Below are 56,354 nucleotides of genomic sequence, written 5' to 3' on the forward strand. Positions count from 1 at the left end.
CCACACGCCGGGGCCGCTGGCTAGGCCGGGGATCAGCAGCACATCCGGTCCCGTGCCACGCACCGTCACGCTGATGCGGCGCGAGGCGAAAGCGGCGGCCTGCGCTGCGTCGGCGCAGCCAAAGGCGAGCAGCGTCGCTGCACCGGTCAGCCAGTCACGGCGATTGAGGATCGGGGGCGTCATGCCGCCTTCCTGTGGGCGCCGGTCTGAACCTGCCATGAGCCGCGCGGCTAGACGAGGCCCAGCCGCGCCAGTTCGCCCAGCATGGCAGGCGGCAACTGCCCCGCGCCGTCGCTGTCCGCGCCCAGATCGGCGGGCGCATCCTTGCCTTCCATATAGCGCCAGCCCTGGTGGGCGCGCTTCGGGCGGCCCTGCACCGCGATCAGGCGCGGTTCGAGGCGTATCCAGTGGCGGCCCTCCGGCGTGGGTTCAAAGCCGATGATCGGGCTGCGGCCGACGATCATGTGGGCATGGATCCAGTAGAGCGACCCGCCCGCCATCTCCGCCACGCGCTTGGGCAGATAGCGGGTCGTCAGCCGCGCCTCGCCCAGCGGACCGTGGGATTCGAGCCAGGCGCGCAGCGTGTCCGGGCTTTCGCTGCTGAAGGCAATCTTGGTCATGTGAAGCGGCATTGCATCCAGATGGCGCAGCGGACAGCGCCGATCAAGGGCGGCTACATGCCCGCCAGCGTCGCCAGTCCCAGAAAAGCGAAAAAGCCCATCGAATCGGTAATCATCGTCACGAAGATCGAGGAAGCGACGGCCGGGTCCGCGCCCATGCGGTCAAGCGTCAGCGGCACCGCGACACCGGCCAGCCCCGCCGTCACGATATTGGTCAGCATCGCCGCTGCGATCACCGCGCCTAGCTGTGCATTGCCGAAGACGAGACCCACGCCCATGCCGATCACGGCGGCGACGGTGCCACCGTTCAGCACCGCGACGCGGATTTCGCGGATGATCGTGCGCCGGGTGTTCGATGCCGTGATCTGGTTGGTGGCGAGCGCGCGCACCGTAACGGCCATCGTCTGGCTGCCGGCATTGCCGCCGACGCCCGCGACGATCGGCATCAGCGTGGCCAGCGCCACCATCCGCTCGATCGTGCCTTCGAATATGCCGATGATCGTGGAAGCGACCAGCGCGGTGACGAGGTTGGTGAGCAGCCAGCGGACGCGCGCCTTGTAACTGTCGATCACCGGTTCGTTGATGTCGCCGTCGCCTGCGCCGGACAGACGCAATATGTCCTCGCCCGCTTCTTCCTGGACGATGTGCAATATGTCGTCGACGGTAATCATGCCGACCAGCCGCCCGCTCGCGTCTACCACAGCGGCGGAAATGAGCGCATATTTCTGGAAGCGCAGCGCGACTTCCTCCTGGTCCATATCGACCGGGATCAGCGTCTGCTCGCGCTTCATCAGGTCCGCCATGGCGATGCTGCGCGGGCAGGTGAGGATCCAGCTCAACTGGCAGGTGCCGATCGGCTTGTGCGCCGGATCGACGACGAAGATTTCCCAGAAATCGCTGGTCAGGTCGCCGTGGTCGCGCAGATAGTCGATCACCTGGCCGACGGTCATATGTTCGGGCACCGCGACCAGATCGCGCTGCATCAGGCGTCCGGCGGACTCTTCGGGATAGGCGAGCGCGCTTTCGATGGCCGCGCGATCCTCGGGGTCCATGGCATCGAGCACGGCCTGCTGGTCGGCCTCCTCCATGTCCTCGATGATCGCGACGGCATCGTCGGTATCGAGTTCGCGGGCGAACTCCGCCACCTGTTCGGGGCGCAGCGCGTCGATCAGGTCGTCACGGACATAATCGTTCAGTTCCGAAAGCACTTCCGCGCCGACCAGATCGCCCAGCGCCGCCGCCACATCGGCGCGCCGGTCCGACGGGGTCAGCTCCAGCAGGTCGGCGATGTCGGCGGGATGCAGCGGCGACACCAGATCGCGCGCTGCCTCGGCGTCGCCGGCTTCCACGGCGTCCAGAACGGCAGTGACGAAGCCGGGCTTCAGCCGGTCATCCTCGTCATGCTGCGACTCAGCGGCTGCAAGAAGCTCCGCATCGAGGGGATCGATCGCGCCAGGGTCGCTCATCGCCGCCTCCATCGTCTGCCGGTTCACACCTCATTCGCCGTCTTTCGCTGATGCACAATGGAATTGCAAGGACTGGACGGGTTCCAACGCGCCACCTTCCATCCGCAGGCCAAGTCTCTATATGGGCCGCACAACAAATGGCGTGAAAAGGATGTGACCATGGCCGACGAAACTCTTACTCTCACTCTCGACAGCGGCGATGTCGTCATCAAGCTGCGCCCCGATCTCGCGCCCGGCCATGTCGAACGCATCACCACCCTGGCGAAGGAGGGATTCTACGACGGCGTGGTGTTCCATCGCGTGATCCCCGGCTTCATGGCGCAGGGCGGCGATCCGACCGGCACCGGCATGGGCGGATCCAAGCTGCCCGACATCAAGGCGGAGTTCAGCCGCGAGCCGCATGTGCGCGGCGTCTGCTCGATGGCGCGTTCCTCCAACCCGAACAGCGCCAACAGCCAGTTCTTCATCTGTTTCGACGATGCGACGTTCCTGAATGGCCAGTATACGGTCTGGGGCGAAGTGACCGAAGGCATGGACCATGTCGATGCCCTGCCCAAGGGCGAGCCGCCGCGCAGCCCCGGCAAGATCATCAAGGCCGTGGTCGCCTGAAGCCACGCCGGACTTTGCATGGAGCCGTTCCCCGGCCCGCGCCGGGGAACGGGTAACAGCCCTCAGCTCTGTGGATCGGCGGCCTTGTCCGGTTGCGGCCAGGCTCCGATCCGGGCGATATGCCACCGGCGCTGCGCGGTCGTCGATCCCGGCCCATCATTGGCGCGCCGCAGGACCACCGCGCGCAATGCGTAATAAGGTTTGCCGTTCGCTTTCAGCCGGGCGTAGACCTGCACCGGCACCGTGACATAGAGCGATCCCGCCGCGCCTTCCGCCTTGCCCGGCGCGCCGACATTGGCGTGGATTTCGCTAAGCTGCGCAAAATGGGCCGCGAAGCGGGCCGGGTCTTCGCCCGCATGATCGGCGCCGCTGCTACCCAGGCCGTGCGCATCGTCAGGGCTGGGGCTGGGCGCGCAGGTCATTGTCGCGCTGCAGATTCTGACGAACCGTCGGCGCGGGGCCTGGCTGCGCGCGTTGCTCGGGCCGTCCCGCGCCTTCGCGCCGGAACCCTTGTCCTGGCACAGGGGCGGGGCGGTTTTCCCGCCGCCATTGGCGCTCCTGCCCCGCCGGACGTTCCGGCCGTGGTTGGGCGGCACCGTCGCGCGCTTGCCGGTCACGCCCCTGCCAGTCACGGCGCGATCTGTCCCAACCCGGCGCGCCTTGTCCGGGCGTCGCGTCCGTTGCACGGTCGGGTCGGCGATCATAGCCCCGGCTGCGATCGGCCGGGCGTCCGTCACCCGGCCTGCCATCGCCTGGCCTGCCTGCCTCTACTGCGCGGGGACGCCAGTCGTCTCTGCGATCGCGACCGCGCCAGCGATCGCCGTCCCGTCGCCCATCATTACCGCGATATTGCTGGCGGCGCGCTTCCCAATAGTTGCGCTGGCGATCGTCCCAGCGAAACCGCCTGCCGCCGCGATCGAACACATAATAGCCGGTGCCTGGGTAATAGAAGTCGTTGTACCAGCCCCCATAATTGCTCGCCGGTCCATAGAAACCGTCATCATAGCCGCCATAATAGCCAGTGCCGACCGACATGCCGCCATAGCCATAGCCATCGTCATAAGCGCAGGCCGACAGGCCGAGCAGCGGCAGGCACAGCAGCGATACGGTTCGTGGAAGACGGAAAGCCACAGGCTCTCTCCTTGGTTATGATCTTGTTACACGCCAGTAACGCGCGGCGGTTGAATTGGTTGTGAACGGCATCGCCGTTCCTTTTGTCCCGTTCCTTTCAACCACACGACAGTCCGTTCATCGCCCGTCCAGAAACCGTTGCCCGTCGGCAACAAATGGCGTTGCGGGCCGGTTTTTGAGAGATTTTTGCGACGAATGGCGCAACAATTCGCGCAGGCAGGACATTGACCCCCTGCCAGCCGGGACAGTGCATCTTGCCGCCCGCCGCGCCCGCCGGGTCCACACCGCGCGGTCATCACCAGACAATTGCACAAAGGTACTCTTTATGAAGACACTGCTTTTCGCAGCGGCTGCTGCCGCGTCCGTCCTTCCCATGGCCGTACAGGCGCAGGACAATACGGAACGCCGGATCGAACCCTATGTCGGCGTTCTCGGCGGCGTTCATGACTTCGATACCGAAGGCAATGAAGCGGGCATTCCCCCGGTCGGTTATGACGGTCGCCTTGTCCAGGGTGTCGCGGGGGTGAACGTCAATGTCGCAGGTCCGCTGGTCGTCGGCGTCGAGGGTAATGCCGCCAAGGGCGTCTCCGGCGATATCGACTGGGAATATGGCGTTGCGGGCCGGGTTGGCGTGAAGGCCGGCAAGGACAGCATGTTCTTCGGCAAGGTCGGCTATCAGTGGGTCAATTTCGACGCGCTGGGCAACAACAGCCGTGATTTCCACGGCACCACTTATGGTGCCGGTGTGGAGCTTTCGCCGACCGATATCGGTCTTTCGAGCGCGGAACGCAGCAACGTTCGCTTGCGGCTTCAGGCTGACACATTCGGCAATTTCAACTCGATCCGCCCGATGGCCGGTCTGGTCGTGAAATACTGATGAAACGCGTTCCGGGCATGCGGCGAAAGCCTGCACGTCCGGTTTCGGACCGTAGCGATACGGACCGGGGTCCAGGGCGGCGTTGACTGCAACCGCCCTGGATTTCCCGTGTCGCGAATGGCCGATCAGCCGCTGTTGCGCAGCGCCGTGGCGATGGCGTTGATCGAAAGCTCGATACCTTCCTTGATCCTGGGATCGTCCTCTCCAGCGCGATGACGCTTGAGCAGCTCGATCTGCAACAGGTTCAACGGCTCGATATAGGGCAGGCGCAGCCGGATCGATGTCTCCAGCGTCGGATTTTTCTCCAGCAGCCGCGACTGCCCGGTCAGCGCAAGAAGGCCGTCATGTGTGCGGCTCCACCCATCGGCAATGCGGCCGAATATGCCCTCTGCCGCCGCCTGATCCTGCACCAGCGGCAGATAGCGACGGGCGATACCAAGGTCCGATTTCGCCAGGACCATTTCCAGATTGGCCATCGCCGACCGGAAGAAGGGCCATGTTGCCGCCATGTCGGCGAGCAGCGCCTTGTCCTCGAAATCCGACAAAGCATGGCCCACGCCATACCAGCCGGGCAGCATGACGCGTGCCTGCGCCCAGCTGAATACCCAGGGAATGGCGCGCAGATCCTCGATCCGGGTGCTTTTGGTGCGGCTGGCGGGGCGCGATCCGATCTTGAGGCCCGCGATTTCCTGGATCGGCGTCAGTTCGCGGAAGAACTCCTTGAACCCGTCCGTTCCGTAGACCAGGTCGCGATAGGCCGTGAACGCGCCGTGCGAAATGCGGTCCATTGCCGTTGCGAAACGGGCGGCATCGCGATCGGACAGCGCCTCCGGTTCCAGGCTGGCAAGTAACGTGGCGCTGGTCATCGCTTCCAGATTGACGGCGGCCACGTCCCGTGTGCCGAACTTGGCGGCAATGATTTCGCCCTGCTCCGTCACGCGGATGCGGCCCTGCACCGTGCCGGGGGGCTGGGCGCGGATCGCCGCGAAGGCACTGCCGCCGCCACGCCCCACGGCCCCGCCGCGCCCGTGAAAAAGCTGAATTGCCGTCCCGGCTTGCGCAAACACCGGCTCAAGAGCCTTGCTGGCCTGATGCAGGCCCCAGGTGGAGGTGAGGTAGCCGCCGTCCTTGTTGCTGTCCGAATAGCCGATCATCACTTCCTGATGGCCCCGCGCGGTGACGATCGCCGCGATTTCGGGCAGGCCGAAATAGGCGGCCATCACCTTGGGCGCGGCCTCAAGGTCGGCAATCGTCTCGAAGAGCGGCACCGCCATGATCGCGGCCTGGGGCGATGCCCCGTCGGTTCCCGCGCGCCACAGCCCGGCTTCTTTCAGGATGATGTTGACTTCGAGAAGGTCGGAAACGCTTTCCGCCTTGCTGATGATATAATGGGTGATGCTCTGCGAGCCGTAGGTGCGATGCGCCTGTGCGGCGGCATGCACGATCGCCAGTTCCGAGGTCGTTTCCTCGCCATAGACGGCAAAGCGCGATCCCAGCGGGCGGTTCGTCGACAATTCCCGCCGCAGCAGGGCGATGCGCGCATATTCGTCCAGCGCGCCATAATCCGCCTCGACGCCCGCCTGATTCAGCAACTCGGCGACGACGCGCTCATGCACGTCGCTGTTCTGCCGCATGTCGAGCGTGGCGAGGTGGAAACCGAATGTCTCGACCGCGCGGATGAGTCGGCCCAGCGCCCCGCCGGTCGCCAGCGCGCCGTCGCCTTCGCTCGCCAGGCCCTGCGCGATGATGACGAGATCGCGGCGCAGCGCCGACGGATCGCCATAAGGGTCGGCGGGTAGTACCGAGGGCCGCGGTGCCGCCTTGCCGGTCAGCGCCAGATGCGTGGCGCACAGCCGCGCGTAAATGCCCGCGATCGCCCGGCGATAGGGCTCGTCCTTGCGGCTTGGCGCGTTGTCGCCGCTGCGTTCGGCCAGATCGAGCACCGCCTGCGGAACATGTGCCAGCTCGGTCGATACCGAAAGCTCCGCCCCCAGGGCATGAACGGCATCGAGATAATGGCCGATTGCCGCCTCGCAGCCGCGGGCGAGGGCGAATCGCAGCTGGTCCGCCTGAACATTCGGGTTGCCGTCCCGGTCGCCACCGATCCAGCTTCCCACGCGCAGGAAGCTCTGCGGGCGCGCGCCCAGCACCCGCTCCCATTTGGCGTAGAGCGCAGGCAGGACGGGCAGGAAGCTGTCACGGAAATAGGCAAGGACATTCTCGATCTCGTCCTGCACATACAGGCGCTCGCGCCGCAGCGGGCGCGTCTGCCACAGCAGCGCGATCTGCCGCGCTATCGCCTCCTCGATCTTCTCGCCATTGTCCGTTTCGGCGCGTCCGCTGTCCATCAGCAGCATCAGGTCGGCAATGCGGTTCTTGTGATCGATCATGCTCTTGCGCCGCACTTCGGTGGGGTGCGCGGTCAGCACGGGCACGATCAGCGCACGTTCGAGCAGGGCCAGCACCGCTTCCTTCGCGATCCCGTGGGCCTCCAGCGCGGCGACGGCGGAGGCGAGATCGGCACCCGGCTCCGCCGTGATGCCCTGCCGGTCTTCGGCCAGATTGGCGAGCATCGAAAACAGCATGAAGCCGCGTACGAACGCCAGAGTGTCGTCCAGGCTCAGCGCATCCAGCCCGGTATCGACCAGGTCGGCACCGGCAACCCCGCGCGCGCGATCGACGGACGCGGAGCGGATATACTCCGTCTGCCGGTAGAGCTTTTCCCCGCCATAGGCGCGGATGACATCGCCGAGCAGGCGCCCCAGAAAGCGGATGTCGGGATTTTGCGTGATGGGAGGAAAGCTGGCCATGCGGCGATGCTGCATTGCAACAGAGATCGGGTCAAGAGCCTTCCGCGCGTCAGGCGGCTTTCAGCGTATCGATCATCCGGGCGAACTCGGCCTGCAATGTTTCCGCCCGTTCGCGCACGACCGATCCACTGTGCCGGGTGCGCCGTGCGGCAACCGCCACTTCGGCCAGCGACCGCCCGATCGTGCCGACGGCTTCGTCGGCGGCATGGGCGTGCAGCGCGACGCCGTGCGAGGTCTGCTGGATTTCGGTGGCGGCGGCGAGTTGCTGCTGCACCGCTGCCGACGCCGCGCCGATCGATTCGGCCAGCTGGCCCAAGGTGCGGTCGACCGATCCCACCAGGTCGCAGGTCGCGGCCGCCGCGCTTTCCACACCGGCCACGCGATGATGAATGGCGCGCGTCGTCTGTGCGGTCTGCCCGGCCAGTGCCTTGACTTCGTTGGCGACCACGACGAACCCGCGCCCGGCCTCGCCCGCGCGGGCCGCCTCGATCGTGGCGTTGAGCGCCAGCAGATTTGTCTGTCCGGTGATTTCGGCGATCAGATTGGCGGCATCGTTGATCGAACCGACATGATGCAGCAGATTGTCGTTCGCGTCGCGCGCGTTGGCGGACTGGCGACTGGCGCTGTCCGCCGCGTCGCGGATTTCCGCGGTCGCGCGGCTGATGTCGCTGATGGACCGGGTCAGCTCGTCGATCGTGCTGGCGATGGCGCGGGCGGCCTGCGTCGTTTCGCGTGACCGGTCGACGACGATCGTCGCCTGCCGCTGCTGCATGTCGATGCTGCCCAGCGTCTGGTCGGCATTGCGTTCCAGGTCGGTTGCGGTTTCCAGAAGCTGCGCGACCAGACTGGTCATCGATTGTTCGAGCGCGGCGGCCACCTGGCGGCTCTGCGCGCGCAGTTCCTGCTCGTGCTTGTGCTGCGCGGCCGCCTGCTGCTTGGCGCCCTGCGCCACTTCGCGGCGCGCGTTTTCCGCATCCGCCAGCGCCGCCGTCGCCGCCAGCGCCGCATGATTGGCATCGGCGGCGGACTGGCGCGCCGCCGCGCTTTCGCCGCGCAGCGCGAGATGCGCGCGGTAAAGCTGGCGGATCAGAAATGCCGACAAGGCGGCGCATAGAATGAGCGCGATCAGGACGAGCGGCAGAATGTCGAGCAGCGCCGACCAGCCCGCCCGTACGCGCAGCCACTCGATTCGCCCCAGGAACGTGCCGTGCGGACCGGTGATATCGACATGCTGCCAGTCATCCTCGTCACCGCCGCGCGACCAGCGGATCGACTGGAGGCCGTGATTTTCGCCGACATGGGCGATGATCGGATCGGTCAGTTCCTCGATCAGCACCAGATAGCGCGCCGGTGCCGCGCGATCGTCGGGCTGCGTCTCCCACGGCACGATTCCCATTGCCGCCACGACCGCAGGCCGCCCTTCGAACTGCGCAAACTGCGCCACCCCGCGCGTCTTCCGCATCGCCTGCCCCACGGTGCGCGGCAGATTGGGCAGCAGATGGCGCACCGCCTCCGGGGCGGCGCTGCGCAGGTCGGGCGGCATGCGCGGCCCCGCAAAGCCCTTGCCCCGGCTGGCGAACAGGGTGTTGCCGCGATCGTCGATCACATAGCTGTGGAGATCGGTATAAAGGAGGTTGCTGTTGACCCAGGGCCGGTCGATGCCGCGGTAGACGGCGCGATAGGCATCGTCCCAGCGGGCGGCGGCGGAGACCGAATCGAGCGTCGCATCCTGTTCGCGCTTCACCGCGCCCAGCACCATGCGCTCCATATAGCGCGCCGAATTGCTGTCCATCTGCTGTGTCAGCAGCATGATAAGCAATCCCGCGCTGGACAGCAGCAACGCGATCAGTGCGATCAGCGGCACCATGGTGCGTGCCAGCGGATGCGCAAGCCATTCGGCCAGGCGCCATTCGCGCGGACCAATGGTCCGCCCGCGGCGCGCGATACGATCCAGATGATGTGTCAGGCGCGTCATAATCGTGCAGGGTTAATGCCTATCCGTTGAGAAAAGATGAGCGGCGGCGTGGTGGTGCCGATGCTGCCCCTTGCCTGTCCGCCACTCGATGGGCCATGGCGAGCGGGTGACCGCGGAAATCGAAATCGGAACCGACAGCGCAGGCAATGCCGTGCGCATGGATGTCGAGGAACTGCTCGCGACCCGGCTGCTGGTGCAGGGCAACAGCGGGTCGGGGAAATCGCATCTGCTGCGCCGCCTGCTGGAGGAAAGCGCGACGCTGGTGCAGCAGATCGTGATCGATCCGGAAGGTGATTTCGTGACGCTGGCGGACCGTTTCGATCATGTCGCGATCGATGCCGGTGCCTATAGCGAGCGGGAGATTGCGGCGCTCGGCGCGCGCATCCGGGAACATCGCGCCTCGGTCGTGCTCAGCCTGGAGGCGCTTGAGGTCGATGCGCAGATGAAGGCGGCGGCGCTGTTCCTCAACGCACTGTTCGATGCGCCGCGCGACCACTGGTATCCGGCGCTGGTCGTGGTGGACGAGGCGCAGATGTTCGCGCCTGCGGCCGCTGGGGACGTGTCGGAGGATGCGCGGCGCGTCTCGCTGGCGGCGATGACAAACCTGATGTGCCGGGGGCGCAAGCGCGGCCTTGCCGGGGTGATCGCGACGCAGCGGCTGGCGAAACTCGCCAAGAATGTCGCGGCGGAGGCGAGCAATTTCCTGATGGGGCGCACCTTCCTCGACATCGATATGGCCCGCGCCGCCGACCTGCTAGGCATGGAGCGGCGGCAGGCGGAGCAGATCCGCGATCTCGAGCGAGGACGCTTCCTCGCGCTGGGTCCGGCGATCTGCCGCCGCCCCGTCTCGGTGAAGATCGGCCCGGTTCTCACCAGCACCCGCACGGGCACGCACAGCCTGCTGCCGTTGCCCAAGGCGCAGGGGGGCGAGGCCGTGCAGGCCATGCTGTTTGCCGAGATGGACGCCGATGCGCCGCCGCCGCGCGCGGAGCCCAAGCCGCGGGCGATCGCGGCGGAGGCGCTGATCCGCAGCTTTGCCGGACCGGACCTGTCGATCCCCGCCGCCCGTCCGGAAGCGATGCAGCCCGATGTGGGGGATATCGAGGCCGCCGTCATCGCAGTGCTCAAGGAAATGATTGCCGATCCCGGCAGTGCATTTCAGTCGCCCGCCGTGCTGTATCAGGATTTCACGGTGCGCTGCCGCATGCACCGGCTGACGCAGGTGCCGCTTGATCTGGTCGCTTTCCGTCGTCGCTTCGCCATGGCGCGGGCAGGGATGTTCGACGCGCATGATCCGCGCTGGGACGGCGCGCTGCGGGTCGGCGATCGCCTGCCGGACGATATGCTCGCGCCCTTTCTGATGATCGCCCGTGCGGCGCTGGCCGGTGATCCCTGCCCGGATGACGATGCGCTGGCGCGGGCCTATGGCACCAGCTCGCCGGGGCGGGTGCGGCGGCTGATCGACTATATGGAGAAACAGGGGGTCATCGTCGCGCGGACCGATTTCGGCGGGCGGCGGTCGATCGGCGTGCCGGAACTGGGGCAGAGCACGGCGGCGGCGGAGGGGTGATGCTATCTCTTGTTCCCCGGCGAACGCCGGGGTCCAGAGTCGCAAGGCGCTGTACTTTGTTGCCCTGGACCCCTGCTTTTGCAGGGGAACGTGCCGTGCGTACTGCTCATCGCATCTTGGTATGACCCTATCTCGTCACCCCAGCGAAGGCTGGGGTCTTCAGCGATAGAGAGCGACCTTTCCGCACGAGACCCTAGCCTTCGCTGGGGTGACGCGTTTAGCTACTTACACGGATAGCGTTTTTTCATCATCGCGTAGAAGGCGTCCTTCACGCTGATGCGGCTGCGTTGCGCGGCGGGGATTTTGTTGAACTCAGCCATCACATCGTCGCTGCTTACCGCACCCTTGCCCCTGGGCGGCGGGCAGCTGTGCGCGGGCTGACCGGTCTTTTGGCCGGCCTCTATGTCCGCCCGATAGGCTGCCGATACGGTTTTCATCTCGGTGCGCAACAGGCCGACATCGGGCGACATCATCGCCATCATGCCCTTGGCCTTCAGCGCCTCCGCCTTTGTCAGGAACGCCTCCACAGTCATGGCCTGTGCGGACGAGACGGAGACGGCAAGGAGCAGGGCAGCGGCGAGTGGTTTACGCATGGAAGGCTTCCGAAAGGGGAAGAGCATATCACTATTGTTCCCCGGCTTTCGCAGGGGAACGGGGACAAGCAATTACGCGCCTTGTGGGGCCGGATCGCCGAAGGGGCCCTTGCGCCGCCGCGTCTTGGGAATGGCGGTGCCGGCTGCGGGGATCGACGACGGCTTGATCGTCGTGCCGTCCTCGCGGGTGATCTCGCCCTTGTCGAGCAGGGTCTTGATTTCCTCGCCGCTCAGCGTCTCATATTCCAGCATCGCGTTGGCGAGCAGATGCAACTGGTCCTCATGCTTCGTCAGCAATTCCTTGGCCCGGTTATACCCCTGCTCGACCAGCGACCGGATTTCCTTGTCGATCAGCTTGGCTGTCTCATCGGACATGTGGACGCGCTGGCTCTGCGAATAGCCCAGGAACGTTTCGCCCTGCTGCTCTTCATATTGCAGCGGCCCCAGCTTTTCCGACATGCCCCATTGCGTCACCATGTCGCGCGCCAGCTTGGTGGCATATTGGATGTCGCTCGATGCGCCGGAGGACACCTTGTCATGGCCGAAGATCACTTCCTCCGCCACGCGCCCGCCCATGGCGACCGCCATGTTCGCATGCATCTTGTCGCGGTGATAGCTGTAGCTGTCGCGTTCCGGCAGGCGCATCACCATGCCCAGCGCACGGCCGCGCGGGATGATCGTCGCCTTGTGGATCGGATCGGACGCCGGTTCGTGGACAGACACGATGGCATGGCCGGCCTCATGATAGGCCGTCATCTTCTTCTCATCGTCGGTCATGACCATGGAGCGGCGTTCCGCGCCCATCATCACCTTGTCCTTGGCCGATTCGAACTCGTCCATCGCGACCAGACGCTTGCCGCGCCGTGCCGCCATCAGCGCCGCCTCGTTGACGAGATTGGCAAGGTCTGCACCGGAAAAGCCCGGCGTGCCGCGCGCGATGGTGCGGGCGTTGACATCGGGCGCCAGCGGCACCTTCTTCATGTGCACGGCCAAAATCTTCTCGCGGCCCTCGATATCGGGACGGGGGACGACGACCTGACGGTCGAAGCGGCCGGGACGGAGCAACGCGGGATCGAGCACGTCGGGGCGGTTGGTCGCCGCGACGATGATGATGCCTTCGTTCGCCTCGAATCCGTCCATCTCGACCAGCAACTGGTTGAGCGTCTGTTCGCGCTCGTCATTGCCATTGCCCAGGCCTGCACCGCGATGGCGGCCCACGGCGTCGATTTCGTCGATGAAAACGATGCAGGGCGCATTCTTCTTCGCCTGCTCGAACATGTCGCGCACGCGGCTCGCACCCACGCCGACGAACATTTCCACGAAGTCGGAGCCCGAAATGGTGAAGAACGGCACGCCCGCCTCGCCTGCGATGGCGCGGGCAAGGAGCGTCTTGCCGGTGCCGGGTGATCCGACCAGCAGCGCGCCCTTCGGAATCTTGCCGCCCAGCCGGGCGAACTTCGTCGGGTCCTTCAGAAACTCGACGATTTCCTCCAGCTCCTCGCGCGCCTCGTCGATACCCGCGACATCCTGAAAGGTCACGCGGCCGTGCTTTTCGGTCAGCAGCTTCGCCTTCGACTTGCCGAAGCCCATGGCACCGCCCGCGCCGCCACCCTTCTGCATCTGGCGCAGCACGAAAAAGGCGATGCCAAGGATGAGGATGAACGGCAGCGACTGATAGAGCATGATCTGCCAGAAGCTCGGGCCCTGTTCCGCCTGGCCGCTGTACTTGACGCCATAATCATCCAGCAAGGCAGGCAGGCCGGGATCGACGACGGGCGTGGTGGAGAAGCGCTGGTCATTGGTCAGCGTGCCGGTGATCCGGTCGGGCGCGACGGCCACTTCCTTCACCTGGCCGTCCTGCACCTTCTGCCGGAACTCGGAATAGGCGATGCCCGTACCCGCACCTGCGCCGCGCGGGCTGTCGAAGATCGACACGAACAGAAGCAGGGCAACGATGACGCCTGCCCAAATCATCGCGCTCTTGATCCAGGGGTTGCCCTGCGGTTCCTTGTCGTCGTTCATGCTGTCTCGCTTTCCCGTACAAGATAAGGCGTAGGGACCAAATGGCAATATGCCGATGATCACGCCTGCGTCTTGCGGGGCCGATAATGCGCCACAGCGATTGCCGAAGAATGAACGCGCGTGCAATCCAACGAAGTTGCGGATGTTGCAGCGTTGAAACCCGCAGATTTTCGCGATTTCATGATTTTCGTGTTGGAGCGGCGGCGAGCGTCCATCTGGCCCCGCCATCGATCAGCCAGTCGCCCAGCATCGTCCGTTCGCCCGCATTGAGCTGCACCAGCGCCGCGTCGAGCGCCGCACCGCGCGGCGGCCTGCCCAACGGATCGGCCAGTGCCAGCATGTGCAGCAGCAGGCGGCGCTGTATCTCGCGCGGGAAGGCTGTCTCCGTCAGACTATATCGTTCCGATTCCGTAACGATATGCCGGGCGACGATCTCCGCCACGCACCAGTCCAGCGCCTCCTGCGCATCGGCAAGCGCGGCGGCGCTGCGGCCGGCGGCCACCGGGTCCAGCCAGTCGGCGGTTGCCAGATGCCGACGCAGGGCGGCGCGGTCGAAGCGCGGATCGGCATTGCTCGGATCATCGGCGAAGGGCAGGCCCTGGTCCTGCGCGAGGGCGACGAGTTCGGCCTTGCGCCAGGCGAGCAGCGGACGGGCGATCGTACCGCTGCGCGCGCGCACCCCCGCCAGCCCGCTCACCCCCGATCCCCGGTTGAGCCGCATCAGCAGCGTTTCGAGCTGATCGTCGGCATGATGCGCGGTCAGGACGACATGAAGGCCGCGCTCTGCCCGCCATTGTTCCAGCAGAGCGTAGCGCGCGGCGCGGGCGGCCGACTGGATATTGCCGGTGATCGGCTGGGCGGGGCGCAGGATGGCGTGGGGAATGTCGTGCGCGGCGCACCATGTGGCGACCATCGCTGCTTCGTCGGCCGCGGCGGGGCGCAGGCCGTGATCGACCGTGGCCGCTTCCACGGCAGCCGGGCATGCGGCCTGCGCCAGCCAGAGCAGCGCCATGCTGTCCGGCCCGCCCGATACCGCAACGCCGATGCGGGCGGGCAGGGGGACGAGCCGGGCGAGGTCGGCACGGAAGCGGTCCAGGGTGCTCATATTGCTAGCCCCACTTCGTTCCCCGGCCAAAGCCGGGGTCCAGAGTCCCACAGAGCTGCTCTTCGTTGCCGTGGACCCCGGCTTTCGCCGGGGAACAGGCCCCTCACCGCATCACGCGCATTTGGCGCGTTCGCGGCCCTTGGTCATCATCGCGCGCAAGGTGGCGTTCAGCGTCGCGCCATAGACCTGCTCCAGCTCGCTGTAGACCTTGCAGGCGTCGGCGGGCTTCTTGAGCTGGATCAGCGCCTCGCCCAGCCAGGTCAGGCTGTCCGCCGCGCGATCGCCCTTGGGCCGCTTCTGATAGTTTTCGTAGAAGGCGACCGAAGCGAGCGCAGGCTTGCCATCGTCCAGATAGGCGCGGCCCAGAAGATTGGCGGTGCGGCTGGCGACCGGCGCGGTGCCGAACTTGTCCAGCGTCGCCTTGAGCTGCGTCTGCGCTTCGGGATAGAATTTCGCATCCCACAACCGATAGCCGTAGGTATAGGCGTCCATCGCGAAATCGCCGGTGTCGGGCAATTCGATGGCGGCGACGGCGGCCTTGCGCGCGGCGGCCGCCGCCGGTGTCGCTGCCGCCGTCGTCGTACCGGCGGCCGCTGAGGTCGGCTTGGCGGTCGTCGGCTTCGCCGTCGTGCCTTGCGTCGGCGCTACCGCTGGCGGAGGGCTTGCGGCGGTGGCCAGCTTGGCGTCGGTCTCTGCCTTGTATTTCGCGAAACCATCCTCAAGCTGCTTGAGCTTGAAGCTGTTCTGTTCGACCTGCCCGGTCAGGCTGGCCAGCTGCCCTTCCAGCGCATCGACCCGTGCGATGAGGTCAGACACCGGCGTCGATGCGGGGGTGCCCGGCACCACAGCCGGTGCGGGCGCGCGCGTGATGTCCGGCTCGATCGGGGTGCCGCCGGGGAAGACCTTGCGCTGCACCGCCTTCATTTCCTTTTCGAGCCGGTCCACGCGCACCTGCACCGATGGCGTGTCGGATTGCGCCGATGCCGGGGCCGATGCGAGGGGCGTCAGGGCAAAAAGCAGCGGCAGGAATGCGCAGGATGGGAAAAGGGAACGCATGGCTTTCCTCTCGGCAATGAACGTGCCGTCAACCATAAGGGCTTTGTGACGGGGGTAAAGCAGCTGTTGGCTCTTATTGCGCGACGTTATTGTCGGCAACGGCAGGCGGCGTCGATGCGGCCGTCGGGCGACCCGCGGACGCGGGCGCGGACGCTGCGCTACCCGGCGCAGGTCGTGCCAGCAGCGCCGCCGCGCTGATCGGCACGTCCGCGATCGTCCGTTCGGGCGGACCGAGGGGCGCGACAGTGCGACCGCCGACGGTCACGGCCAGCGCATTGGGCCGTCCGGTCAATATCATCGGATTATTGGCATTGGCGGGCACGGTGAACGTCTCGCCCTTCGCCATCTGCTTTTCCAGCAGGCGCTCACCCGCGCCGTCATAGATGCGCAGCCATACCTCGTCAGTGGCGGTCAACACCACCGGACCTTGCGTCGGCGCGGGGGCGGGTCGGTTCGTCGGTGCGGCCGAGCGCGGCGCGGCCGACGGCGCGTCTGCCGCCTGTTCCACCTGCGCGTCTGTGGGCGGTGTGTACATCTGCGTCCGCCAGACGGTATAGCCGCCAACCAGAATGAGGGCGAGGATCAGCGTCGTCCATGCCAGAGTGCGCGGCGGCACGCGGGCCGGATCGGCCGGCTCGAACATCTCATAGCGCGGCGCGTTGATGACGTCGGCCTCGACCAGCTCACGCCGGACGGCAGCGGCGACGGCAATTTCGTCCGCGTCGATCGCACGGGCATAAGCGCGGGCGAAGCCGATGGCATAGGGCACGCCGGGCAGCGCGGCATAATCATGATCCTCGATGAGCTGAAGCTGACGCACGGGGATGCGCGTGCGCGTCGCCACATCCTGCAGCGACAGGCCTTGCGCCTCGCGCGCCCGGCGCAGAACGTCGCCGGGCCGATCCATGTCCAGCGACCCTTGTTCCATCTCGTTCATCGGTTCCGTCATGCCCCTCTGCCGGGGGCCGCCCATGCGACCTTGCTGGCAACTTGTCTCATTCCGGCGCGCCCTATGTCAACGCCGAGGGCAAGGAAAAGCGCGCCTCTTTCAGGTCGTCGTCAGCTAAGCTCGATCCGCCGCTTTTCCGCCCAGTCGCGCAGCGCATCGCGGGCATTGGCGGTTCCGTCGGACAGCAGGCGTGTCATTTCCGCGCGCAACGGTGCAAGTTCGACCGACCGGATCATCGCCTTGACCGGACCGATCGACGCGGGCGTGATCGACAGGCGCCGGATGCCCAGGCCCAGCAGCGCCATCGCCTCCAGCGTGCGGCCGCCCATTTCGCCGCAGACGCCCACGGGCACCTTGTGCGCCTCGCAGGCGGTGACGATGCGCGAGAGGAAACGTAGGATGGCGATACTGAGCCAGTCATAGCGTTCCGCGAGCTTGGGATGCGCGCGGTCGGCGGCGAACAGGAATTGCGTCAGATCGTTGGTGCCGATCGAGAGGAAATCGAGGCGCGGCAGCAGCAGATCGAGCACTTCGGCGAGGGCGGGCACCTCCAGCATCGCGCCATAGCGGACCACCACCGGCACCGCCTTGCGCTGCCGGATCAGCCATTCCCGCTGCTTTTCGATAAGGGCGCGCGCCGCGTCGAACTCCCAGGGTTCGGAGATGAGCGGGAACATGACATAGAGCGTCCGCCCGGCCGCCGCTTCCAGCAGGGCACGCGCCTGCGCCTTCATCAGGCCATCCCGGTCGAGCGCGAGGCGCAGCGCGCGCCAGCCCATCGCCGGATTTTCCTCGGTATCCTCGTCATGCCGCATATAGGGCAGCGCCTTGTCGCCGCCGATGTCGACCGTTCGGAAAATGACTGGGCGGTCGCCCGCCGCATCCAGCACATCCTTGTAGAGGCGCTGTTGCCGCTCGCGCTGCGGCATCGTTGCCGACACGAGGAACTGGAACTCGGTGCGGAACAGGCCGATGCCGTCCGCGCCGGTGACGTCGAGCGCCGACACGTCGTCGCGCAGGCCCGCGTTGACCATCAGCTCGATCCGCGTATCGTCCTTCGTCACCGGCGGCAGGTCGCGCGCGGCGGCAAAGGCGGCACGGCGCTTCTGCGTCAGGTTCAGCTTGTTGTCGAAGGCCTCGTCCATATCCGGGCTGGGGCGCACGAACACGCGGTTCTCGATCACGTCCATCAGGATGAGGTCGCCTTCGTTCACCTGATGCCGGATATCGCGCACCCGGCCGAGCACGGGGACCCCCATCGCGCGGGCGACGATGATGACATGCGCGGTCAGCGATCCTTCCTCCAGGATCACGCCTTTCAGGCGGCGGCGGTCATATTCCAGCAGCTCGGCCGGGCCGAGGTTGCGGGCGATCAGGATCGCGTCCTGCCGCAGGCCAAGCTGCGCCGCGGTGCCAAGCTGGCCGGACACGATGCGCAACAGCCGGTTGGCCAGATCCTCCAGATCATGCATCCGGTCCTGCAACAGCGGGTCCTGGATCTGCCGCATCCGCATCCGGGTGCGCTGCTGCACCCGCTCGATCGCGGCCTCGGCGGTCAGTCCGCTGTCGATCGCCTCGTTGATGCGTCGTGCCCAGCCTTCATCATAGGCGAACATCTTGTAGGTATCGAGCACCTCCTGATGTTCGCCGTCCACGCCGAACTCCGACGCGCCGGCCATCCGGTCAATCTGCTCGCGCATCTTGGTAAAGGCGGAATAGACGCGCTGCCGCTCCGCCTCGGTATCCTCCGCCACGGTATGTTCGATGTGGATGCGCGGCTGATGGAACACCGCATGGCCGCGCGCCATGCCCATCACCAGTTGCAGGCCGGTCAGCACATTTGCCCCGGTGCCGGTCACGCGGTCGTCGGTGCGGCTGTCGTCGACCAGCCCCGCATTGGCAATCAGCTCGGAAAGGACCATGGCGACCGTCTGCAACGCCTCTATCTCGATCTCCTCATAGCGGCGGGGATCGACATGCTGCACGCACAATACGCCGACTGACCGTTCTTTCCGGACGATCGGAACACCCGCGAAGCTGTGGAACAGCTCCTCGCCGGTTTCGGGCAGATAGGCAAAGTCCGGGTGCGCAGCGGCTTCATCGAGGTTGAGCGTTTCGACATTGCTCGCGATCGTGCCGACCAGACCCTGGCCCATGGCGAGCTTGGCGACATGTACCGCCTCCTGTTTCAGCCCGCGCGTGGCGTAAAGCTCCAGCAGGCCCTCGCGCAGCAGATAGATGGAGCAGACTTCGCTCGACAGTTCCTCGCCGATGATCTCCACCACCTTGTTCAGCTTTTGCTGCGCGGCATGGCGCGATGCCATCAGCTCGTGCAGGCGGCTCAATATCTTGCGGGCGGCAGTGGCGGGCGAGGACGTCATCCTCAATCGCTAACAGAAAGCGGGGTCCGCTTCCAACAGGGAGTTTGATGCCGAATTATTGCTCGGCCCGGTTGCCGATGATGGCGGATCGTGAGAGCCTGTTCGTTCAGGGCGGTGAGGTGAAGTCAATCCATATCAGGGGACGGCAGGACATGAGCATGACGGGAATCGACGCGGCGGCGCGAGGGGACCTTATCGACCGGGGCTATTCGCGGCGCCAGATCGGGCAAGTGGCGGCGCTGCTGGGCGCGGCGGCAACGATCACGTCGTTCCGCCCCGCCTTCGCGCAGAGCCAGGCGGCGCGCGCCGTGGCAGGCGCGGTGCAGATCGGTGCCAATGAATGCTGGACCGGCCCTTTCCCGGTCGCTGCCGAAGCCGCGGCGAAGGTCGTGGCGCAGGGCAACCGCTATGATCCGGGCGATCTGCGCGGTCAGTTTCTCAAGACGGTGGCGCAGGTGGAAGGCATCGGGGAAGACCGCATTCTGCCCTGGCCGGGTTCGGGCGATCCGCTGGTACGCTCGGTCATTGCCTTCTGCTCGCCTGAAAAAGGCCTGGTGACTCCCGACCCGACGTTCGAATCCGCCTGGCGCGCCGCGGCATGGCTGAAAGCGCCGCTCGCGAAAGTCGCGATGCAGCCGGGCAAGGGCGCGGACGTGAAGGCGATGCTGGCGGCCAATCCCAATGCCGGCCTCTACTATATCGTGTCGCCCAACAATCCGACCGGCACCGTCACGCCGCTCGCCGACATCGAATGGCTGGCCAACAACAAGCCTGCCGATTCGGTGCTGCTGGTCGATGAAGCCTATCTGCATTTCTCCGAAGCGCCGAGCGCCATGGGCCTGGCGAAAAGCCGCAAGGACGTGATCGTCATGCGGACCTTTTCCAAGCTGTTCGGCATGGCGGGCATCCGCCTGGGCCTCACCTTCGCCGATCCCGCACTGCACATGCAGATGATGCGCTATGACGGGCGGCAGGTGACGGGGACTTTGCCGGTGACGGCGCTGGCCTGCGGCACGGCGGCCTATACGGCGTTCGATGCGATCAAGGCGCGCCGTGCGGAAATGATCGCCGTGCGCGAAGACACGCTGGCGCATCTCAAGAAGCGCGGCATAGCTTATCAGACGGGCAGCGAAGGCAATATGTTCATGCTCGACTGGGGCAAGCCCGCCAAGGAAATGCAAGGCAAGATGCTGGCGCAGATGGTGCAGATCGGCCGGAGCTGGGAAATCTGGCCGACCGTCTCGCGCGTCACCGTGGGATCGGCCGAGGACATGGAAAAGTTCAAGATCGCGCTGGACAAGGTGCTGATGGCTTAGGGCGCGCCGTCGCAATTGCCCATGGTGCAAAGGGAAGCGAGCATCCGCCCGCTTCCCTTTCTCATTATATCAGCGGATTTGAACAACGCGACGGGAAAGGGTTTATATTAAAGCCTGGCGCATATATGGAGGTGGAACATCGCGCATATTGAAATGAAGCTGAATGACGAGACATATTGACAGAGCAGGGCGCTACGTTCTCCAGCCGCAGGGCTATCGCGCGTTCATACCCGCCCCTCTGCCGCCTGTCCCGCCGATCGTCACTGACGATGGTCTGACAACGGCCCTGTCCAATGCCGATCGCGCCCTGGGACGGCTCGATGGTTCGATCGAAACATTGCCGGACCCCGAACTCTTCCTGTCGATGTTCGTGCGCAAGGAAGCCGTGCTGTCCAGCCAGATTGAAGGTACGCAGGCTTCGCTGAGCGATGTTGTGAAAGCGGAAGCCGCGGTTCTGGATCGTGCCCGGCCATCGGATGTGCGGGAAGTGCAGAATTACATAGTGTCGATGCGCGAAGGGGTCGCCCTGCTCGATAGCCTGCCCATATCCACGCGGCTCATATCAAAACTGCATGGCATATTGATGCGCGATGTACGCGGGCAGCATCAGTTGCCGGGGGACATAAGGACAAGCCAGAACTGGATTGGTGCGGCGGGATGCGGCCTTGGCAATGCGCTTTTCGTGCCGCCACCGCATCACGCGCTGTCGTCATGTCTGGGCAATCTGGAAAACTTCATTCACGACGAAAGTCGGATGCCCGTCCTCATCAAGGCGGGCTTGATTCACGGGCAATTTGAAACAATCCATCCTTTTCTGGATGGCAACGGGCGATTGGGACGATTGCTGATAACGCTTTATCTCGTCGAGAAAAAAATACTGTCGCAGCCTGTCCTTTATCTCTCCTACTTCTTCAAGGAAAACCGGCAGGAATATTATCAGCGTTTGCAGGCCATTCGCGATGCCGGAGATTGGGAAGGATGGCTGCTTTTCTTTCTCAACGGTGTAGCCTCCGTTGCCAATCTTGCCGCGGAAACGGCGAAGAGGGTCCTGCGGTTGCGGGAAGAGGACCGTCAGCTTGTCATCAACAATTTCGACCGATCCGCCAGCCTGCCGCTGCGTGTCCTTGACCGCCTTTACAAGCTGCCTGTCATTCAGCCCAATATGGTGGCGCGCGAACATGCGACGACCTACCAAACCGCCAATGCCATTATCGCCACGCTGGAACGGATCGGTTTGCTAACCGAAGTTACCGGCCAGAAGCGAAATCGTGTCTACGTATATGAACGCTATATGGCACTTTTCAACGACATATGATGGATCACGCTGCGCGTTTTGCCAGCGCCCCGGCTGCTTCGGTCATCAGCGCGGCAATGATGTCCGCAACCGGTTCCTCCCGCGTGACCATGCCGACGGACTGGCCCGCCATCAGGCTGCCGCCCTCGACATCGCCGTCGATCACCGCGCGGCGCAGCGCCCCGGCCCAATAATGTTCGATCTGCAATTGCGCTGCGCCCATGTCGAGCGCGCCGCTGTCCAGCAGCGCGGCGACTTCGCGCTGCTTGGCGGTGAAGGCTTCGGTCCCGGCGTTCTTGAGCGCGCGCACGGGAATAACGGGCAGGCGCGGGTCGATCTGTACGCTGGCGATCGCATCGCGGGCGGACGCGCGGAAAAACGCCTTCTTGAAATTGGGATGCGCGATGCTTTCGGTCGCGCAGGCGAAGCGGGTGCCAAGTTGCACGCCCGCTGCGCCCATTTCCAGATAGGCGGCGATCGCTTCGCCGCGGCCGATGCCGCCCGCGACGAACACCGGCACCTGCTGCGCCATTTCGGGCAATATTTCCTGGGCGAGGACGCTGGTGGCAACCGGGCCGATATGGCCGCCCGCCTCCATGCCCTCCACGATCAGTGCATCGACGCCCGATTTCACGAGCTTCTTCGCGAGCGACAGGGCAGGGGCGAAGCAGAGCAGCTTCGCGCCCTTCTGCTTGATCGCCTCGATGCTGCCCTTGGGCGGCAGGCCCCCGGCAAGGACGATATGCGACACATCATGGTTCGCGCAGACCTCGATCAGGTCGAACAGCTGTGGGTGCATGGTGATGAGGTTGACGCCGAAGGGCTTGTCGGTCAGCGCCCTGGTCGCGGCGATTTCCGCGTCGAGCAGCGCGGGCGTCATCGCGCCGCAGGCAATCACGCCGAACGCCCCGGCGTTGGATATGGCGGAGACCAGATGACGTTCGCTCACCCAGCTCATCGCCCCGCACAGGATCGCGGCATCGCACCCCAGAAAGGCGCTGCCGCGCGCCATGAGAGTGGTGAGTGTGGGGTTGGTCATATCTCTCTCATCAAAGCCCCTCCCCTTCACGGGAGGGGTAGGGGTGGGGGCTGTCCGGCATGTGCGATAGTGCGGAAAGACCGCTTACATGCCCCACCCCCTGCCCCTCCCCTGAAGGGGAGGGGAGACAGTGTCAAGATGCCCTTCCCCCGCAGGAGAAGGTGCGCGTCAAGCCACCGGCGCGTCGGCGTCCAGCCCATAGGCGGTGTGCAGGACGCGCACGGCCAGTTCGGTCTCGTCCTCGTCGATCAGCACGCTGACCTTGATTTCGCTGGTGGAGATCGCCTCGATATTGATGCCGCGATCGGCGAGGGTGCGGAACATCGTCGCGGCGACCCCGGCATGGCTGCGCATGCCGACGCCGACGACGCTGATCTTCGCTACCTCCACATCGGTGATGATGCGGTAGAAGCCGATCTGGTCCTTCAGCGATTCGAGCAGGTCTACGCTGCGCGCCAGGTCCGCACGCGGCACGGTGAAGGTGACGTCGGTCTCTTCCTTGTCCTTGCTGTCGTTCTGGATAATCATGTCGACGTTGATGCTGGCTTCGGCCAGCGGGCTGAAGATGCTGGCGACCGCGCCGGGCTTGTCCGGCACGCGGGTCAGGATGATCTTCGCCTCGTTCTTGTCATGGGCGATGCCGGTGATGAGCTGACGTTCCATCTTGCTGTCCTCCAATTCTTGTTCGCTGACGATCAGCGTGCCGGGCAGGTCATCCTGCGTGGGATCGTCGAAAGAGGAGAGCACCTGCACGCGCACCCCTTCCTTCATCGCCAGGCCGACCGACCGGGTCTGCAACACCTTGGCGCCGACCGACGCCAGCTCCAGCATTTCCTCGTACGTCACCATGTCGAGCTTGCGCGCGCGGGCGACGATGCGCGGGTCGGTGGTATAGACACCGTCGACATCGGTGTAGATGTCGCAGCGATCCGCCTTCAGCGCGGCGGCGACGGCGACGGCGGAGGTGTCCGATCCGCCGCGGCCCAGCGTGGAAATGCGGCCGTCGTCCATCATCCCCTGAAAACCGGGGATGACCGCGACCTGGCCGGAGGACATGGCGGCGATCAGCGCGCCGGTCTCTATGTCCGAAATGCGGGCCTTGGCGTGCGCCTCGATCGTGCGGATGGGGAGCTGCCAGCCGAGCCAGCTGCGCGCGTCCACGCCCATGGCTTTAAGCGTCATGGCGAGCAGCCCGCTCGTCACCTGTTCGCCCGATGCGACGACGACATCATATTCCGCCGGATCATAGAGCGCGCTCGCCTCCCGGCAGAAACCGACGAGCCGGTCGGTCTCCCCCGCCATGGCCGAAACCACAACCGCGACTTCATTGCCCTGCGAAACGACATGCTTCACCCGCGCCGCCACATTGCGAATCCGCTCCATCCCGGCCATGGAGGTGCCGCCGAACTTCATCACGATGCGCGCCATATCTGCTGTCAGCCTTGCTGTGGGTAAGAATATGTCGGAAACGGGGTTCCGAAGGGGTGCAAAAGCGCGCCTCCCTTAGTAAGTTGGAACAGATATGGCAAGCAACGCGGCAGCGCAAAGCGGATCGACCATCAACCCAGCGGAGGCCGCGCATTTCGGCACGCTGGCGGCCGACTGGTGGAACCCGAAAGGGAGCAGCGCGATGCTGCACCGGCTGAACCCGGTACGTCTGGCCTACATCCGCCGCGCGGTGGACGCGCATTGGGGCAGCGATGCGAAGGCGCTGCGGCCGCTGGCGGGGAAACGCGCGCTGGATGTGGGCTGCGGCGCGGGACTTTTGTGCGAACCGCTGGCGCGGATGGGCGCGCAGGTGACGGGCATCGATGCCGCACCGGAGAACATCGCAGCGGCGCAGGCGCATGCGGCGGGGCAGGGGCTGTCGATCGACTATCGCGCGGTCGGGGTGGAGACGCTGGGCGAAGGCGGCTTCGATCTGGTGACGAGCATGGAAGTGATCGAGCATGTGACTGACCCCGCGCTGTTCCTGCGCGGTCTGGCCGACGCGCTGGCGCCCGACGGGCTGCTGATACTCTCCACGCCCAACCGCACGGCGCTCTCGCGGCTCGCGCTGATTACGCTGGGCGAAGGCCTGGGCCAAATCCCGCGCGGCACCCACGACTGGGGCAAGTTCCTGACGCCCGAGGAAATCGAGCCGATGCTGGTCGCGGCGGGGCTGGAGGTGACGGGCTGGAGCGGGCTGACGCTGGACCCGGCGAAGGGCTTCGTGTTGTCGGAGAAGATGGGGTTGAATTATCTGCTGACGGCGCGGCGCACTGCATAAACCTTGTTCTTCTTCGCTGTCCGGGATTCACCTCGCCATCCGCACCGAAGCGGCAATGACGAGAGATGGATCCGCGCCTTCGCGGGAATGACAGGGGTGATTATGCGCAATATTTGCTCCCCGTTCGCCCTGAGCCTGTCGAAGGGTTCTGCTGAGCGTTAGCGAAGCTCCTTCACTTCGTTCAGTGCGGCCCTTCGACAAGCTCAGGGCGAACGGATTTATAACTCTTCCCCTATTCAATACCCCCGCGCCGCATCCCCATCCAGCCAGTGCGAGCAGCCCAAGGCCGCGCCGTCATCCGCGTCCGACAGCGCCGCGACCGTCCGCCATCCTTCCGCCCGCAAGGCCTTCGCCCGCGCTGCATCATGCCCCAGCGGCAGGAACAGCCGCCTGACCGGCATCGCGCCGAAGCCTGCGTCGATCAGGGGATCGGGGTAGAGCGAGAAGCCGATGGCGGGTTCCTCGCTGCCGTCGCTGCGCAGGATGGCGTAGCTGCCGCCGCGGCCGATTTCGCCGACGAAGCCTTCCGCGAAGATCGAGAATCCGAACCAGCTCTGATATTCGAAGCCGTGCCGTTCGGTGGGGTCGAGCGTGAGGGTGATGTCCCAGCCGATTGGTTTCGCGATGGCGCGCAGCGCGGCGATGCGGCTGGCGAGCTGGCCGTCGCCGGTCGCAGCGTCGATCGCCTCCAGCCGGTCCATGGCGGCGTGGAAGGGACCAGCCGCCTCGATCAGCGGCAGATAGGCGGCGGGACCGGTGCCCAGTGCGACCAGGGCGCCGGCATCCTTGGCGTCCAGTTCGCTGCGCACCGCTTCGCGCTCGGTATCGCTCAGCGGCATGGGCCCGGCGGCCAGCGTGTCGATCAGGTCGGGCAGGGTGAAGTCTATGGTGATGCCGGTGACGCCCGCTGCCTGCAAAGCCTCGATCGCGACGTTCACGATTTCCACGGCGGCGGCGACACTGTCGGTGCCGATCAGCTCGGCGCCCACTTGCAACTGTTCGCGTTCGGGGCGCAGCTGGTTCGCGCGCAGTTTCAGCACCGGCCCGCCGTAGGAGAGGCGCAGCGGACGGGCGGCGGCGGCCAGGCGGGTGGCGGCGATGCGGCCGACCTGCGCCGTCATGTCGGGCCGGATGGCGAGGGTGCGTTGCGAGAGCGGATCGACGGCGCGCAGCAAATCCTGCGCGCGCGCGGACTTGAGGCGCTGCGTCAGCGTCTCCTCGAACTCCGCGATGGGCGGCATCACGCGGGCATAGCCATGCGCCGCCACCGTATCCAGCACGCTGCGCGCCAGATGCGCGGACGCCTCCGCTGCGGGGGGCAGGCGGTCGGACAGGCCTTCGGGCAGCAGGCCGGTGATGGCGTTGGGCGTGGTCATTTCTGCTCCCTCCCCCTGTGGGGGGAGGGCTGGGGAGAGGGGGAAGCGCGCAATGCTTGCGCAATCGCGCCGAGCACCCCTTCCAGATTATCCAGCACATCATGATTGGCGAAACGGATCACGCGGTATCCCAGCGATTCAAGAAACTCTGTTCGCCTCGCGTCATAGCGATCTTCGGCCGAATGTGTATCCCCATCGACTTCTATGATCAGCCGGTCTGCCTTTGAAGCGAAATCGACGATATAGGGCGCAATGATAGTCTGGCGCGTGAACTGTTGATTTTCGAACCGGTTCGCACGGAGGGCAAGCCACAGCTTCTGTTCGGCGGGCGTCGGGTTGGCGCGCATATGTTTCGCGCGTTCTTTCAGCTCTGGATCAAGACGCACCGGTGCCCCCTCTCCCAAACCCTCCCCCCGAGGGGGGAGGGCCTCTTGTCACACTTTACCCGAAGCGCAGCAGCTTCACCGTCTTCACGCCGTCCAGCTTGCAGATGTCCCACAGCAGCGGTTCGGTGACCGTACCGTCGACCGACAGCAGCAGCACCGCTTCGCCGCCCTGATTGCGGCGGCCCAAATGGAAGGTGCCGATGTTGACCTCTGCCGTGCCCAGCGCCGTGCCGATGCGGCCGATGAAGCCGGGCGCGTCCTGGTTGACGATGTACAGCATATTCCCCGCCAGATCGGCCTCCACCTTGATGCCGAACAGTTCGACGAGACGCGGCTGCTCCGGCCCAAAGAGAGTGCCCGCGATCGAGCGTTCGCCGCTCGGCGTCTGCACGGTCACGCGCACCAGCGTCTGGTAGGCGCCTTCGCGGTCGTGCCGCACCTCACGCACGTCGAGGCCGCGTTCCTTGGCGAGATAGGGCGCGTTGACCATGTTCACCGTGTCCGAATAGGCGCGCATCAGGCCTGCCAGCACCGCCGCGGTAATCGGCTTCTGGTTCAGTTCGGCGGCATGACCCTCCACTTCGATGGCGATGCCTTGCACCTTGTCGCCCTCAAGCTGCCCCAGCAGGCTGCCGAGCTTTTCGGCGAGCGCCATATAGGGCTTGAGCTTCGGTGCTTCCTCGGCGGACAGGCTGGGCATGTTGAGCGCATTGGTTACGCCGCCTTCCAGCAGATAGTCGGACAACTGCTCGGCCACCTGAAGCGCGACGTTCACCTGTGCCTCGTCGGTCGATGCGCCCAGATGCGGGGTGGAAATGAAATTGGGGGTTCCGAACAACGGGTTTTCCTTGGCCGGTTCGACCGCGAACACATCGAGCGCCGCGCCTGCGATATGCCCGCTTTCAAGGCCTTCCTTCAGCGCCGCCTCGTCGATCAGGCCGCCGCGCGCGCAGTTGATGATCCGCACGCCCGGCTTGGTCTTCGCCAGATTCTCGCGGCTCAGGATGTTGCGCGTCTGGTCGGTCAGCGGGGTGTGCAGCGTGATGAAGTCCGCCTTGGCCAGCAGGTCGTCCAGCGTCACTTTCTCGACGCCGATTTCGATCGCGCGTTCGGGGGTCAGGAACGGGTCGAAGGCGGCAACCTTCATCTTCAGCCCCAGCGCGCGGCTGGCGACGATCGAGCCGATATTGCCCGCGCCGATCAGGCCCAGCGTCTTGCCGGTGACTTCGACACCCATGAAGCGGTTCTTTTCCCATTTGCCCGCCTGCGTCGAGGCGTCGGCTTCGGGCAGCTGGCGGGCAAGCGCGAACATCAGCGCGATGGCATGTTCGGCCGTGGTGATCGAATTGCCGAACGGGGTGTTCATGACGACCACCCCCTTGGCCGACGCATAGGGGATGTCGACATTGTCGACGCCGATCCCCGCGCGGCCGATGACTTTCAGATTGGTCGCCGCGTCGAGAATCGCCTTCGTCACCTTGGTGGAAGAACGGATGGCGAGACCGTCATACTGGCCGATGATGGCGATCAGCTCTTCGGGCGTCTTGCCGGTGATTTCGTCGACCTCGACGCCGCGATCGCGGAAAATCTGGGCGGCGCGGGGGTCCATTTTGTCGGAAATGAGAACTTTGGGCATGACAAATAGCCTTTCTGCTATTTGTCATCCTGACGAAGGTCAGGATCTCGGGCGGCTGGGTCGGACCTAGAGGCCTGAGATCCCAGCCTTCGCTGGGATGACGTGATGGGGAGGGGAGAGGAGGTTCAGGCAGCCTTGACCTGGGCATAGGCCCAGTCGAGCCAGGGACCGAGCGCCTCTATGTCGGCGGTGTCCACGGTCGCGCCGCACCAGATGCGCAGGCCCGGCGGGGCATCGCGATAGCCAGCGATGTCGAACGCCGCGCCTTCCTTTTCGAGGAGCCCTGCAAAGCTCTTGATGAACGCTTCGTCGGCCCCTTCGACCGTCAGGCACACGCTGGTCCTGGAGCGCGACGCCGGATCGACAGCAAGATGGCCGAGCCAGTCGCGCGACCCCACAATTGCATCCAGGGCCGCCGCATTGGCATCGCTACGCGCGATCAGGCCCGCCGCGCCGCCGATGGACTTGCCCCATTCCAGCGCCACGATCGCATCCTCGACCGCCAGCATCGAGGGTGTGTTGATCGTTTCGCCCTTGAACACGCCTTCGGTCAGCTTGCCCTTCGAGACGAGACGGAAGACCTTGGGCAGCGGCCAGGCGGGGGTATAGCTTTCCAGCCGCTCGACCGCGCGCGGGCCAAGGATGAGGACGCCATGCCCGCCTTCGCCGCCCAGCACTTTCTGCCAGGAGAAAGTGGCGACGTCGATCTTCGTCCAGTCGATCGGATAAGCGAACACCGCGCTGGTCGCGTCGGCGAAGGTGAGGCCTTCGCGGTCGTCGGGAATCCAGTCGGCATTGGGCACGCGCACGCCCGATGTCGTACCGTTCCAGGTGAACAGCACGTCGGTCGCGAAATCGATGGCCGACAGATCGGGCAGCTGGCCATAATCGGCGCGCACGACGATCGGATCGATCTTGAGTTGCTTGACCGCGTCGGTCACCCAGCCTTCGCCGAAGCTCTCCCACGCCATCGCGGTGACCGGCCGCGCGCCCAGCATTGTCCACATCGCCATTTCGAAGGCGCCGGTGTCCGATCCCGGCACGATGCCGATGCGATGCGTGTCGGGCAGGTTGAGCAATTCGCGCATCAGATCGATGCAATAGGCGAGGCGCGCCTTGCCGATCTTCGACCGGTGTGAGCGCCCAAGCGATTCGAGCCCAAGTTTTTCGGGGGTCCAGCCGGGCGGCTTGGCGCAGGGGCCGGAGGAAAAGAACGGACGCGCAGGCAAAATGCCCGGACGGGGTACATCAGTCATATAGTCTCTCCTTACAGAGAGCACGCGCGGCGTTGGGACCGCGTGGCCCGTCGGCCGCCCTATAGATGCCCGGGGATTAGTCAAGCGCCATCGCCGACAGGGGCCGCGCGCACGACCAGCCGATGGGCCTGGCCGTTGCCTCCCGTTAACCATCGCCTGCTATATGTCCGGCGATGAGCCGGCGATGGAAAAGAGGCGCGCTGTCCGTGCGTTGTGCCGCGGTTGCGGCCCTGTGCGCGCTGATTGCGGGCTGCGGCGGGACGCCTGAGCCGCGCCGCAGCGTGCGCCCGGTGCGTGCACCCGCTCCGGCACCGGCGAACGCCCAGTCCCCCGAAATCCGCCAGTGCATCGCGAAACTCCGGTCGGCGGGCGTCCGCCTGGAGGCCTTGCCCGATCGGCGGTTCAGCGGCGGGTGCACTGCCATCGGGTCGGTCAAGCTGCTCGATTTCGGCGTACCCACGACCAACCTCACCACGATGACATGTCCGCTCGCCGAAAAGTTCGTCGGCTGGGCGCGCTATGGGGTGCAGCCGGCCGCGCGGCTGTTTCTGGGGGCAGAGCTGGTGCGGATCGAGACCTTCGGCACCTATAGCTGCCGCCCCATCGCCGGTTCGGGCCGTCTTTCCGAACATGCCAAGAGCAATGCGGTGGATGTCGCGGCCTTCGTGCTGGCGGACGGGCGGCGCGTTTCGGTGAAGAACGGCTGGACCGGCGACGATCGCGAACGGCAGTTCCTCCGCACCGTCCGGCAAAGCGCGTGCAGGCGATTTCGCACTGTCCTCAGCCCCGATTACAACGCCGCGCATCACGATCATCTGCATTTCGACCTGGGCGGGCGCGGCACCTATTGCCGTTGATGCAGCCGATGGCCTTGGCAAGCGCATGCCCCTTGGCTAATGGCGGTCGATGACCAGAAAAGAGCTAGAAGAGCGCAAGTTTCGCCCTGCCAAGCAGGAAGCGAAAGACGCCGCCAAGAATCTTCAGACCCCGCAAACCACCAGCGCCGCATACAGGCTGGCGTTTCAGGACACCGACTTTCTGTTGCGGGAAGACCTGCGCCCGGTGCGGTTCCAGCTTGAGCTGCTCAAGCCCGAATTGCTGATGAACGAAGCGAAGATCGAATCGATCTTTGTCTTCTATGGCTCGGCGCGCATCCCCGATCCCGACAAGGCGACGGCGCGGCTGGCCCAGGCGACGACCGATGCGGAACGCCGCATCGCGCAGAGCCTCGTCGACAAATCGCAATATTATACCGAAGCCCGCCGTCTTGCGAACATCGCCGCGCGCTATCCCGTTGGCGAGGACGGGCAGCAGAACTTCGTCGTCTGTTCAGGGGGTGGCCCCTCGATCATGGAAGCGGCCAATCGCGGCGCGGCGGATGTCGGCGCGCCTTCGATCGGCATGAACATCGTGCTGCCGCACGAACAGGCCCCCAATATCTATGTGACGCCGGAATTGTCGTTCCAGTTCCATTATTTCGCGCTGCGCAAGATGCATTTTCTGCTGCGGGCGCGGGCGCTGGCGGTGTTTCCCGGCGGCTTTGGCACCTTCGACGAAATGTTCGAGCTGCTGACCCTCATTCAGACGGGCAAGATGAAGCCCATACCGGTGCTGCTGTTCGGGCGGGCATTCTGGAACAGAGTCGTCAATTTCGAGGCGCTGGCCGACGAAGGCGTGATCGCGCATCGCGATCTCGACCTCATCACCTGGGTTGAAACGGCCGAGGACGCGTGGAAGGCAGTCTGCGCCTTCTACAAGGACGACAATCTGATGGGCTGCGATTGACGCTCCAAATCCTCCCCCTGCCAGGGGAGGATTATAGGGTCATTCCGCTGCGTTGGCGGCGGGTTCCGCGGCATTGGCGGCCGGTTCGGCAGCGTTCGCGGCGGCTTCGGCAGGGGCAGCTTCTGCGGCGGGCAGCGGCAGGTTGGAGCCCTGGGCATTGAGATAGGCGATCACATTGGCACGATCGACGCCGTTGCCCAGGCCCGCAAAGGTCATCTTGGTGCCGTCGGCATAGGCGCGCGGGCTTTTCAGCCAGGCATCGAGCGCCTCGAACGTCCAGTTGCCCGACACGCTCTTGAGCGCGTCGGAATAGGCAAAGCCTGCGATGCTGGCATGCGGCTTGCCGACGATGCCGTAGAGATTGGGACCGATGCCGTTCGCGCCGCCCTGGTTGACCGTGTGGCAGGCCGCGCACTTGCCGAACACCTTTTCACCTGCCGCGACATCGGCGCTCGCCAGCAAGGTGGCGATGCCCGGGCCTTCGTCCGCACCGGCACCGCCCTCGGCTTCCACGCCTTCGATCGCATAGCCCATTTTCTCGGGCCGTCCGCCGTGAAAAATCTTGCCACTGACGATCGTGCCACCCAGTGCGATGATCCCTGCGAACAGCGCCCAGCCGGCCATGGTATTGAAACGATCGTCCATGCGTAAGACTTCCTCCGAACTGATCTGTACCTGCGCCTCAAATCCCTCGGGCGCGCCATATGCGGCCCGCCATAATGACGCAAGTGCGAACGCGCAAGCACCGCTTGCGTCTATCCAGATGAGAGCCTAAGCGCCTACGCGCCTATGGACGCATTTCCCCTTCCTGCGCAGCGCCTGGTCGCCGAAATGGCGGAAAAGGCCGCGCGTGACCCATCCCGCGCCATTGCCTATCAGGGCGCGCCGGGGGCCAATTCGCATCTGGCCGCGCTCGGCTATGCGCCCGATTGCATTCCCTTGCCCTGCTTCGCGTTCGAAGATGCGATCGACGCCGTGCGCGAGGGGCGCGCCGACCGGGCGATCATCCCGATCGAAAACTCCCTGCACGGGCGCGTCGCGGACATGCATTTTCTGCTCCCGGAATCCGGCCTGCATATCGTCGACGAATATTTCCTGCGCATCCGCCACTGCCTGATGGCGGTGAGCGACACGCCGGTCACCAGTGCGATCAGCCATCCGCAGGCGCTTGGCCAGTGCCGCCATTATCTGCGTGCGCAGGGCATCCAGCCGGTCAGCTATGCCGACACCGCAGGCGCCGCCGCGCTGGTGGCGGAGCGGCAGGAGGAAGGGGCGGCCGCCATTGCGCCTTATCTCGCGGCCGAAACCTACGGCCTGCGGCTGATCGCGGAAAACATCGAGGACAGCGACGACAATATGACGCGCTTCGTCGTGCTGGCGCGCGAACCGCATGTGCCCGATGGCGACGGGCCGGTGATGACGACGTTCCTGTTCGAAGTGCGCAACGTCGCCGCCTCGCTCTATAAGGCGCTGGGCGGCTTTGCGACCAACGGCGTCAACATGACCAAGCTGGAAAGCTATCAGCGCGGCGCGAGCTTCGCCATGACGGAGTTCTTCGCCGATATCGAGGGCATGCCCGGCACGCCGGCCATCGACCGCGCGCTGGAAGAGCTGACGTTCCACACCAAATGGGTGCGCATATTGGGCAGTTATCGGCAGGCGCGACCGCGCAGCTGATCCGTGCCGTCGCGATTGGCTATGGCCGCAGCCAGTATCAGCGCGGCCGTTCCTTCAGCCATGCGCGCGCCTCGTCTTCGGTTGCGAACAGGGCGCTATTGCCCGGCGCATCCTGAACAACCCGCTTGATCTGCAACCGGATCAGGGCGCTCGACACGACAATCGCGACATGGCGCACACCCAGGATGTGGAGCCGCGCAATCCCGTGTTCCAGCATGTCCGTCAAGGCAGCAGGCAAAAGCTCGGCACATATGACAAGGAGATTGCAGGTGCCGGTTTGCCGCATCATCGTGACGATCGCGTCCGTCAATTCCTTTTGCTCGCGCTCAAGCTGGTGAACATCCGTGACCGGAACGGTATGCAGGCGTACAAGATTGTCATGTGTTTCCAGTGTTATCATGACTAATGCGCCGCGCCCCAGCTGGGCCCTGTGCCGATCTCCACGCCCAGCGGCACGGACAGTTTCACCATCGGTTCCGCCGCCCCTTCCATGACCGTGCGGATGACGGCGCTGGCCGCCTCGACATCGCCTTCGGGCAGTTCGAACACCAGTTCGTCGTGCACCTGCAACAGCATCTTCACCCGGTCCAGCCCGGCCGCTTCCAGCGCAGGGCCCATCCGCACCATGGCGCGTTTGATGATGTCGGCGCTGGTCCCCTGAATCGGGGCGTTGATCGCCGCGCGCTCCGCCCCCTGCCGCTCATGCTGGAGCGGGGCGGTGATGCGCGGGAACCAGGTTTTCCGGCCGAACAGGGTTTCGGTATAGCCTTGCGCGCGGGCCTTTTCGATCGTCTCGTTGATATAGACGCTGATGCCGGGGAAGCGTTCGTAATAGCGGCTGATCATGTCCTGCGCTTCGTCCGCGCCAATCTCCAGCCGGGCGGCGAGGCCCCAGCGGCTGATGCCGTAGAGGATGGCGAAGTTGATCGTCTTCGCCCGGCCGCGCGTGTCGCGATTGACTGTGCCGAACAATTCCTGCGCCGTGCGGTTGTGAATATCCTCGCCTGCCGCGAACGCCTCGCGCAGGGCGGGCACGTCGGCCATATGCGCGGCAAGGCGCAGCTCGATCTGGCTATAGTCGGCCGCAAGGATGACATTGCCCGGCTCGGCAATGAAAGCATGGCGGATCTGCCGCCCCGTCTCCGTGCGGATCGGGATGTTCTGAAGGTTGGGATCGGTGGAGGACAGCCGCCCGGTCTGCGCGCCGGTCAGCGAATAGCTGGTGTGGACGCGGCCGGTCACCGGGTTGATCTGCGCCTGTAGCGCATCGGTATAGGTCGACTTCAGCTTCGACAATTGGCGCCAGTCGAGCACCTTGCCGGAAATCTCCGACCCTTCGGCCTTCAGCTTCTCCAGGATGGTGACGTCGGTGGAATAGGCACCCGACTTGCCTTTCTTGCCGCCTTTCAGGCCCAGTTTGTCGAAGAGGATCGCGCCGAGCTGCTGCGTGCTGCCGATGGCGAAGGGCTGGCCGGCGAGCGCGTGGATTTCGGTTTCCAGCGCGGCGATGCCGTCGGCAAACTCGCCCGACAGGCGGGAGAGATGATCGCGATCGACCTTGATGCCGGTGCGTTCCATGGTCGCGATCACCGGCACCAAAGGCCGGTCGACCAGTTCGTAGACGCGCGTCGCCCCTTCCTGATGCAGCCGCGGCTTGAAGATGGTCCACAGGCGCAGGGTGACGTCGGCATCCTCGGCGGCATAGGCGGTCGCCTTGTCCAGCGGCACTTCGGCAAAGCTGATCTGGTTCTTGCCGCTGCCAACCACATCCTTGAACGCGATGCATATATGATCGAGGTGCACCCGCGCGGCCTCGTCCATGCCATGCCCGGCCAGGCTCTTGCCCGCGTCGAGATCGAAGCTCATCACGATCGTATCATCGAACGGGGCGATCGTGATGCCGTGGCGGGCCAGCACCGTCATGTCATATTTCAGATTCTGGCCGACCTTCAGCACGCTGTCATCGGCCAGCAGCGGCCGGAGCTTTTCAATCACCGTGTCGAGTGGCAGCTGCTCGGGCTTTTCGGCGAACATGTCCGTTCCGCCATGGCCGACGGGGATGTAGCAGGCGGCATTCGGCCCGGTCGCCAGGCTGATGCCGACAAGGCGGGCGCTGGTGCTGTCGAGGCTGTCGGTTTCGGTGTCGATGGCGACGATGCCTTCGCCGTGCGCGGCGGCAATCCAGCGGTCCAGCGCGTCGGCCGTCACCACCGTTTCATAGGCGCTGCGGTCGATCGGCGCGACGGGCGCGGCGACCGGGGACGCCATGGGCGGGGCTGGCGCGGCCGCGGCATCCTGCGTCAATGATGTCGGGGCAACCTTTGCCGCGCCACCACTCAGCCGGTTCAGCAGCGCCTTGAACCCCTGATGCTCCAGGAAGGCGCGCAGCGGTGCTTCCGGTATGCCTTTCAGTGTCAGCGCGTCGAGCGGCTCGGGCAACGCCATATCGCTTTTCAATTCGACCAGCCGCCGGGAGAGTCGCGCCATCTCGCTATGTTCGATCAGATTGTCGCGCATCTTCGAAGGCTTCATGTCGGGCGCGGCGGCGAGCACCTTTTCCAGGTCGCCATATTCGGTAATGAGTTTCGCGGCGGTTTTCGGGCCGATGCCGGGAACGCCGGGGACATTGTCCACGCTGTCGCCCATCAGCGCCAGCACATCGCCAAGCTGTTCGGGAGCCACACCGAACTTGCCCATCACATAATCCGGGCCGCGCCGCTCGTTCTTCATCGTGTCGTACATGTCGACGCCGGGCTGGATGAGCTGCATCAGATCCTTGTCGGAACTGACAATGGTGACATGCCATCCCGCCGCGATCGCCGCCCGTGTGTAGGTGGCGATGATGTCGTCCGCCTCGAACCCGGCTTCCTCGATGCAGGGGAGGGAAAAGGCGCGGGTGGCGTCCCGGATCATCGGAAATTGCGGCACCAGGTCTTCGGGCGGCGGCGGGCGGTGCGCCTTGTACTGGTCGTACATGTCGTTGCGGAACGTGTGGCTGCCCTTGTCCAGGATGACGGCCATATGCGTCGGGCCCTCGGCCGCGCCCAACTCCGCCGCCAGCTTCCACAGCATCGCAGTATAGCCATAGACCGCGCCGACCGGCTGCCCCTGCGGATTGGTGAGCGGGGGAAGCTGATGATAGGCGCGAAAGATATAACCGCTGCCATCGACGAGGTAGAGATGATTCTGGGACATGGGGAGGGGATAGCGCAGTGGCCTTCGCAACATAAGCCCCATCAGACTTGCCTTTACGACGCATCCACTTTTACAAGTGAGAGATGCCTATCCGTGAACATCCAAAACTCGGTACGCTATTGTTATGTGATTTCAGCAGCGGTTTTCATGTTCCTGAAATGACAAAACGTAGGCCGGTTATTGTTATCAGCCCGAAAATAGCCAATCGGCCGCATTTATGCACTATCGTTGCGCTCAGTCAGACGGCACCCAATCCCATTATGCCTTATCATTGTCAGATCGACCTTCATCCGGCGCTGCCGCATCCTTATGAAAATAAGGGCGTTTGGGTTAAGGGGGATATGGTCAACGCAGTAGGTTTCCATCGTCTCGATTTTGTCCGTATCGGACACTATCCTGACGGCAAGCGCAGATACTTATATGATCCTCAATCAATTGAAAATATACAGAAAGTTAGGCAGTGTGTGCTGCGCGCGTTGAACCTTTCAACCTTGACAAAGTATCTGTGATTATCTATGTCCTGTGACGCTAGCGGCTCTCCTTGATGGATCCGCGTCTAAGACCCTTACGGGCCATCGGTTGTTAGCGATCGCAAGCTGGCAGCCGATGTAGAGCAGCAAAACAGTTCAAATCTATCGCCGGTCGTGGTTTTCCGCCACCGCCCGCGCCACCGACTGCATCAGCTCCCACCGCTTCGGGATGGGTTCGGTCGTGCTGCCGATAAAGACTGCAACGGCATAGCTGGTGCCATCCGGCGCGGTCATGATGCCGATGTCGTTATAACCGGTCGAGCGCGGCGGCAGATCCTGCCCCGTGCCGGTCTTGTGCATATAGGTCCAGCCCGCAGGCACCCCGCCCTTGATCCGCTGCGGCCCGGTCTTCGCCTGCGCCATCGTCGCCAGCAGCAGTTGCGTGGATGCGGGGGACAGCATTTCGCCGCGCTTCAGCTTCGCCAGCGCCATCACAACCGCACTGGGCGCCGCACCATCGGGCGGATTGGCAAGATAGGTATCGAGCGCCTTCTCGCGCAGGCTGCGGGGCAGATTGGCGCGCGCGGTGTAGAAATTGCGACCCTGCGCATAGCTCTGGTTCCAACTCAGCCCTGCGGTCGCGCTTTGCAGCAGCCGTTCTCCGGGGCCGAAACGCACATTGCCGACAAACCGCCGTGCCAGAAAGCTGCGCACTGCCTCCGGCCCGCCGACCTTGCGCAGCACGACGTCGTTCGCGGTATTGTCGCTTTGCGTCATGGCCCGGTTCATCAGGCTGGACAGCGTGGTGCTGTAGCCATCCCGTCCGATCAGGCTGGCCAGCGGCTGATGGAACAGCGTCATGTCGTCGCGCCGTACGGTCACGCTGTCGGACAGCGAAAGCTTGCCGCGATCGACGGCATCGAGAAGCGTCATCGCCACCCACAATTTGGAAACGCTCTGCTGCGGGAACAGGGCCGTGCCGTTCCATGCGACGGTCCAATCGGCATCGACTCGGCGCACCGCGATGCCGACTTGGCCGTTGAAGCCGCGACCAAGCGACTGGATGATGCTCAAAAGCGCAGGCGAGGGGGTGCTGCGCGGATCATAATCGGGGATGCGTGTCGGCGGATTGGCGACGGGTCGGGCCGCGGGCGTTGCGGTACGCGGCACGATCACCGTATTGCGCTGCGCAAGGGGGGGGGTGCGCGAAACCGTTGGCTGCGCGCTGCTGACGCAGGCCCCCAGCGCCGTCATCAGCAGGCTCAGCGCCACGCGTCGCCGCGCGCGCGCCGCGCGGTCGGCAGGACCAGTGCGCCGGATCGTCATCTGCACCTAAAACACTCTTTTGCCCGCATAATACCCAAGCCGACTGTCGATGGCGCGCCCGGTGAAAGGCAAGGCCGATGCGGTGGATGATTCCATAGCTGCGATGTAAGGAAGGTTAACGGGACATTCGCTCTTGGGAAAGGCGCTCTTTGCGCGGGGCGGCAGCGATCATGGCGGCCTCGCGGGCCTGCGCCCCGGCGATCAGTGCGGGTATCAGCGCCGCCTCCGGCAAGTTGCGCCAATATTTTTTGGGCATTTCGGACAGCATCGCCCCCACCTTCAACCGCGCGGGGTTGAAGATCGCGCTGTAATAGCCTTTCCACAAATCCTCGACCGGATCGCCATCCGGCGCGTCGCTGCGGTTCGCGCCCGGCCCTTCGCGCAAGATGCCGTCCGCCCAGTGGATGCTTGTTGCGGGCGTCAGGATCGACCAGCGCATATTGGGAAAGCGGCGCACGAAGAAACCGGCGTTGGCGCGCACGATGTGATGGTCCGGCTCGAACCAGGCCACGAAATGCCGCTCCGCGTCGTCGCCGTTGCCGATCTCGCGAAAGCGCACGAATGCCCGCATCTTGTGTTTGTCGCGGCGGACCGCCTGCGCCAGTGCCTCGACGCGGCGCACCAGCGGATCGGCCTTGTCATGCAGGGCATGGGGCGCGCGTCGCGTCCGCAGCAGCAGCATGTACAACAGCGCGAAGCGTGCAGGATCGCTGTGGAGCAACGCGGTTTGCGCCAGATCGAGAAACGCGCGGGATATTGCGAAGGGCGCGGCATCGGCGCTTTCCGAGCCGTCCATGTCCGGCCTGCCAGCGCCCGAAAATGCTTCGGCGAACAAATCGTCGGCGGACCCCGATCCCGCCGTTTCGACGGACCAGATGATGCGCTCCGGTGGCACATCGGCGCGCGCCAAACGGCGGGCAGCCGCGCGCCAGCCTTCGAAATCGTCGGGCGCATCAAGCTTTATCTGATACATGCCGCATGACCGCCAGGGAAGGTCGCGGCGGCAGGCGCAGCCGTCAGCCGAACAGGGTGCGGCAGATCATCGCAACAGGCACCCAGAGAAACGGCGCGCCGATGGAGGCGATCCACAAAATCGCGCGATCCTCCCGAAACAGGCGGTTCAGCGTGTCGCGGGGCTGCGCCGACGCGGCAAAGGCGACCCAGCGCGCCTCCAGACCGCGCGCGGCCATGGCGAAACCGCCGATCGCGAAGAAAATCCCCAGATGCATCAGCAACGATCCGCCCAGTCGGGCCACCACGCCAATCTGTAGCACGGCGAACACCACCAGCGCCCCCGCCAGATGGCTGCTCATGCGTGTTGCATAGTCGATGACGGGCCGATCGCCCGATCGCGTCGCAAAAATGGATGCCACCGCAAACCCCCTTGCCGGTTGAACCATGACGCAGAGTTTCATGACGCGCAGGCCAAATCAACCGAAAATTGCCGAAACCGGCAATCATGCCCCAAACAGGTCCAACTGACGCGGTGGCGGCGTGACCCGCGGCCGTAAGTCCGCCCGGTCCGCCAGCGCGACCGGACGCCAGTCTGCGGCGATCAGGAACGGCCGCACCTTGGCCACCGAAGTGGTCAGCCGCCCCACATCCTCCAGCCGCAGACTGCGCCAGCGGCGGCTGTGCAGGATGGCGTTGACGGCCTTCACGCCCAGGCCGGGCACCCGCAACAGCATCGTCCGTGGGGCGCGGTTGACGTCCACCGGGAAACTGTCGCGATGCTTGAGCGCCCAGGCGAGCTTCGGATCGATGTCGAGCGGCAGATTGCCGGTGTCGGCGTCGGTGGCATTGCCGACATCCTGCGCCGAAAAGCCGTAGAAGCGCATCAGCCAGTCGGACTGGTACAACCGATGTTCGCGGATGAGCGGCGGGCGCGAAAGCGGCAGCACCGCGCTGGCCGCAGGGATCGGCGAAAAGGCGCTGTAATAAACGCGCCGCAGCCCGAAACGGCCATAGAGGCTGCTGGCCCGGTCGATGATCGTCCGGTCGTTCGCTGCGTCCGCGCCCACGATCATCTGTGTCGACTGGCCGCCGGGCGCGAAGCGCGGCGCCTTGCGATACCGTTTGCGGGCGTCGGCGCTGTCGATCATCTCGGCCTGCATGCGGCCCATCGCCCCCTCAATCCGCGCGCTGCTCTTTTCGGGCGCGAGCCGCGTCAGCCCGGCCTGCGTCGGCAGCTCGACGTTGATCGATATCCGGTCGGCATGCAGTCCCGCTTCCCGGATCAGGTCCGGGTCGGCATCGGGAATGGTTTTCAGATGGATATAGCCGCGAAAGCCATGGTCTTCCCGCAGGCTGCGCGCCACCGCGACCAGCCGTTCCATCGTATAGTCCGGCGAGCGGATGATGCCGGAGGAGAGGAACAGACCCTCGATATAATTGCGGCGACAAAAGGCCAGCGTGAGGTCAACCACTTCCTCCACCGAAAAACGGGCGCGGCGCACGTTGCTGCTCTTGCGGTTGATGCAGTAATGACAGTCGAACACGCAGCTGTTGGTCAGCAATATCTTCAGCAGCGAAATGCAGCGCCCGTCAGGCGCATAAGCGTGGCAGATGCCCATGCCTTCGGTCGATCCGATGCCGCCTTTGGCACCGCGCGTGCTTTGTCGCTTGGCGGTCCCGGACGAAGCGCAGGACGCATCATATTTGGCCGCGTCCGCCAGGATTTCGAGTTTCTGCCGGGTGTCGAGCCATGCCATATGTTCTTTTTATGTTCCGGCGGCACGGCTGTCCAGACTTTTCACGAAGGCACCCTTGGCGGGGCAGGCGCGGCCTAGCCCTGATCGGCGTAGGCAATCTGCAATATGCCCCAGTGGCGACCGCGAACATGGATCGATCCGATGACCTGCTTGAGCAGGATCACGCTGCCGTCCGCCACCGGACGGCGATAGGCCTTGATGCAGAAGGGCTGACGCGTCTTCACCTGCTCACGGGTATCGAGATGGTCGAAAATCTGGCCCGCGCGGGCATGCTCGGCATTCCAGGCCGGATCATTGGGGCGCGGTGGCAGCGACCGCTCCGGCATGGCGACGCCGCCCCAGCTGTTGCGATCGGTGCAGGTCATGCCGAAAAATCCCGGCAAGGCCCTTGCCTGTTCCTGAAAGGGGCGGGCCGCCGCGGTAATGAGCGGCTGAATGGGATGTGTGAACAGCGGCGGCTGGCTGTTGGCGACGGCGGTATAGTCTTCGCTGAACAGCGCCGCTTCGGTGATGCGCCCTTCGGCAAGATCGCGCTCAAGCTGCGCGGCAATCCCTTCCGCAGCGGTCAGCGCCAAGCGGATATAGGGCGAATCGGCAATTTCAACGCCGCTCTCGGCCAGATATTGCAGCAGGATATTGGTATCGTCGCTGACTGACGTGACGCGCTGCGACAGGCGATGCAGGCCGTCGGCATTGTCCGTCGATGTCGTGGCCAGCGCGTCCAGCCCGGCATGGATCTGATCGACCGAGCCGACCATCGATCCGACGCGGTTGGCGACAGCGTCGCTATGATCGGAAAGGCCGCGTATCAACGTGGCGAGCCGCGCAACCAGCGCCTCGATATCGCGGGTGCCCTTGTGCGCCGATTTCGCCTTTTGCACGCCATCGTCGATCTGGCCGAGCATGCCGTCGGCTTCGCCGGTCAGCGCGCGGATAGACACTTCGATCGTCTTTGTGGCGGCGGCGGTTTCCTGGGCCAGTTTCTTCACTTCGCTGGCGACGACGGCAAAGCCGCGTCCTGCGTCACCGGCGCGCGCCGCCTCGATCGTCGCGTTCAGCGCCAGCAGGTTGGTCTGGCTGGCAATGCCGCTGATGATGCTGGTGACATGGGCCACCGTGGCCAGCGCCTCGGTAAAGCCGCCCAGACTGTCGTGGATGCGGCTGACCTGTGCGATCATGTCGACGACATTGACGGTCGCTTCGGTCAATTGCCGACTGGAATCGTCGATCATTGCGCTGGCGGCACGTGCCTTGTGCTGGGCATCATTGGCTGCATCGGACACGTCCTGCCCGTCCACGGCGAGGCGCACGGCTTCGCTGCCGATCGATTCGATCGTGGCCGCCTGCGCGGTGACGCGGCCCGCAAGTTCTGCGATGTCGGCCTGAAGGTCGAGCGTGCGGATGCCGAGGTCGCCGGAAAGCCGCGCGGCTTTCTCGATCGTCCGGTCAATTCCTGTCGTAAGCGCGGCATGAGGCATGCCATCGTGCGTAATGCCTTATGGTTAACAAAGGATCATCCTTGTTACATTAATGTTTCGGTGTCCCGTTCGGCGCGCGGGTGGCGGCAATGGCGGGTGCGGGGCGACCCATCGTCCAATTGGCCTGCATGCGCACCTTCGGATTGGGCGCACACCATATCTCGCCACTGGCGCTGATCGCTGTTACCCAGATGAGGTTATGCTCCTGCCCGTAATCGATGACGCCAAAGACATAGCCAGCGCCCTTGTCCTCGATAGTGACGGGTATGGGCGGATCGAGACGTGTGAAGGTCATGAAAGGCTCCCTGAATGACGATCGAGAACCGCCGGAGGGAAAGCTCGGGTCCTGTAATGCGCGGCATAATCATGCTGCTCTGTATCAATATGGCCGGCATGGCATCGCCGGTGCTGGCACAGCCCGGCGCGGATGATGCTTCGGCCTGGGTGCGCTTCGATGCGCGCCGTGACACAGGCGCGGATGCGCAGGGGCTGGCCGATCGAACGACCGGTCGAACGCTGCGGCCTGACGATCCTGTGCGGATCGCCTCGATCTCGAAGCTGGCGGTGGCGATGGCGGTGATGCGGCTGGTCGAGCGCGATGTGCTCGATCTCGATCGCGACGTGTCCGCCGTTCTGGGCTGGCGGCTGCGCAATCCGGCCTATCCCGAAGCGCCGATCACGCTGCGCCAGTTGCTGTCGCATACTGCGGGTGTCCGCGACGGCATCGATTACGGCCTGCCGCTGGACGCTGACCTTGAACGCACCATGCAGGATGGCGCGGCCTGGGATGGCCGCTATGCGCCCGGCCACTATTTCACTTATTCCAACCTCAATTTCCCGATCGTTGCGGCCGTCATGGAAGCCGCGACCGGTGAACGCTTCGACCGGATCATGCAGCGGGAACTGTTCGGGCCGCTGCGGATCGACGCCTGCTTCAACTGGACGACCTGCACGCAACGCGCCATCCGCCGTGCGGTGGTGCTCTACCGGCCCGACGGCAGCGTGGCGCGGGACGACCTGCGCGGGGCAATGCCGCCATGCCCGGTCGTGCCCGCGCAGGATGGCGGCTGCGATCTGGCAAGCTATCGGCTAGGTCGCCAGGGGGCGGCGTTCAGCCCGCAAGGTGGCATGCGGATCAGCGCGCGGGGGCTGGCCCGCCTCGGCAGGGTGCTGGCGGGCCGTCACGCCGGGTTTCTGAAGGCGGAAAGCCTGGCGGAGATGGTGCGTCCGCAATGGCGCTATGACGGAACCAACGGCGATACCGAACAGGGGCTGCACTGTGCCTATGGCCTGGCGGTGATGATATTGGCGATGCCCGGACGCCCCGCGGCCTGCCGCGATGATCCTTTCGGTGATGGTCGCCTGCGCATCGGCCATAGCGGGGAAGCCTACAGCCTGCGGTCAGGCCTGTGGGTCGATCCGGTAACGGGAAAGGGCGTCGCCTTCTACGCCACGGCGCTTCCGGCGGACACACCCAATGGCCGCTCGGCGTTCAGGGCGGTGTCCGAGGCGATGATCGCGAAGGCCCGCTGACCTTCAGGCCCCCTGCAGCAATTTCTCCCGCGCGATCTTGTCCCGCCATACCAGCGGGGCGAGGTGGTGGACGCTTTGCCCGTCGGCATCGACAGCGACGGTAACCGGCATATCCTGCACTTCGAACTCGTAGATCGCTTCCATGCCGAGATCGTGGAAGCCGACGACTTTTGAACCTTTGATCGCCTTGGCCACCAGATAGGCCGCGCCGCCGACGGCCATCAGATAGGCGCTCTTGTGGTCGCGGATCGCCTCGATCGCCATGGGGCCGCGCTCCGCCTTGCCGACCATCGCCAGCAGGCCCTGTTCCAACATCATCCGCGTGAACTTGTCCATCCGGGTTGCCGTGGTCGGGCCGGCGGGGCCAACGATTTCCTCGCCCACCGGATCGACCGGGCCGACATAATAAATGACGCGGCCTGCAAACTCGACCGGCAGCGGCTCGCCTGCATCGAGCATCGCCTTGATCCGGGCGTGTGCCGCATCGCGCCCGGTCAGCATCTTGCCGTTGAGGAGCAGGCGGTCGCCATGTTTCCAGCCTTGCACCACTTCGGGCGTCAGCCTGTCCAGATCGACCCGGATCGCCGTCTTGTCCGGTGTCCAGTTGACGTCGGGCCATGCGGCCAGATTGGGCTGCTCGAGATAGGCAGGGCCGCTTCCATCCAGCGTGAAATGTGCGTGGCGGGTGGCGGCGCAATTGGGGATCATGGCGACCGGCTTGCCCGCGGCATGGCAGGGCGCGTCCATGATCTTCACGTCGAGGATGGTGGAAAGGCCGCCCAGCCCCTGCGCGCCGATGCCCAGCGCATTCACCTTGTCGAAAATCTCGATGCGCAGCGCCTCGATATCGTTCTGCGGCCCGCGCGCCTTCAGCGGTCCCATGTCGATCGGGTCCATCAGCGCCTGCTTGGCGAGCAGCATGCAATGTTCCGCCGTGCCGCCGATGCCGATGCCGAGCATGCCCGGCGGGCACCAGCCCGCGCCCATCTGCGGGATCATCTCCAGCACCCAGTCGACGATCGAATCGCTCGGGTTCATCATCTTGAACTTGGACTTGTTTTCGCTGCCGCCACCCTTGGCGGCCACGTCCACGGTCACGGTCGCGCCCGGCACCATTTCGACATGCAGGACGGACGGCGTGTTGTCCTTCGTATTGCGGCGGGTGAAGGCAGGATCGGCCAGCACGGAGGCCCGCAGCTTGTTTTCGGGATGCAGATAGGCCCGGCGCACCCCCTCGTCGACGATGGCCTGAAGCGACTGCGACGTATCGTCGAGGCGGCAGTCCATGCCCCATTTGACGAATATGTTGACGATGCCGGTATCCTGACAGATCGGCCGGTGCCCTTCCGCGCACATCCGGCTGTTGGTCAGGATCTGGGCGATCGCGTCCTTGGCAGCGGGCGACTGTTCCGCGGCATAGGCGTCGCCAAGCGCGCGGATATAATCCATCGGATGATAGTAGCTGATGAACTGAAGCGCGTCGGCGACGCTTTCGATAAGGTCGGCACGGCTGATCGTGACGGTCATGGTGCTGGCTCCCCGCTCTGCTGCACAGTCGCGCCCGGCTATAGCGCCAAGGCCGAAGCTGTCCATAGCCCGCCCGATCACCAGGGCCGGCGGACCTTCCGGGCATGGACAGGATCGCGACGATGCGGCATAACCGGCCTAGCCATACTGAAGGTTCGATCATGAAATCCCTGACCGATCATCTTGCCAATTATGCCGCCTATCATCGAGATCCGCGCAACATCGCGACGCATCTGGTGGGCGTACCGATCATTGTAGTCGCGCTGGAGGCGCTGCTGTCGCGGCCCGCGCTGCCGTTGGCCGGACTGCCGCTGACGCCCGCCATCGTCCTGTCCGCGCTTGTCGCCGCATTCTATCTGCGGCTCGACCTGCGGTTCGGGCTGGCGATGACGGCATTCTACGCGCTGGCCTGGCTGGCCGGTCACGCGCTGGCCGCGCTTCCGACGCCGCTGTGGCTCGCCTGCGGTATCGGCCTGTTCGTCGTCGGGTGGATCATCCAGTTTGTCGGCCATCATTATGAAGGGCGCAAACCGGCTTTTCTGGACGATATTGCCGGACTGATCATCGGTCCGTTGTTCATCGTTGCTGAAGCCGCGTTCTGGCTGGGGCTGCGACCCATGTTGCGTGACGATGTGGAGGCGATCGCCGGGCCGACAAGGCGGCGGACACCGGCCGCGGCCTGACGCCGCGATCAGGCGAACAGCAGCCGGTCGTCGTCAGCGACGCCTTGCAGAAAGCTGACGGCGCCGCCCGTTGCAATGCGCGGATCGAGCGTTGTCGCCGCGATATCGCGCATCGCCAGTCCGCTCTGGCAGGCGATCAGCCTCACCCCCAGCGCAAGCGCCTCCTCGCAAAGCTGATCGAGCGACGGCAGGCCCGCGGCCTGATGCGCGGCGTCGCGCGGCGCAATCCCGCCAGGGGACAGCAGCGCGACGGCATCCGCCTGAAAGAACATCGCCGCCGTGCCGCCCAGCGCAGCCTGCGCCGCTGCGATCGCCAATGCCGCCCGCAACCGCTCGGGATCGTCGGTCAGAACGATGATGTTCAGGCCACGCATGGCACCGGTGCGCAGGCCGGGCAGGCGGGGTCCTTGGGTACGGTGAGGGTGCGGAACCGCAGCGAAAGCAGGTCGGCAATCAGCAATTTACCCGCGCTGTCGTCGCCGAACGGCACGATGGCGCGGATCGCCTCCAGCGCGGCGAGGCTACCCATCACCCCGGTCAGCGCGCCGATCACACCCTGGTCGGCGCAGCTTGCCTCCGCACGGGCGGGATCGTCGCCGACCAGACAGCGATAACAGGGCTTGTCCGCTTCCCACCCGCGATAGACGGCAATCTGTCCCTCGAACGGACCGACGGCCGCCGAAACCAGCGGAATGCGCAATGCCCGTGCGGCATCTGCGACGGCAAGTCGGGTGGCGAAGCTGTCGCTGCCGTCGACAATAACGTCGGCATCGCGCAGCATCAGGGCAGCATTGTCGGCATCCAGCCGCCGCACAATGGGAATGATGCGGACATCGGGCGTCAGCCGCGCCACCGCCCGCGCCGCCGCCTCCGCCTTGGGCGCGCCGATGTCGGCGGTGCCGAACAGCACTTGCCGCTGAAGGTTGGACAGCGCCACCGCATCGTCGTCGATCACCCGCAAGGTGCCGACGCCCGCCGCCGCGAGATACTGAATTGCCGGGCTGCCGATGCCGCCCGCACCGATCAGGGCGACATGCGCGGACAGCAAGCGCGCCTGCCCCGCACCGCCGATTTCCTTGAGGACGATATGCCGCGCATAGCGGTCAAGCTGTTCGTCGGTCAGCATCGCGGTACGCTCACCGGCTCAGGCCTCCGGTCGATCCGAAGCCCCCTGTACCCCGCGCTGTCTCGTCCAGTTCCTCGACTTCGCTGAAACACGCCTGTTGCACGGGTGCGGCGACGATCTGCGCGATCCGGTCACCGCGCCGGATGGGAAAGGGGGTGTCGCCATGGTTGATCATGATAATTTTCAGCTCGCCGCGATAATCGCTGTCGATCGTGCCCGGCGTGTTCGGCACCGTCACGCCATGTTTCAGGGCAAGGCCGGAACGCGGACGGACCTGCACTTCATAGCCCGTCGGGATCGCCATCGCAAAACCCGTGGCGACGGCATGGCGCGCGCCGGGGGCAAGGTCCAGCTCTTCGGCTGCCACCACGTCCATGCCCGCCGCACCCGCTGTTGCATAAGCGGGGACCGGCAGGTTCGCGCCATGGGGCAGGCGTTTCAGGCGGATTTCAATAGGCGGCAAGGGCATCGATGACTTTCCCGATCAGGCGACTCGCGACGGCATCCTTGGGCAAACGATCCCATGTCTCGATGCCCTGCGCCGTGACGATATGCACGGCATTCGCGTCGCCGCCCATCACGTCACCCGATACATCGTTGGCGACGATCCAGTCCGCGCCTTTGCGCGCCAGCTTCGCTTGCGCATGGGCTTCCACCTTCTGCGTCTCCGCCGCAAAGCCGATCAGCAGGGCGGGGCGGCGCGGATGGCGGCCAAGCCCGGCCAATATGTCGGGATTTTCAACGAGCGTCAGTTGGGCGGGCGCGTCGCCGGATTTCTTGATCTTCTGCGGCGCAGCGTCGCCGGTCCGCCAATCCGCCACGGCCGCGACCATGAAGGCGACATCAGCAGGCAGTGCGCTTTCGACGGCTGCCTGCATCTCGCGCGCAGTCTCGACATCGATGCGCGTGACGCCGCGCGGCGTCGGCAGGGTGACGGGGCCGCTGACCAGCGTCACCCGTGCGCCCGCATCGGCGGCGGCGCGGGCGATGGCGAAGCCCTGCTTGCCCGACGAGCGATTGGCGATATAGCGCACCGGATCGATCGGCTCGTGCGTGGGCCCGGCGGTGACGAGGACGTGACGGCCCGTCAAGGGACCGGTCCCCGCATCGCTCGCCGATCCCGGCACCGGCAGCTTGGTCGCCTGGCCCAGCATCGCCCGGATTTCGGCTGCCACCACTTCGGGTTCGGGGAGGCGGCCCTTGCCCCATTCGCCGCAGGCCATGCCGCCGCTGTCCGGCTCCATGATCGTGATGCCGTCGGCGCGCAGTTGCGCAAGGTTGCGCTGCGTCGCGGGGTGGTGCCACATCCGCACGTTCATCGCGGGGACCGCCAACACCGGCGTATCGGTGGCGAGCAGCAATGTCGTCGCCAGATCGTCGGCGATGCCCGCCGCCATCTTCGCCAATATGTTCGCGGTCGCGGGGCAGATGACGATCAGGTCGGCCTCCCGGCTGAGCTGGATATGCCCGATTTCGCTTTCTTCCTTCAGGTCGAACATATTGCCATAGACCTGATCGCCCGTCAGCACGCCCAGCGAGAGCGGCGTCACGAACGACCGGGCACTTTCCGTCATCACCGCGCGCACGGATATGTCCTCGCGCCGCAGCAGCCGGACAAGCTCCAGCGCCTTGTAAGCCGCAATGCCGCCGGAAACGATGAGGAGGATGCGTTTGGGGGTCATGCGCAAATCGTTTCGTGCAGGGCGGCCCTGACGAAGGCCCGATCGTTCTCATCGGCCAGCCGCCCGCTGTGGCCGACCACTCTTGTAGTGGCAAATGTGGAAAATCGCATCCGTACTTTGGAGGGATGTGAGAGTCCTGCCTCAGGCAAATCGGTAATCGGGCAATCCCCCGGCCATTGTGAATGTTTCGCAGATGTAATCATGGCAACCAGAATGTTGCCGGTGCTGTAGATGAAATCCCTATCGCAGATTATCAGGGCCGGGCGACGTTTGGTTATGTTGCGATCACTGAACGGAAAATCGACGATACAGATATCAAAACGGTCAAAGATCACGAAAGGCCTCGTCGTCCTCCGGACTGGCCCATTCTGTCATCTGCGACATGGTAAAGCGGAACCAGGCTTCTTCTTCTGGATCGGGCTTTTCGACTTTGGTCAGCACCGCCTGACCGTCCTCGATGGCGAAAACCACATGGTCGCCAGCCTTCAGCCCCAGCGCCACCCGCACATCGCGTGGGATGGTGACCTGATGCTTGACCGTGAGTTTGCCCGCTTTCATGGGCGTATTACGTAATACGTATTACTTTTCCGGTCAAGAAATCAGCCGTTCCGCCAGCGCCATCGCCAGTGCGCCACCCAGCGCCGCGAACAGGGCCACGGCGGCATATTTCCATCCCGAACCCATGCCGATCAGCCGGATTTCGGTCAGCGGGGGCGGGGGCGGGGCGGCGCCCTTGGCAGGATAATGTTCCTCGATCCGGCGGACGAGGTCGGGCAATCGCTGGAGCGTGCGCCAGTTTTCGATCAGCGTGTCGGCGGCCTTCGCTTCCGGGCCAAGCTCGGTGCGCAGCCATTCCTTCACATAGGGACCGCTCGTCTCCCACATGTTGATGTCGGGATCGAGCGCGGTCGCGACGCCTTCGACCATCACCATCGTCTTTTGCAGCAGCAGCAGGTGCGGCTGCGTCTGCATGTCGAAATCGCGGGTGATGGCGAACAGCCCGTCGAGCATGCCGCCGACCGAGAGTTCGCTGACCGGCTTGCCGCGCATCGGCTCGCCCACCGCGCGCAGGGCGGTCGCAAACTCGGCGACATTGTGGTGCGCAGGCACATATTGTGCCTCGAAATGAATCTCCGCGACGCGCCGGTAATTGCCGGTGATGAGGCCGTAGAGGATTTCCGCCAGCCACATCCGCGCGCGCCGGTCGATCCGCCCCATGATGCCGAAATCGATGGCGACGATATCGCCGTTCGCGCGCACGAAGAGGTTCCCCTGGTGCATGTCGGCGTGGAAGAACCCCTCTGCGATCGCCTGCCGCAGGAACGCGTTGACCAGGCGCGCGGCCAGCGCCTTCGTATCATGCCCGGCCGCCACGATGGCGTCGCGATCGGCGATCTTGATGCCGTCGATCCATTCCATCGTCATCACGCGGCCCGATGTCCGGTCCCAGTCGATCGTCGGCACGGTATAGCCTGGTTCGGCCTGCATCGCTTCGGCCAGTTCGGAGGAGGACGCTGCCTCGCGGCGCAGGTCCAGCTCGCGCGCGGTCCAGCGTTTGAGGTTGGCGATGACGAGGCGCGGACGCAGGCGCGCGACTTCGCCGCCCAGCTGTTCCAGATGCGCGGCCGCCCATTCATAAGTCTGGATATCACGGTTGAACTGCTCAATCACGCCGGGACGCAACACCTTGACGGCGACATCGCGGCCTTCGATCGTCCTGGCGCGATGCACTTGCGCGATCGAGGCGGCACCTACGGGCTTTTCATCGAAGGTCGCATACAGCGCCTCCAGCGGCCGCCCGAAACTCTGTTCGATCTGCTTGCGGATGCTTTCGAACGGCACCGGGGGCAGCGCGTCCTGCAGGCGCAGCAGATCGCGCGCGGCTTCCTCGCCGACCAGATCGGGGCGCGTCGCCAGCGTCTGGCCCAGCTTGATCGCAGCAGGGCCGATCGATTCGAACGCGGCGGCATAGCGCGGCTGCGCGGGCACACGCGCGCCGAACCGGGCAATACGCGCCAGACGCCGCACGGGCGCAGGGGTAAGCGGATCACGCTCTATCCCGCGCAGCGCGCCATGGCGCGCCAGCGTCCGCCCCCATTTCAGAAGCCGCCAGAGATGCGTGGCGTGGGAGGTCATGCCAGTCTTCTCCCCTCCCCTTCAGGGGAGGGGCCGGGGGTGGGGGATGTCCCTTCGGCAGGCGCCTGATCGACAGCCCCCACCCCAACCCCTCCCCTGAAGGGGAGGGGCTTTTCTGCGGAGAACATCCTCACGCTTTCCAGCCGCTGTGGATGGCGACCAGCCCGCCCAGGATCGGCTCCACTTTCGTCTGGGTAAAGCCCGCCGCGCGGATCATGCCTTCGAACGTCGGCATGTCGGGAAAGCGGCGGATCGATTCGACCAGATAGCGATAGCTGTCCGCATCATTGGCCAGGAGCTTGCCGATCTTCGGCACCAGATGATGCGAATAGGCGTCGTAGATGTCCGCGAACCCCGGCCAGAGGGTCGTCGAAAACTCAAGGCAATAGAAGCGCCCGCCGAACCGCAGGACGCGGTGCGCCTCCGCCAGCGCGCGGTCGATGTGCGTCACGTTGCGGATGCCGAAGGCGATCGTATAGGCGTCGAACTGCCGGTCGGGGAAATCCAGGGTTTCGGCATTCTGTTCGGACCAGACGAGGCCGGTCAGCGCCTTCTTTTCGGCGCGGGCCATGCCGACCGCCAGCATCTCGGGGTTGATGTCCGCTACGGTCACCTGCGCGCCGCGATCATGCAGGCGAAAGGCGATGTCGCCCGTGCCGCCTGCCATGTCGAGGATCGCCTCGCCCATCTGCGGCTTCACCCGCCGCACGAACTGGTCTTTCCACAGCCTGTGCGCGCCTGCCGACATCGCGTCGTTCATCAGGTCATATTTGCCTGCAACGCTGGAAAACACGCCTTTGACCATGCCGGTTTTTTGGTCGGCATCGACGTCGCGATACCCGAAGGAGACTGTTTCGTTCATGCGCCTCGCTCTAGCCAGAGTTTTGCGCGGGGGCCAGCGGAAGCTGGACACGCGACGGACCGCGCCTACATTGGGGTTGCATGCCCGAATTACCAGAAGTCGAAACGACCGTCGCGGGTCTGGCCCAGGTGCTCGATGGCCAGCGCCTCATGACGGTCGAGCCGCGCCGCGCCGATCTGCGCTGGCCGATCCCGGTTGATCTGCGGCAGCGTCTTGTCGGCGCGACTGTCACGGCGCTGTGGCGGCGCGCCAAATACGGGCTGATCGGCACTGATAGGGGCGATACGCTGATCTTCCACCTGGGCATGTCGGGCCGCTGGCGCGTCGATCCCGAATCGCTTCTGGTGCACGATCATCTGCTGCTCGAAACCCTGTCGGGCCGCCGGCTCGCGCTGAACGATCCGCGCCGCTTCGGGTCGCTCGACCTTGTCCGCACCGACGCCTGGCAGGCGTTTGCGCCGTTCACGCGGATGGGGCCGGAACCGCTGGGGCCGGATTTCACGGCCGCCTATCTGCAAAGTGCGCTGGCCGGACGGACCAGCCCGATCAAGGCGGCACTGCTCGACCAGCGAATCGTTGCGGGACTTGGCAACATCTATGTGTGCGAGGCGCTCAACATCGCCCGCATCGCGCCGGGCACGCTGAGCGGGCGGATCGGCGGCGCGCGGCTTGCGCGACTGGTGGCGGCGATTCGGGCGGTGCTCGCCGCCGCCATCGCAGCAGGCGGATCGACGCTGCGCGACTATGCGCGGCCCGATGGCGAGCTCGGCTATTTCTCGAAACAATGGCGGGTCTACGGGCGGGCGGGGGAAGCCTGCCCATGCGGCGGCATCGTCACGCGGCGCGTCGATGGCGGGCGATCGACATTCCATTGCCGCAGTTGCCAGCGGTAGGCCTTGCGGCGGCAATTGCGCGGCACATGGTTGACGCACTGGCGCTATCACGGTAAGGCGCGCTCCTTCACGGGCTGTCGGACCGATTCCGCATGGCCCTTTTCTTTTGAATAACCGGTTCGAGGACAGGCATGGCAAATACGCCACAGGCAAAGAAGCGCATTCGCCGTAACGCGGCACGGGCAGTGATCAACGGCAACCGCGTCGGCCGCATCCGTACGCTGGTCAAGAAGGTCGAAGCGGCCGTTGCGGCAGGCGACAAGGATGCCGCGGCAACGGCTCTTCAGACCGTTCAGCCCGAACTGGCGCGCGGCGTCGCGCGCGGCGTGCTGCACAAGAATACGGCCGCCCGCAAGTTCAGCCGTCTGACGAAGAGCGTTTCGGCCCTGAGCTGATCCTTACCCATCGGTGAGGCCCTTGGGCCAGCAGCAGCCCGCCAGGTTATCCCGGCGGGCTTTTTGCTGTGCAGGTGCCATGAGCGGCAGCGATCGTTTTGCGGTGCGTTGCAGCATTATGCAGCCACAACCGGTTGCGTCGTCGCGAAAGGGCCAATGTCATGGGACTGTCATTTTGCTGTAACCTAGGACTTCTGCCGATTCGAGCGTTACGGGCGCAGTAACCATTAGAATTACTATTAAAAAACAGAGAGTTATTATTTAATCCAGCATTTGCGCGGGCTTTGGTGAGTCAACGTCTTTATTTCATTTTTTTGACCCGGCTCGGTCTTGATCGACTCGTCGCGCGCTGTCTAAGTCTTGTGTCTCGGTTACGATCCGACTCGGCGTCGTAACCCTTGCAGTGTTTGTCGAATGACGAAACCGGCCAATCGGGGGCGATTGGTCGCACGGGTTTCCTGTGCACTGCGGCGGCGGGGCAATGCGTGGCGGGATGCCGCGCGAGAGTGAAGGCGTGGTACGGGCTTGATGAAGACCAAGATGGAACGACTGGCAGACATCGCCATAGCCTGCGAACAGGGGCAGGATGGGATGGACCGCAACGGGGCGGGATCGACGCATCTGGAACCCGTCTGGTCACAGCTTCGTGCCGGTTTGCGTAGCGACATCGGCCCGCGCATGTTCGACCAGTGGATAAAGCCCGCGCGCCTCGGTGCCTATTGCGCCATGACCGAAACGCTCGATATCCTGGTCGCGTCCGAGTTTTCGGCCAATTTCGTCGCGGCGCAGTTTGGCGATCGCCTGCGCCTTGCCTGGCGCAGTGCCCAGGCCGGCGTGCGCGACATCCGGATCGTCCGTGCGCCCGAATCGGCGGCCTTGCGCGTTCTCTCGACGGCGGCCGATCATGGCGTCGCCCCGCCGGCGAAAGCGCGGACCGCAGGCGGCTTTCAGCCCCGGCATGATTTTGCCGGTTTCGTCACCGGCGACAGCAACCGGCTGGCCTGTTCCGCGGCGATGGCGATGGCCGCGCCCGAAAAGCCCCGGTTCAGCCCGCTGTTCCTCCACGGTGGCACCGGTCAGGGCAAGACGCATCTGCTGCATGCGATTGCCGCCGCCTATCTTGCGCATACGCCGGACGCCGCCGTCATCTACATGTCCGCGGAACGCTTCATGATGGAGTTCGTGAACGCCATGCGCGCGAACGAGACGATGGCGTTCAAGGCGCGGCTGCGCGCCGCGCGGCTGCTGCTGATCGACGATATTCAGTTCATTGCGGGCAAAGGCGCGACGCAGGAGGAGTTTCTGCATACGCTCAACGAGCTGGTGGAAAGCGGCGCCCGCATCGCGATCAGTGCCGATCGCCCGCCGCAGCAGCTCGACGCGATTGACCCGCGCATCCTTTCGCGTCTTGCGGGCGGCCTTGTGGCGGACATTCAGCCGGCCAGCATCGATCTGCGTCTCGCCATTCTGGAGGCGCGGCGCGCGGTAGCGGGCGATCCGCCGGTGCCCGACGCGGTGATCGATTTCCTCGCCCGCGCCATTCGCAGCAACATTCGCGAGCTGGAAGGCGCCTTCAACAAGCTGTTGGCCTATGGCCAGCTGACCGGACGCACCGTGGACCTGGAGTTCGCGCAGGCAATGCTCGCCGATACGGTGCGCGCCAATGCGCGCCGCATCACCGTCGATGACATCCAGAAGGCCTGCGCCGCGCATTACCGGATCGACCCGTCCGACATGCGGTCCAAGCGTCGCGCCCGCGCGATTGCCCGACCCCGGCAGGTGGCCATGTATCTGGCGAAGAAGATGACGCCGCGTTCCCTGCCCGAAATAGGTCGCATCTTCGGCGGTCGGGACCATTCGACTGTGATCCATGCCGTGCGCACGATCGAGGCATTGCGCGAATCGAACCCGGATATCGACGCCGATGTCCGCGCGCTGGTGCGCCAACTCGAAAGCTAGAGCGCGACCGCGCTGCCGGTGGGATCGCGCGTCGGGCCGGATGCCGCCGATGCGGCCGGACCCTCGTCGTCAGCCACGACCCGCCCTGCCAGCAGGCGATCGCGCAGGCTTTCCCAATCGTCCAGCCCCCAGGCGGCGGGGTCTTCCTCGCTCACTATGCTATCGCCGGATTCGCCTCCGCTCAGGCTGATGTCGTGTGGCTTGGTATCGCGGCGGTCGGCGATGGTATGGAATGCGCGGACACGCGGCCGAGCCCGGCGGCCCGTAACCGGCAGGGTCACCGCAAGCTGGCCGGACTGCAGCCGCACCAGCATGCCGGGCGGAAACAGCCTGATGCTGCGCAGGAAGTGGAACAGCAGGTCGGGATCGAAATGGCCGACGGCCGCCCGCATCGTCACGATTGTGTCGATCGGGCTGTAGGCCGCCTTGTAGCACCGCTGCGATGTCATGGCGTCGTAGACATCGCAGATCGCGCCCATCCGCGCATGCAGGCTCAGGCGATCGCCCGTCAGGCCCAGCGGATAGCCGGTACCGTCCATCTTCTCATGATGGTTGAGGCACACGTCGAGCGCAGCGTTCGGGATCGCGACCCCCTTCATCAACATGGCATGGCCGCGGGTGGTATGGTCGCGCATCTGGCTGAACTCTTCGGCGGTCAGCGATCCCGGCTTGTTCAGGATCGCTTCGGGCACGGCCATCTTGCCGACATCGTGCAGCAGCCCGGCGATGCCCGCCTCCCGCACCGCCTTGTCGTCCAGCCCCAGTTCGCGCGCCAGATTGACCATCAGCGCGCAGACAGCCACCGAATGCAGATAGGTATACTCGTCCTTGGTCTTCAGGCGAGTGATGCCCAGGAACATCGCGGCGTCGCGCGTCAAAGCACTGGAGATGTCGTCCACCACCCGCAGCACATCGGCGGAGCGGATCGCATGACCCAGTCTTGCCCCGTCGAGCACGGACTTCATGACCTGCTTTGCCATCTGCACGGTCTGCCGCGCGGCGGCGCGATCGTGCGTTTCCTTGTCGGGGCGGATCGGCCACCAGGTCATGCTGGCCCGTCGCGCCTCACGGACGCGATCCGCGGCGCTTTCGCCGGGAGGGGAGGAGGGGCCGGCCCGCGGCTGCACGGGGACAGGCGGCAGGTTCGCGAGTGGCTTGCCCTTCGCCTCGTCGATCCACA

The 56,354-nt window shown here is 65.0% G+C and carries 52 protein-coding genes and 1 pseudogene (2 of these 53 only partly in view); 15 read left to right on the forward strand and 38 right to left on the reverse strand.

Annotated elements, in window-relative coordinates; genetic code table 11:
* The 3 genes in view from ENE74_RS05605 to mgtE are tightly spaced (at most 47 nt apart) and all read right to left on the reverse strand, a layout consistent with a single transcriptional unit that may run on beyond the window.
* Positions 1-183: the start of an alpha/beta fold hydrolase gene (locus tag ENE74_RS05605; protein ID WP_127689734.1), read on the reverse strand. The gene continues 666 nt to the left of window position 1, outside the view; 183 of the gene's 849 nt are visible here — the first part of the coding sequence; it begins with the start codon at positions 181-183; its stop codon lies off the left edge, out of view.
* Positions 184-230: 47 nt separating this feature from the next.
* On the reverse strand, positions 231-632 hold the full coding sequence (locus tag ENE74_RS05610; RefSeq protein WP_127689735.1) for a DUF1489 domain-containing protein: 402 nt from the start codon (positions 630-632) through the stop codon (positions 231-233).
* Between the two features lie 41 nt (positions 633-673).
* Positions 674-2,086: a magnesium transporter gene (mgtE, locus tag ENE74_RS05615; RefSeq protein WP_206517652.1), complete on the reverse strand. Its 1,413-nt coding sequence runs from the start codon at positions 2,084-2,086 to the stop codon at positions 674-676.
* 159 nt (positions 2,087-2,245) lie between these two features.
* On the opposite strand from mgtE, the gene ENE74_RS05620 reads away from it, so the two are divergent.
* On the forward strand, positions 2,246-2,695 hold the full coding sequence (locus ENE74_RS05620; protein WP_127689737.1) for a peptidylprolyl isomerase: 450 nt from the start codon (positions 2,246-2,248) through the stop codon (positions 2,693-2,695).
* 62 nt (positions 2,696-2,757) lie between these two features.
* Here ENE74_RS05620 and ENE74_RS05625 read toward each other — a convergent pair whose 3' ends face one another.
* Positions 2,758-3,117, reverse strand: a complete 360-nt coding sequence (locus ENE74_RS05625) for a hypothetical protein (protein WP_420902562.1) — start codon at positions 3,115-3,117, stop codon at positions 2,758-2,760.
* Positions 3,089-3,826, reverse strand: coding sequence for a peptidase (locus tag ENE74_RS18380; RefSeq protein WP_206517653.1), 738 nt, complete (start codon positions 3,824-3,826; stop codon positions 3,089-3,091). Before ENE74_RS18380 ends, ENE74_RS05625 begins: the two co-directional genes overlap by 29 nt.
* Before the next feature lie 325 nt (positions 3,827-4,151).
* On the opposite strand from ENE74_RS18380, the gene ENE74_RS05635 reads away from it, so the two are divergent.
* Positions 4,152-4,703: an outer membrane protein gene (locus ENE74_RS05635; protein WP_127689739.1), complete on the forward strand. Its 552-nt coding sequence runs from the start codon at positions 4,152-4,154 to the stop codon at positions 4,701-4,703.
* Between the two features lie 125 nt (positions 4,704-4,828).
* Here the strand turns inward: ENE74_RS05635 and ppc are convergent, their stop codons facing one another.
* Positions 4,829-7,513, reverse strand: coding sequence for a phosphoenolpyruvate carboxylase (gene ppc / locus ENE74_RS05640; RefSeq protein ID WP_420902563.1), 2,685 nt, complete (start codon positions 7,511-7,513; stop codon positions 4,829-4,831).
* Positions 7,514-7,562: 49 nt separating this feature from the next.
* Positions 7,563-9,488 carry a methyl-accepting chemotaxis protein gene (locus ENE74_RS18640; protein WP_127689742.1) on the reverse strand — a complete coding sequence of 642 codons (1,926 nt, stop codon included), beginning with the start codon at positions 9,486-9,488 and terminating at the stop codon, positions 7,563-7,565.
* A 106-nt stretch (positions 9,489-9,594) separates the two neighbouring features.
* Between ENE74_RS18640 and ENE74_RS05650 the strand changes: the two genes are divergently transcribed.
* A complete protein-coding gene (locus tag ENE74_RS05650; RefSeq protein ID WP_127690550.1) occupies positions 9,595-11,058 on the forward strand; it encodes a helicase HerA domain-containing protein in 1,464 nt (487 codons plus the stop codon).
* 221 nt (positions 11,059-11,279) lie between these two features.
* Here ENE74_RS05650 and ENE74_RS05655 read toward each other — a convergent pair whose 3' ends face one another.
* From ENE74_RS05655 to ptsP, 6 genes are all read right to left on the reverse strand, one after another.
* On the reverse strand, positions 11,280-11,651 hold the full coding sequence (locus ENE74_RS05655) for a hypothetical protein (RefSeq protein ID WP_241241850.1): 372 nt from the start codon (positions 11,649-11,651) through the stop codon (positions 11,280-11,282).
* Between the two features lie 72 nt (positions 11,652-11,723).
* Positions 11,724-13,673 carry an ATP-dependent zinc metalloprotease FtsH gene (gene ftsH, locus ENE74_RS05660; protein ID WP_127689744.1) on the reverse strand — a complete coding sequence of 650 codons (1,950 nt, stop codon included), beginning with the start codon at positions 13,671-13,673 and terminating at the stop codon, positions 11,724-11,726.
* Between the two features lie 178 nt (positions 13,674-13,851).
* On the reverse strand, positions 13,852-14,778 hold the full coding sequence (gene tilS, locus ENE74_RS05665; RefSeq protein WP_127689745.1) for a tRNA lysidine(34) synthetase TilS: 927 nt from the start codon (positions 14,776-14,778) through the stop codon (positions 13,852-13,854).
* Between the two features lie 111 nt (positions 14,779-14,889).
* On the reverse strand, positions 14,890-15,834 hold the full coding sequence (locus ENE74_RS05670) for a tetratricopeptide repeat protein (protein WP_127689747.1): 945 nt from the start codon (positions 15,832-15,834) through the stop codon (positions 14,890-14,892).
* 73 nt (positions 15,835-15,907) lie between these two features.
* Positions 15,908-16,771, reverse strand: coding sequence for a helix-turn-helix domain-containing protein (locus ENE74_RS05675; protein ID WP_241241851.1), 864 nt, complete (start codon positions 16,769-16,771; stop codon positions 15,908-15,910).
* 122 nt (positions 16,772-16,893) lie between these two features.
* Complete coding sequence (gene ptsP / locus ENE74_RS05680; RefSeq protein ID WP_127689751.1) at positions 16,894-19,164, reverse strand: phosphoenolpyruvate--protein phosphotransferase; 2,271 nt, start codon at positions 19,162-19,164, stop codon at positions 16,894-16,896.
* Between the two features lie 152 nt (positions 19,165-19,316).
* Here ptsP and ENE74_RS05685 point away from each other — a divergent pair, with 152 nt between their 5' ends.
* Together ENE74_RS05685 and ENE74_RS05690 are read left to right on the forward strand one after the other, a co-directional pair.
* Complete coding sequence (locus ENE74_RS05685) at positions 19,317-20,480, forward strand: pyridoxal phosphate-dependent aminotransferase (RefSeq protein ID WP_127690552.1); 1,164 nt, start codon at positions 19,317-19,319, stop codon at positions 20,478-20,480.
* 163 nt (positions 20,481-20,643) lie between these two features.
* A complete protein-coding gene (locus ENE74_RS05690; protein ID WP_127689753.1) occupies positions 20,644-21,795 on the forward strand; it encodes a Fic family protein in 1,152 nt (383 codons plus the stop codon).
* A 4-nt stretch (positions 21,796-21,799) separates the two neighbouring features.
* Here ENE74_RS05690 and ENE74_RS05695 read toward each other — a convergent pair whose 3' ends face one another.
* Positions 21,800-22,813, reverse strand: coding sequence for an NAD(P)H-dependent flavin oxidoreductase (locus ENE74_RS05695; RefSeq protein ID WP_127689755.1), 1,014 nt, complete (start codon positions 22,811-22,813; stop codon positions 21,800-21,802).
* Between the two features lie 168 nt (positions 22,814-22,981).
* Positions 22,982-24,241 carry an aspartate kinase gene (locus ENE74_RS05700; RefSeq protein ID WP_127689757.1) on the reverse strand — a complete coding sequence of 420 codons (1,260 nt, stop codon included), beginning with the start codon at positions 24,239-24,241 and terminating at the stop codon, positions 22,982-22,984.
* Positions 24,242-24,335: 94 nt separating this feature from the next.
* On the opposite strand from ENE74_RS05700, the gene ubiG reads away from it, so the two are divergent.
* Positions 24,336-25,082, forward strand: a complete 747-nt coding sequence (ubiG, locus tag ENE74_RS05705; RefSeq protein ID WP_127689759.1) for a bifunctional 2-polyprenyl-6-hydroxyphenol methylase/3-demethylubiquinol 3-O-methyltransferase UbiG — start codon at positions 24,336-24,338, stop codon at positions 25,080-25,082.
* Between the two features lie 236 nt (positions 25,083-25,318).
* Here ubiG and ENE74_RS05710 read toward each other — a convergent pair whose 3' ends face one another.
* The 4 genes from ENE74_RS05710 to ENE74_RS05725 form a co-directional block, all read right to left on the reverse strand.
* Positions 25,319-26,458, reverse strand: coding sequence for an ATP phosphoribosyltransferase regulatory subunit (locus tag ENE74_RS05710; RefSeq protein ID WP_127689761.1), 1,140 nt, complete (start codon positions 26,456-26,458; stop codon positions 25,319-25,321).
* Positions 26,455-26,844: an endonuclease domain-containing protein gene (locus tag ENE74_RS05715; protein WP_127689763.1), complete on the reverse strand. Its 390-nt coding sequence runs from the start codon at positions 26,842-26,844 to the stop codon at positions 26,455-26,457. The genes ENE74_RS05710 and ENE74_RS05715 overlap by 4 nt, the downstream gene beginning before the upstream one ends.
* Positions 26,845-26,899: 55 nt before the next feature.
* The gene (serA, locus tag ENE74_RS05720; protein ID WP_127689765.1) at positions 26,900-28,480 is read right to left on the reverse strand and encodes a phosphoglycerate dehydrogenase; all 1,581 of its coding nucleotides are present in this window, start codon (positions 28,478-28,480) and stop codon (positions 26,900-26,902) included.
* A gap of 125 nt (positions 28,481-28,605) precedes the next feature.
* Positions 28,606-29,736 carry a phosphoserine transaminase gene (locus ENE74_RS05725; protein ID WP_127689767.1) on the reverse strand — a complete coding sequence of 377 codons (1,131 nt, stop codon included), beginning with the start codon at positions 29,734-29,736 and terminating at the stop codon, positions 28,606-28,608.
* Between the two features lie 173 nt (positions 29,737-29,909).
* On the opposite strand from ENE74_RS05725, the gene ENE74_RS05730 reads away from it, so the two are divergent.
* Positions 29,910-30,593, forward strand: a complete 684-nt coding sequence (locus ENE74_RS05730; protein ID WP_127689769.1) for an extensin family protein — start codon at positions 29,910-29,912, stop codon at positions 30,591-30,593.
* A gap of 49 nt (positions 30,594-30,642) precedes the next feature.
* A complete protein-coding gene (locus ENE74_RS05735) occupies positions 30,643-31,521 on the forward strand; it encodes an LOG family protein (protein WP_127689771.1) in 879 nt (292 codons plus the stop codon).
* 39 nt (positions 31,522-31,560) lie between these two features.
* Here ENE74_RS05735 and ENE74_RS05740 read toward each other — a convergent pair whose 3' ends face one another.
* Positions 31,561-32,166, reverse strand: coding sequence for a c-type cytochrome (locus tag ENE74_RS05740; protein ID WP_127689773.1), 606 nt, complete (start codon positions 32,164-32,166; stop codon positions 31,561-31,563).
* Positions 32,167-32,310: 144 nt separating this feature from the next.
* Between ENE74_RS05740 and ENE74_RS05745 the strand changes: the two genes are divergently transcribed.
* Positions 32,311-33,198: a prephenate dehydratase gene (locus ENE74_RS05745; RefSeq protein WP_127689775.1), complete on the forward strand. Its 888-nt coding sequence runs from the start codon at positions 32,311-32,313 to the stop codon at positions 33,196-33,198.
* 37 nt (positions 33,199-33,235) lie between these two features.
* Here the strand turns inward: ENE74_RS05745 and ENE74_RS05750 are convergent, their stop codons facing one another.
* Both ENE74_RS05750 and polA read right to left on the reverse strand, forming a co-directional pair.
* A complete protein-coding gene (locus ENE74_RS05750) occupies positions 33,236-33,598 on the reverse strand; it encodes a SpoIIAA family protein (protein WP_127689777.1) in 363 nt (120 codons plus the stop codon).
* 2 nt (positions 33,599-33,600) lie between these two features.
* The gene (gene polA, locus ENE74_RS05755; protein ID WP_127689779.1) at positions 33,601-36,393 is read right to left on the reverse strand and encodes a DNA polymerase I; all 2,793 of its coding nucleotides are present in this window, start codon (positions 36,391-36,393) and stop codon (positions 33,601-33,603) included.
* Positions 36,394-36,476: 83 nt separating this feature from the next.
* Here polA and ENE74_RS05760 point away from each other — a divergent pair, with 83 nt between their 5' ends.
* Complete coding sequence (locus ENE74_RS05760; RefSeq protein ID WP_127689781.1) at positions 36,477-36,902, forward strand: type II toxin-antitoxin system PemK/MazF family toxin; 426 nt, start codon at positions 36,477-36,479, stop codon at positions 36,900-36,902.
* Positions 36,903-37,025: 123 nt separating this feature from the next.
* Here ENE74_RS05760 and ENE74_RS05765 read toward each other — a convergent pair whose 3' ends face one another.
* The 6 genes and pseudogenes from ENE74_RS05765 to ENE74_RS05790 all read right to left on the reverse strand — a co-directional run bounded on the left by ENE74_RS05765 (position 37,026) and on the right by ENE74_RS05790 (position 42,673).
* Positions 37,026-38,189: a serine hydrolase gene (locus ENE74_RS05765; protein WP_127690553.1), complete on the reverse strand. Its 1,164-nt coding sequence runs from the start codon at positions 38,187-38,189 to the stop codon at positions 37,026-37,028.
* 151 nt (positions 38,190-38,340) lie between these two features.
* Positions 38,341-39,162 (reverse strand): annotated as a pseudogene (locus ENE74_RS05770) (TIGR03915 family putative DNA repair protein); the annotation flags it as partial.
* Positions 39,163-39,205: 43 nt separating this feature from the next.
* Positions 39,206-39,562 carry a hypothetical protein gene (locus tag ENE74_RS05775; RefSeq protein WP_241241853.1) on the reverse strand — a complete coding sequence of 119 codons (357 nt, stop codon included), beginning with the start codon at positions 39,560-39,562 and terminating at the stop codon, positions 39,206-39,208.
* Positions 39,563-39,646: 84 nt separating this feature from the next.
* Positions 39,647-40,900 carry a putative DNA modification/repair radical SAM protein gene (locus ENE74_RS05780; protein WP_127689785.1) on the reverse strand — a complete coding sequence of 418 codons (1,254 nt, stop codon included), beginning with the start codon at positions 40,898-40,900 and terminating at the stop codon, positions 39,647-39,649.
* A gap of 74 nt (positions 40,901-40,974) precedes the next feature.
* Positions 40,975-42,378, reverse strand: coding sequence for a methyl-accepting chemotaxis protein (locus tag ENE74_RS05785; RefSeq protein ID WP_127689787.1), 1,404 nt, complete (start codon positions 42,376-42,378; stop codon positions 40,975-40,977).
* Between the two features lie 49 nt (positions 42,379-42,427).
* Complete coding sequence (locus tag ENE74_RS05790) at positions 42,428-42,673, reverse strand: hypothetical protein (RefSeq protein ID WP_127689789.1); 246 nt, start codon at positions 42,671-42,673, stop codon at positions 42,428-42,430.
* Between the two features lie 56 nt (positions 42,674-42,729).
* Between ENE74_RS05790 and ENE74_RS05795 the strand changes: the two genes are divergently transcribed.
* Complete coding sequence (locus ENE74_RS05795) at positions 42,730-43,911, forward strand: serine hydrolase domain-containing protein (RefSeq protein ID WP_127689791.1); 1,182 nt, start codon at positions 42,730-42,732, stop codon at positions 43,909-43,911.
* 3 nt (positions 43,912-43,914) lie between these two features.
* Here the strand turns inward: ENE74_RS05795 and ENE74_RS05800 are convergent, their stop codons facing one another.
* Positions 43,915-45,438, reverse strand: coding sequence for a fumarate hydratase (locus tag ENE74_RS05800; protein WP_127689793.1), 1,524 nt, complete (start codon positions 45,436-45,438; stop codon positions 43,915-43,917).
* 161 nt (positions 45,439-45,599) lie between these two features.
* On the opposite strand from ENE74_RS05800, the gene ENE74_RS05805 reads away from it, so the two are divergent.
* Positions 45,600-46,121 carry an Mpo1 family 2-hydroxy fatty acid dioxygenase gene (locus ENE74_RS05805; RefSeq protein WP_127689795.1) on the forward strand — a complete coding sequence of 174 codons (522 nt, stop codon included), beginning with the start codon at positions 45,600-45,602 and terminating at the stop codon, positions 46,119-46,121.
* Positions 46,122-46,129: 8 nt separating this feature from the next.
* Here the strand turns inward: ENE74_RS05805 and ENE74_RS05810 are convergent, their stop codons facing one another.
* From ENE74_RS05810 to ENE74_RS05850, 8 genes are all read right to left on the reverse strand, one after another.
* The gene (locus ENE74_RS05810) at positions 46,130-46,495 is read right to left on the reverse strand and encodes a DsrE family protein (protein WP_127689797.1); all 366 of its coding nucleotides are present in this window, start codon (positions 46,493-46,495) and stop codon (positions 46,130-46,132) included.
* The gene (locus ENE74_RS05815; protein WP_127689799.1) at positions 46,483-47,247 is read right to left on the reverse strand and encodes a HesA/MoeB/ThiF family protein; all 765 of its coding nucleotides are present in this window, start codon (positions 47,245-47,247) and stop codon (positions 46,483-46,485) included. Before ENE74_RS05815 ends, ENE74_RS05810 begins: the two co-directional genes overlap by 13 nt.
* Positions 47,248-47,257: 10 nt before the next feature.
* Entirely contained in the window at positions 47,258-47,716 is a 459-nt protein-coding gene (gene dut / locus ENE74_RS05820) for a dUTP diphosphatase (protein WP_127689801.1), read from the reverse strand.
* The gene (coaBC, locus tag ENE74_RS05825; protein WP_127689803.1) at positions 47,697-48,929 is read right to left on the reverse strand and encodes a bifunctional phosphopantothenoylcysteine decarboxylase/phosphopantothenate--cysteine ligase CoaBC; all 1,233 of its coding nucleotides are present in this window, start codon (positions 48,927-48,929) and stop codon (positions 47,697-47,699) included. Before coaBC ends, dut begins: the two co-directional genes overlap by 20 nt.
* Positions 48,926-49,264, reverse strand: coding sequence for a type II toxin-antitoxin system PemK/MazF family toxin (locus ENE74_RS05830; RefSeq protein ID WP_127689805.1), 339 nt, complete (start codon positions 49,262-49,264; stop codon positions 48,926-48,928). The genes coaBC and ENE74_RS05830 overlap by 4 nt, the downstream gene beginning before the upstream one ends.
* Positions 49,254-49,487 carry an AbrB/MazE/SpoVT family DNA-binding domain-containing protein gene (locus ENE74_RS05835; RefSeq protein ID WP_127689807.1) on the reverse strand — a complete coding sequence of 78 codons (234 nt, stop codon included), beginning with the start codon at positions 49,485-49,487 and terminating at the stop codon, positions 49,254-49,256. The genes ENE74_RS05830 and ENE74_RS05835 overlap by 11 nt, the downstream gene beginning before the upstream one ends.
* Positions 49,488-49,520: 33 nt before the next feature.
* Positions 49,521-51,065 (reverse strand): 2-polyprenylphenol 6-hydroxylase, encoded by a 1,545-nt coding sequence (gene ubiB / locus ENE74_RS05840; protein WP_127689809.1) that lies wholly within the window; start codon positions 51,063-51,065, stop codon positions 49,521-49,523.
* Positions 51,066-51,195: 130 nt separating this feature from the next.
* A complete protein-coding gene (locus ENE74_RS05850) occupies positions 51,196-51,927 on the reverse strand; it encodes a class I SAM-dependent methyltransferase (RefSeq protein ID WP_127689811.1) in 732 nt (243 codons plus the stop codon).
* An 80-nt stretch (positions 51,928-52,007) separates the two neighbouring features.
* Between ENE74_RS05850 and mutM the strand changes: the two genes are divergently transcribed.
* From mutM to dnaA, 3 genes are all read left to right on the forward strand, one after another.
* A complete protein-coding gene (mutM, locus tag ENE74_RS05855; protein ID WP_127689813.1) occupies positions 52,008-52,820 on the forward strand; it encodes a bifunctional DNA-formamidopyrimidine glycosylase/DNA-(apurinic or apyrimidinic site) lyase in 813 nt (270 codons plus the stop codon).
* Positions 52,821-52,951: 131 nt separating this feature from the next.
* Positions 52,952-53,215, forward strand: a complete 264-nt coding sequence (gene rpsT, locus ENE74_RS05860) for a 30S ribosomal protein S20 (RefSeq protein ID WP_127689815.1) — start codon at positions 52,952-52,954, stop codon at positions 53,213-53,215.
* Positions 53,216-53,806: 591 nt separating this feature from the next.
* A complete protein-coding gene (dnaA, locus tag ENE74_RS05865; protein ID WP_127690555.1) occupies positions 53,807-55,174 on the forward strand; it encodes a chromosomal replication initiator protein DnaA in 1,368 nt (455 codons plus the stop codon).
* Here dnaA and ENE74_RS05870 read toward each other — a convergent pair.
* A protein-coding gene (locus ENE74_RS05870) for a cyclic di-GMP phosphodiesterase (RefSeq protein ID WP_127689817.1) crosses the window boundary here: on the reverse strand, positions 55,171-56,354 show its 3' portion. The gene runs 154 nt beyond the window's last position; only the last 1,184 of its 1,338 coding nucleotides appear in the window; its start codon lies off the right edge, out of view — the gene reads right to left on this strand; it ends in the stop codon at positions 55,171-55,173. The two genes, dnaA and ENE74_RS05870, sit on opposite strands and share 4 nt — an antisense overlap.

It is taken from the genome of Sphingobium algorifonticola (assembly GCF_004005485.1).
Lineage (GTDB): Bacteria > Pseudomonadota > Alphaproteobacteria > Sphingomonadales > Sphingomonadaceae > Sphingobium > Sphingobium algorifonticola.

What these genes read in the sequence shown, in the direction of transcription:
- ENE74_RS05610 (WP_127689735.1), bottom strand. Translation starts at nt 632, where the DNA reads ATGCCGCTTCACATGACCAAGATTGCCTTCAGCAGCGAAAGCCCGGAC.
- mgtE (WP_206517652.1), bottom strand. Translation starts at nt 2,086, where the DNA reads ATGAGCGACCCTGGCGCGATCGATCCCCTCGATGCGGAGCTTCTTGCA.
- ENE74_RS05620 (WP_127689737.1), top strand. Translation starts at nt 2,246, where the DNA reads ATGGCCGACGAAACTCTTACTCTCACTCTCGACAGCGGCGATGTCGTC.
- ENE74_RS05625 (WP_420902562.1), bottom strand. Translation starts at nt 3,117, where the DNA reads ATGACCTGCGCGCCCAGCCCCAGCCCTGACGATGCGCACGGCCTGGGT.
- ENE74_RS05635 (WP_127689739.1), top strand. Translation starts at nt 4,152, where the DNA reads ATGAAGACACTGCTTTTCGCAGCGGCTGCTGCCGCGTCCGTCCTTCCC.
- ppc (WP_420902563.1), bottom strand. Translation starts at nt 7,513, where the DNA reads ATGGCCAGCTTTCCTCCCATCACGCAAAATCCCGACATCCGCTTTCTG.
- ENE74_RS18640 (WP_127689742.1), bottom strand. Translation starts at nt 9,488, where the DNA reads ATGACGCGCCTGACACATCATCTGGATCGTATCGCGCGCCGCGGGCGG.
- ENE74_RS05655 (WP_241241850.1), bottom strand. Translation starts at nt 11,651, where the DNA reads ATGCGTAAACCACTCGCCGCTGCCCTGCTCCTTGCCGTCTCCGTCTCG.
- ftsH (WP_127689744.1), bottom strand. Translation starts at nt 13,673, where the DNA reads ATGAACGACGACAAGGAACCGCAGGGCAACCCCTGGATCAAGAGCGCG.
- tilS (WP_127689745.1), bottom strand. Translation starts at nt 14,778, where the DNA reads ATGAGCACCCTGGACCGCTTCCGTGCCGACCTCGCCCGGCTCGTCCCC.
- ENE74_RS05670 (WP_127689747.1), bottom strand. Translation starts at nt 15,834, where the DNA reads ATGCGTTCCCTTTTCCCATCCTGCGCATTCCTGCCGCTGCTTTTTGCC.
- ENE74_RS05675 (WP_241241851.1), bottom strand. Translation starts at nt 16,771, where the DNA reads ATGAACGAGATGGAACAAGGGTCGCTGGACATGGATCGGCCCGGCGAC.
- ptsP (WP_127689751.1), bottom strand. Translation starts at nt 19,164, where the DNA reads ATGACGTCCTCGCCCGCCACTGCCGCCCGCAAGATATTGAGCCGCCTG.
- ENE74_RS05685 (WP_127690552.1), top strand. Translation starts at nt 19,317, where the DNA reads ATGAGCATGACGGGAATCGACGCGGCGGCGCGAGGGGACCTTATCGAC.
- ENE74_RS05690 (WP_127689753.1), top strand. Translation starts at nt 20,644, where the DNA reads ATGACGAGACATATTGACAGAGCAGGGCGCTACGTTCTCCAGCCGCAG.
- ENE74_RS05695 (WP_127689755.1), bottom strand. Translation starts at nt 22,813, where the DNA reads ATGACCAACCCCACACTCACCACTCTCATGGCGCGCGGCAGCGCCTTT.
- ENE74_RS05700 (WP_127689757.1), bottom strand. Translation starts at nt 24,241, where the DNA reads ATGGCGCGCATCGTGATGAAGTTCGGCGGCACCTCCATGGCCGGGATG.
- ubiG (WP_127689759.1), top strand. Translation starts at nt 24,336, where the DNA reads ATGGCAAGCAACGCGGCAGCGCAAAGCGGATCGACCATCAACCCAGCG.
- ENE74_RS05710 (WP_127689761.1), bottom strand. Translation starts at nt 26,458, where the DNA reads ATGACCACGCCCAACGCCATCACCGGCCTGCTGCCCGAAGGCCTGTCC.
- serA (WP_127689765.1), bottom strand. Translation starts at nt 28,480, where the DNA reads ATGCCCAAAGTTCTCATTTCCGACAAAATGGACCCCCGCGCCGCCCAG.
- ENE74_RS05725 (WP_127689767.1), bottom strand. Translation starts at nt 29,736, where the DNA reads ATGACTGATGTACCCCGTCCGGGCATTTTGCCTGCGCGTCCGTTCTTT.
- ENE74_RS05730 (WP_127689769.1), top strand. Translation starts at nt 29,910, where the DNA reads ATGAGCCGGCGATGGAAAAGAGGCGCGCTGTCCGTGCGTTGTGCCGCG.
- ENE74_RS05735 (WP_127689771.1), top strand. Translation starts at nt 30,643, where the DNA reads ATGACCAGAAAAGAGCTAGAAGAGCGCAAGTTTCGCCCTGCCAAGCAG.
- ENE74_RS05740 (WP_127689773.1), bottom strand. Translation starts at nt 32,166, where the DNA reads ATGGACGATCGTTTCAATACCATGGCCGGCTGGGCGCTGTTCGCAGGG.
- ENE74_RS05745 (WP_127689775.1), top strand. Translation starts at nt 32,311, where the DNA reads ATGGACGCATTTCCCCTTCCTGCGCAGCGCCTGGTCGCCGAAATGGCG.
- ENE74_RS05750 (WP_127689777.1), bottom strand. Translation starts at nt 33,598, where the DNA reads ATGATAACACTGGAAACACATGACAATCTTGTACGCCTGCATACCGTT.
- polA (WP_127689779.1), bottom strand. Translation starts at nt 36,393, where the DNA reads ATGTCCCAGAATCATCTCTACCTCGTCGATGGCAGCGGTTATATCTTT.
- ENE74_RS05760 (WP_127689781.1), top strand. Translation starts at nt 36,477, where the DNA reads ATGCCTATCCGTGAACATCCAAAACTCGGTACGCTATTGTTATGTGAT.
- ENE74_RS05765 (WP_127690553.1), bottom strand. Translation starts at nt 38,189, where the DNA reads ATGACGATCCGGCGCACTGGTCCTGCCGACCGCGCGGCGCGCGCGCGG.
- ENE74_RS05780 (WP_127689785.1), bottom strand. Translation starts at nt 40,900, where the DNA reads ATGGCATGGCTCGACACCCGGCAGAAACTCGAAATCCTGGCGGACGCG.
- ENE74_RS05785 (WP_127689787.1), bottom strand. Translation starts at nt 42,378, where the DNA reads ATGCCTCATGCCGCGCTTACGACAGGAATTGACCGGACGATCGAGAAA.
- ENE74_RS05790 (WP_127689789.1), bottom strand. Translation starts at nt 42,673, where the DNA reads ATGACCTTCACACGTCTCGATCCGCCCATACCCGTCACTATCGAGGAC.
- ENE74_RS05795 (WP_127689791.1), top strand. Translation starts at nt 42,730, where the DNA reads ATGCGCGGCATAATCATGCTGCTCTGTATCAATATGGCCGGCATGGCA.
- ENE74_RS05800 (WP_127689793.1), bottom strand. Translation starts at nt 45,438, where the DNA reads ATGACCGTCACGATCAGCCGTGCCGACCTTATCGAAAGCGTCGCCGAC.
- ENE74_RS05805 (WP_127689795.1), top strand. Translation starts at nt 45,600, where the DNA reads ATGAAATCCCTGACCGATCATCTTGCCAATTATGCCGCCTATCATCGA.
- ENE74_RS05810 (WP_127689797.1), bottom strand. Translation starts at nt 46,495, where the DNA reads ATGCGTGGCCTGAACATCATCGTTCTGACCGACGATCCCGAGCGGTTG.
- ENE74_RS05815 (WP_127689799.1), bottom strand. Translation starts at nt 47,247, where the DNA reads ATGCTGACCGACGAACAGCTTGACCGCTATGCGCGGCATATCGTCCTC.
- dut (WP_127689801.1), bottom strand. Translation starts at nt 47,716, where the DNA reads ATGCCCTTGCCGCCTATTGAAATCCGCCTGAAACGCCTGCCCCATGGC.
- coaBC (WP_127689803.1), bottom strand. Translation starts at nt 48,929, where the DNA reads ATGACCCCCAAACGCATCCTCCTCATCGTTTCCGGCGGCATTGCGGCT.
- ENE74_RS05835 (WP_127689807.1), bottom strand. Translation starts at nt 49,487, where the DNA reads ATGAAAGCGGGCAAACTCACGGTCAAGCATCAGGTCACCATCCCACGC.
- ubiB (WP_127689809.1), bottom strand. Translation starts at nt 51,065, where the DNA reads ATGACCTCCCACGCCACGCATCTCTGGCGGCTTCTGAAATGGGGGCGG.
- ENE74_RS05850 (WP_127689811.1), bottom strand. Translation starts at nt 51,927, where the DNA reads ATGAACGAAACAGTCTCCTTCGGGTATCGCGACGTCGATGCCGACCAA.
- mutM (WP_127689813.1), top strand. Translation starts at nt 52,008, where the DNA reads ATGCCCGAATTACCAGAAGTCGAAACGACCGTCGCGGGTCTGGCCCAG.
- rpsT (WP_127689815.1), top strand. Translation starts at nt 52,952, where the DNA reads ATGGCAAATACGCCACAGGCAAAGAAGCGCATTCGCCGTAACGCGGCA.
- dnaA (WP_127690555.1), top strand. Translation starts at nt 53,807, where the DNA reads ATGGACCGCAACGGGGCGGGATCGACGCATCTGGAACCCGTCTGGTCA.